The sequence below is a fragment of the Pseudomonas cichorii genome, assembly GCF_015471405.1.
GTDB lineage: Bacteria > Pseudomonadota > Gammaproteobacteria > Pseudomonadales > Pseudomonadaceae > Aquipseudomonas > Aquipseudomonas serbiensis.
Genome location: NZ_BLVZ01000003.1, coordinates 173015 through 230685 on the forward strand (window position 1 = coordinate 173015; position 57671 = coordinate 230685).

The following is a 57671-nucleotide window of genomic DNA, read 5'->3' on the forward strand; positions in this document are numbered from 1 at the left end:
TCTCGACCTGCCCAAGGCCACCGACCCGTTACTGGTGCTCAATACCCTGGCGACTTCCCCAAGTGCTTTTGTGATTGATCGCGTCACGGCCATGCAAAATGCCCAGGGTGACGATCAGGGCGCAGCCTGGCTCACGACGCACACTGCAGGTTCCGGTGCCTTCAAGCTGGATATCTGGCGTGCCAACGACGTGATCCTCATGACCCGCTTCGACCAGTACTGGCGCGGGCCGGCCAAGATGCGCCGGGTGATCATGCGCAACATGACCGAGTCCCAGGCCTTGCGCCTGATGGTCGAACGCGGCGATCTGGATGTGGCACGCGGCATGGCCGCCACCGATATCAAGGCCCTGACCCGCTCTGAAGAAGTCAGCGTACAGACCATCCCTCGCGGCACGCTCTATTACGTGGCCCTGAGCATGGAGCAGCCGTTGTTTCAGGACATACGGGTTCGCCAGGCCATTCGTTCGCTGATCGACTATCAGGGCATCAATAACGTGGTGATGCCTCACTACGGCCTGATCAATCAGCGCCCGCTGCAACTAGGGCTGGCGGCGCGACTGGACGATCCGGGCTACAAGCTCAACGTCACACAAGCCAAACGCTTGCTGGCCGAGGCCGGGCATCCCGATGGTTTCAAGATCACCATTCGCTCACTCACCGACTCCCCGTTCATCAACATCGCCACCAGCCTGCAATCCACCCTTGCTCAGGCTGGCATTCAGGCCACGATCATCACCGGTACCGGCAACCAGATCTACGGTGCCATGCGGGATCGTCGCTTCGACATTCTGGTCGGTCGCGGTGGCGGCGGCGCCGAACGCCATCCCCATTCCAGCCTGCGGGCACTGATCTACAACCCGGACAACCGCGAGCAGGCCAAGCTGAGCAATTTTCAGGGCTGGCGCACCTCGTTCTACAACGCCGAGATCAACCAGTTGATCGAGCAGGCCGAGCAGGAACGCGATGCCGCCAGACAGCTCAGCCTGTACCAGCGCATCCAGACCCTCTACGACCAGAAGGCAGGCCCCATCATGCCGGTCTCGCAGATGACCGACGAAGTGGTGATCCACGCCGATGTCCGCCAATACCTGGGCCACAGCGCAGCCACCACGCGCCTGCGGGACGTCTACAAGCAACGCTGACCTCATGGGTTCAACGAAGGCAGGAATCATTATGTCGAGTGCATCATTTTCACTTTTGAGCAGTCGGGTCGCCAACGGCACCCGGCGCGGCGGATCAGTGGCGGCGACCCTGTTCGGACTGCTTTTGCTCACTTTCTTCATCGGTCGGGTCATGCCGCTGGACCCGGTGCTGGCCATCGTTGGGCCTGACGCCGACGCAGCCGCCTACGCTCAGGCCTATCAGGAGCTGGGCCTGGACAAGCCGCTCTGGACCCAGTTCGGTCTGTACCTCAAGGACCTGCTGCATGGGGATCTGGGCAAGGCGTTGCTCACTGGCCATCCGGTCATCGAAGACATCGCCCGGGTATTCCCGGCCACCCTGGAACTGGCGACCCTGGCAATTCTGTTCGGCGTGCTGATCGGCCTGCCGCTGGGCGTGTATGCCGCGACTCATCAAGGCCGTACCGGCGACCACATTGCCCGCGTCATCACACTGTTCGGTTACTCCACGCCGATCTTCTGGCTGGGCATGATGGCGTTCCTGGTGTTTTACGCCTGGCTGGGCTGGGCCGGTGGTGTCGGACGTATCGGCCTGGCCTATGACGGCCTGATCGAAACCCGCTCCGGGCTGCTGCTGATCGACACCGCCCTGTCCGGCGACTGGGAGGCCTTTCGCAGCGCACTGCGCCACATCCTGCTGCCAGCGGTGATCCTGAGTTTCAACTCGGTGGCTTACATCAGCCGCATGACCCGCAGTTTCATGCTCGAACAACTGTCGCAGGAGTACATCATCACGGCGCGGGTCAAGGGTCTGTCGCAGCGGCGAATCGTCTGGGGCCATGCCTTCCGCAACATTCGCGTGCAGTTGCTGACCATCGTCGCCCTGGCCTACGGCGGCCTGCTTGAAGGTGCAGTACTGATCGAAACGGTCTTTGCCTGGCCGGGCTTCGGCCAGTACCTGACCAGCAGCCTGTTGCTGGGCGACATGAATGCGGTGATGGCCTGCGTGCTGCTGATCGGTCTGATCTTCGTGATCCTGAACCAGATCAGCGATGCCCTCTATAAAGTCTTCGATCCGAGAACCCGCTGATGAATACGTCCATTGCAAGCAGCGCCAAACCCATGATCCAGGCACCCGCCTCAAGCTTCGCGGCCTTCACCGGCAGTTGCTCACGCCTGTTGCGCTTTCTGCTGCGCAACCCGATGACGCTGGCGGGCCTGATCGTGATCAGCACGTTGATGGTGGTCGCCCTCTTCGCGCCATGGATTGCCACTCACGACCCACTCGCCCAGGACCTGTCAGCCGCCCTGCGCACGCCAGGCGCACAGAACTGGTTCGGTACCGATGAATATGGCCGGGACGTGTTCAGCCGCCTGGTGTATGGCTCACGCATCACCCTGTACATCGTGATGCTGGTGACCGTGATCGTCGGCCCGATCGGGCTGCTGATCGGCACCGTATCCGGCTACTTTGGCGGCTGGGTCGACAGCCTGTTCATGCGTATCACCGATATCTTCATCTCGTTTCCCAGCCTGGTTCTGGCACTGGCGTTCATCGCCGCTCTCGGCCCAGGCCTGGAACATGCGGTGATTGCCATTGCACTGACCGCATGGCCGCCCATTGCACGCCTGGCGCGGGCTGAAACCCTGTCGCTGCGCAACGCCGACTTCGTGGTGGCGGTCAAGCTGCAGGGCGCATCGGCACTGCGCATCATTGGTCGCCACATCATCCCCATGTGCCTGTCCTCGGTGATCATCCGCCTGACCATGAACATGGCAAGCATCATCCTCACCGCCGCGGCACTGGGCTTCCTCGGTCTGGGCGCACAGGCGCCACTGCCGGAATGGGGCGCGATGATATCCAGCGGCCGACGCTACATGCTGGAAAGCTGGTGGCTGGTGGCAGCACCCGGCGCAACGATCATGCTGGTCAGCCTGGCGTTCAACCTGCTGGGTGATGGCCTGCGCGATGTTCTGGACCCACGCAGCGAATAACAAAAACAAGGTAAAAGCCATGTCACAGATAAAGCTTGCGGTAGAAGACTTGCGCGTCGAATTCACCAATGCTGGCAAGACAACGGCGGCGGTACGCGATGTTTCGTTCAATCTGGGTCGGGAAAAACTGGCCATCGTCGGCGAGTCCGGCTCCGGAAAATCCACAGTAGGCCGCAGCCTGTTGCGTCTGCACCCGTCGAGCGCCCGCATCACCGCCAAGACCCTGCGCTTCGGCGATATCGACCTGCTCAGTTGCAGCGAGAAACAGATCCAGGGCATTCGCGGTCGGCGCATGTCGATGATCATGCAAGACCCTAAATACTCGCTGAACCCGGTGATCAAGGTCGGCGAACAGATTGCCGAGGCCTATCTGGCTCATCACAAGGTTTCGGCACGGGAAGCCCGCGAACGCACCCTGGACATGCTGGCCAAGGTGCATATCCGCGACCCGGCACGGGTTTACGATCTCTACCCCCACGAGGTTTCCGGCGGTATGGGACAGCGAATCATGATTGCCATGATGGTGATCACCGACCCGCAAGTGATCATCGCCGACGAACCCACCTCGGCACTGGATGTCTCGGTGCGTCGTCAGGTGCTCAATGTGCTGGAAGAACTGGTCAGCGAACGTGATCTGGGGCTGATCTTTATCAGCCATGACCTGAATCTGGTGCGGCACTTCTGCGACCGGGTGCTGGTGATGTACGCCGGACGGGTCGTTGAATCCCTGGCGGCCAGCGAACTGGACCACGCCCGCCACCCGTACACCCAGGGCCTGCTCGCCGCCCTGCCCAGCCTGGATCGTCCGCGCGCCAGCCTGCCGGTCCTGCAACGCGATCCCCTTTGGCTCACCCACTGAGAATGATCCCATGGCAATGATCAGAGTCGATTCACTGAACCTGAGTTTTGGTACTGGTCCAGGACTGAATCAGGTGCTGCGTGACGTTAACCTGCAAGTCGCAGAGGGCCAGTCGTTCGGGCTGGTTGGCGAGTCGGGTTCGGGCAAGACTACGGTCCTGCGCTGCCTGGCCGGGCAATACCAGCACTGGACCGGCAGCCTGAGCGTGGCCGGCCGGGCGGTAAGCCGTCATCTGGACGCCAGTCATTACCGGACCGTGCAGATGGTCTTTCAGGACCCCTATGCTTCGCTGCACCCGCGCCACACCATCGATGCAGCGCTCAAGGAGCCCCTGAGCATCCATCGCATCGGCGAGCGCGACAGAAGAGTCTGCGAAGTGCTGTCACGGGTTGGTCTCAATGAAAGCTTTCGCTTTCGCTATCCGCATCAACTGTCCGGTGGTCAGCGCCAGCGTGTCGCCATCGCCCGGGCATTGATTCTGGAACCCCGCGTCCTGCTGCTGGATGAACCCACCTCGGCGCTGGACGTTTCCGTTCAGGCCGAAATCCTCAATCTGCTGGCCGACCTGCGACAGCAACAAGGCCTCACCTACCTGATGGTGACGCACGACCTGGGCGTCGTGGCGCACCTGTGCGACCGGGTTGCCGTGATGCAGCAAGGCCAGGTGCTGGAAACCCTCGACAGCAGCCAGTTGGTCAACAATCAGGCGCAGCACGAGTACTCCCGATTATTGATCCAGGCCAGCCGCGACATGGACGTGCGCCTCACCGGCTGAGCGGTCGTCGCCTGACGGCCTGAAAAACCGAACCCCGCTGACAGCGTGACCCCAGGCCATGACGGCTACGGGATTCGGCTGCCTGCGATTTGCTCCAACACACCCAGAACTTCAATCAAACAAGAATAAAAAAATGAAAAAATCAATCGCTCTGCTCTCCCTGTCCGCCCTGTTGCCATCTGCCTGGAGCTATGCCGACAGCGGCTATATCAACTATCGACATCAATACGCGGAAAGCACCCGCATGCACTCCGACCGGGTCAAGTTCGGCACACGCCTGGACAGTGGCTGGGGGTTTGAAGGTGAGCTGAAGTACAAGACTGCGGGTGACCGTCAGGATGTGGCCTTCGACAATACCGTCGGCAACGGCCATGAACTGACGATCAGCTATCAGCACAAACTCAACGACAGATGGACCGTGACGCCTTCCCTGGCACTGGAAAGCATCGAGAAGTCCACGTCTTACAAGACGGGCATCAAGGTCGGTTACAAGGTGAACGATGCGCTGAGCATTTCAGGCCGTTACCGCTATGACTCGATCAAGCTGGACCGGGACAGGATCAACGAATCCATGCCCGACAACTCGATGGACAACCAGTCGATCAACCGCTATGACATCTGGATCAACTACTCGACCAAGGGACCATGGACTTACGAGTACCAGCTCACCTATTTCGATACCGACTATATCCGTTACGACAACGGCACCAGCGATTACGAACAGAATGCGGCGTTCAAGTATCGCTGGAGCAAACAATGGGTGCCGTTCTTCGAGATCGGCGATATCAAGGTCGATTCCGAGGATGACAAACGCCAGCTGAGGTTGCGAGTGGGGATTCAGTACAACTTTATGTGATCCTTTCGCGAATAAATTCGCTCCTACCGCGGTGTAGGAGCGAATTCATTCGCGAACAAACCCTACTCGCTATGAGTACGCCGCAATCGGATGCGGCTGCCGTTGAGGTGCAGGTACATGGCCGAGCGGGCGGCATCCACATTGCCTTCGGCAATCGCGTTGTAGATCTGTCGATGTTCGGCATTGATCCCGGCCAGGTAGGCGCTGCGATCACTTTGCCCGGTGTAGGCGGAATTCATGCGGGTACGCGGGATCAGTTTGGTGCCCAGGTGTTTCATGATGTCGATCAGGTAGGCATTACCCGAAGCCTTGGCGATCTTGAGGTGAAACTGGAAGTCGGCATTGATCGTGGTCCCGGACTTTTCAGGGCCTTCAAGCAACGCATCGAAGGCACGCTTGAGCTCCAGCAAGGCTTCAGGACTGCGACGTTGCGCCGCCAGCCCGGCCGCTTCGACTTCAAGGCTGATACGAAACTCCAGCAGATTAAGCACATCGGACACAGTCGCAATGGTCGCCGGCCCGACCGAAAAACCTTCAGGTGGCGGCATGTCCAGCACAAAGGTGCCGACCCCGTGGCGCGTCTCGACAAGCCCTGCCGCCTGCATCCGCGACAACGCATCGCGCACCACCGTGCGGCTGACCCCTTCGGCCTCCATGATATTGATCTCGGAAGGCAGCTTCTCGCCACGCTGCAGCACGCCATCGCGCATGCGCTGGGCAAAGCGGTCGACCAGTGTTTCAGCCAGACGGCGATGGTTTTTCTGCGAGGAAACGACGTTGTCCGACATTGCAGCCTCAATTTGATCGAATGGCGCAGTATAGGCTGCGATCACGACACAAAACACGCCATTACTCCGGTTATACTCAGCCCCCCGACCCGGACCCGATCAGCCCGCCCATGGAACACCCTTCCCCTCCTACAGGCCGCCGCTCCAGCCTGACCCAGCAACTGGTCGCCGAGTTCTCGCGCAAGATCCGCGAAGGCGAGATCAAGAGCGGTGAAAAGCTGCCGACCGAGCAGGTCATCATCCGGGAAACCGGTGTCAGCCGCACAGTGGTTCGCGAGGCGATGTCGCGCTTGCAGGCCGAAGGGCTGGTGGAAACCCGCCATGGCATCGGAACCTTCGTGGTCGATGCTTCGCGCCCCCGGGACTTCCAGATTCCGGAAGCCATCTCCGGCAGCCCTCCCGATGCAGCAGCCATCATAGAGCTGCGCCTGAGCCTTGAGCCCGAGTCCGCCGCCCTCGCCGCCCAACGGCGTACACCGGAGCAGCTTGAAGCCATACGCAAGGCGCTGGACGAGCTGCATCGCTGCGACCAGAACGAAACCGATACGACCCAGGCCGATTTCGAGTTTCATCGCAGTATCGTGCAATGTACTGCCAACAGCTTCTTTACCGATGTCATGACCCAACTGGGCAACAGCATCCTGCCTCGCGCACGGGTCGGTTTCGGCAATGTGCCGTCATTTCAACTCATGGATGACCCGGATATCCAGCAGCGCGAACAGGAGCAGATCTACTCGGCCATCGCCCATCAGGATCGCGATGCGGCCAGGGCGGCGATGCGCCTGCACCTGATCAACTGCCTCCAGCGCTTTCGCGCAAAGGATTAGCCACTAAAAGGCTTATCGTTTACCATCGCGCCCCGTCGGTTTCCGAGAGGAACTAACAGGGAATTCGAGAGCCTCGCACCTGCGCGGCTCAAACGAAACTGCCCCCGCAACTGTAGGCATCGAGCCAACTCCATGACAGCCACTGGTGATTTCCGGGAAGGCTGGAGCAAAGCAATGACGTGCCAGTCAGGAGACCTACCGACCTGCAACTTTACTGACCGGCGGGGTGTCCGGGAAGGACATCCGCGCGCCGGTTCATGGCTGCCTTGCCCTGCCTTCCGTGCAGTGCCGGGGATGTGTTTCCTGTCTGTACATTGCGCCCTGCACGTACGAAACGGAGATCGCATTACATGTCACTGCCTCGCCTTGCCACACTCATCGCCGGTCTGAGCCTGTCCACCCTGAGCCTTGCCGCTCCCACTCAATACCCGCTCACTGTCGAAAACTGTGGCATGAAGCTGACGTTCGAGCATGCGCCGCGCAAGGCAGTGACCATCGGCCAGTCCGGGACCGAAATGCTCTACGAACTGGGGCTGGGCGACAAGCTGGTGGGTACTTCGCTGTGGTTCAACGATGTGCTGCCGCGCTTCAAGGCGCAGAACGACAAGGTCGAGCGCCTGGCGGACAACGACCCGAGTTTCGAGGCCGTCATCGGCAAGCGCCCGGAGCTGGTGGCCGTCCAGCTTGAATGGATGGTGGGCGCTCAGGGCGTGGTCGGCACCCGCCAGCAGTTTCATGACTTGAAGATCCCGACCTACATCATGCCGTCCGACTGCGAAGGCAAGGACAATCTGGTAGGTGCCGACGGCACGCGCCTGGAGCCCTTCCGCATCGACACCATCTACAAGAGCATCGAACAACTGGCCCGGATATTCGACGTACAGGATCGCGGTCAGCAACTGGTTGCAGAACTGCGCAGTCGTCTGGCCCATGCGGTCGCCAACGTCAAACAGAACAAGGAGCGGGATGTGTCCGCAGTGTTCTGGTTCTCCAGCGCAGATATCAACATCGACCCTTATGTGGCAGGCCGCAAAGGCATTCCGGACTTCATGCTCAATAACCTGGGCATGCGCAATATCGTCGAGTCCGATGAAGAGTGGCCGACCGTGGGCTGGGAAACCATCGCCAAGGCCAATCCGGACATTCTGGTGATCGCGCGCATGGATCGCCGTCGCTTTCCGGCCGACGATTACCGCAAGAAACTCGAATTCCTTAAATCCGACCCGGTGACCCGCAACATGGAGGCGGTCAAACATGACCGTATCGTGATCATCGATGCCGATGCCATGCAGGCCAGCATCCGGCTGTTCACTGGCATAGAAGAACTGGCCGAAGCCGCCAATCGCTACAACGCCGGCCAATGAAACTGGTCACCGCGCTCGGCCACACGCTCTGGGTTACAGCGGTTCTACTGCTGGCCATTGTTGCGGGCGCTGCCATCGGTGAAACCAGCATCAGCCTGCCTGTGGTCTTCCAGGTGCTGGCGAACAAACTGTGGGCTGCCGGCTATGTGCTCGACCCCATCGATGAAGGGATTGTCTGGAACTACCGGCTGACCCGCTCCATCGTGGCGGCGGCCTGTGGCGCGGGGCTGGCGATTTCCGGTGTGGTGCTGCAATCGTTGCTGCGTAATCCGTTGGCCGATCCCTATCTGCTGGGCATCTCCGCCGGCGCCTCGACGGGCGCTGTGCTGGTGGCGATTCTGGGCCTGGGCGCCGGAGCCATTTCCATGTCGGCGGGAGCCTTCGCCGGAGCGGTGGCGGCCTTCTCGCTGGTCGCCCTGCTCGCCCGTTCTTCCCATGGCCCGACCGCAGCCGGGCATATCATTCTGGCCGGGATCGCCGGGTCGCAGCTTTTCAATGCCCTGACCTCGTTTCTCATCACCAAATCCGCCAGCGCCGAGCAGGCACGAGGCATCATGTTCTGGCTGTTGGGTAACCTCAGTGGCGTGCGCTGGCATTCGGTATGGCTGGCGGTGCCGGTGGTGCTGATCGGCTTGCTGGTCTGCCTTTGGCATCGGCGCGCACTGGATGCATTCACCTTCGGCAGCGATTCGGCAGCGTCCCTCGGCATCCCGGTACGGCGCGTGCAAATCGTGCTGATCGCTTCGGCAGCGCTGGTCACGGCAGTGATGGTATCCATTGTCGGCTCCATCGGTTTTGTCGGGCTGGTGATTCCCCATGCCGTGCGCATGGTCGCCGGAGTCCGCCATGCCCGGCTGGTGCCGCTCAGCGCCTTGTGCGGCGCACTGTTTCTGATTGCCGCCGACATCCTGTCCCGCACCCTGATCAAGGGCCAGGTCTTGCCGATTGGCGTCATCACCGCACTGATCGGCGCACCCGTTTTCGCGATGATTCTTATCCGGGGGAAAACCACACGATGAATGCCTTTTCGCCCATCCTCGGCACGCCGGTACTGCATTGCTCAGGGCTTGGCTATTCGCTCAAGGACAAGGCCTTGCTCAAGGACGTGAATCTGAGCATTGCGCCGGGTGAAACCCTTGGCATTGTCGGCCCCAACGGTTCGGGGAAGTCGACACTGCTCAAGCTGCTGTCGGGCCTTCAGTCGCCGTCCAGCGGTCAGGTTCAGCTCAATGGGCAGGCACTGGCCAGCATGAAGCGCCGCGATATCGCCCAACTGTTGGCGGTAGTAGAACAACAGGCTGAAACCAGCGACGCAATCACCGTACTGGACGCCGTCGAATTGGGCCGCACGCCTTGGCTGTCGGCCCTGGAACCCTGGAGCGACAGCGACGACACCATCGTTCGCCAGGCCTTGCAGGATGTCGGGATGCTGCATCTGATCAAGCGCGCCTGGCATACCCTGTCCGGCGGCGAACGCCAGCGCACCCATATCGCCCGGGCACTGGCGCAACGGCCGCAGATCCTGTTACTGGACGAGCCGACCAACCATCTGGATATCCAGCATCAACTGTCGATTCTGGGGCTGATCAGGTCTTTGCCTGTCACCACCATCATTGCCCTGCACGACCTCAATCAGGCGCTGGATTGTGACCGTGTGGCAGTGATGGAAAACGGCCAGATGGTTGCGCTGGGCAAGCCTGTGGATGTGCTGACACCCGAGCGTTTGCATAGCACTTTCGGCGTCAGGGCCCACTGGCTGACCGATCCGTTCGATGGTGCACGAATACTGCGTCTGCGGCCTTGCTGACCACGAACACCGCTTCGCGAATGAATTCGCTCCTACGCGGGTAAACCGCGCCTTGGCTGAATCCTTACTGAGGCCATTGCTCCAGCAGCATTGCCACGAATTTTTCGGCAGCAGGCGACAGTGATGCGCCACGCCGTGAAACCAGGCCCAGGGTCCGGTCAACCACCGGATCTACCAGCGGAACGCTGACCAGGGTCGGATGCCCTTCAGCCGGCATCGCCAGGCTGGGCATGGCGGATATGCCCAGCCCCGCTTCGACCATGCCCAGCGATGTCGACAGGTGCTGCACTTCATAGAACCACTTTGGCCGCCAGCTCAACCCGGCCAGCGCATGGTCGAGAATCATCCGGTTACCGCTCAGGCGGCCAACACCGATCAGGCGATATTCACTGAGTTCGATCCAGGAAACCGACTCCCGCTTTGCCAGTTCATGATCGCGCCGACAGGCGAGCACGAAAGGCTCTTTGACCAGCGGCACGAACTCGATATCCGGGTGTTGCCCGCTCATCATGTTGATGCCGAAATCCGCCTCCCCTCGCAACACGGCTTCCAGCCCTTCGTTGGCACTGAGGTCCAGCAGGCGGATGCGGATCTTGGGGTAACGCTCGTTGTACAGGCGGATCACGGAAGGCAGAAAGTAGAAAGCGGCCGTGGGAATACAGGCAAGAGTCACCTGGCCAATCTGGCGCTCTGCCAGCTCCCTGATATTGAGAATCGAGTCCTCGAAATCATCCAGAAGCCGTCGCGCCTTGGGGAAAAAATCGCGGCCGACACTGGTCAGGCTGACCCGGCGAGTGGTGCGATCCAGCAATGAGGTGCCCAGACCCTGCTCCAGCTTCTTGATTCGCCGGGTGAGCGCTGGCTGGGAAATATGCAGCACTTCAGCGGCTTCATGGAAGCTGCCAAGTTCAGCGATTTTCACGAACGATCGAATATCTTGCAGCTCATATTCCACATTATTTTCCTTTTGGTGGATTGCGATGGGCCTTCAAGACCAGCGAGTTATTATTTACCAAAGTGGAATAATAGCTACGATCTTTGCATTGGATACGCTTAAAAATCCATGGGACTCTTGCTTTCAACACATCAATTACCCCAATTGATCAACAAGAGTCCGAAATCATGCAACCGATTCCCTGCGTCCTGATGCGCGGCGGCACTTCCAAAGGGCCGGTCTTTCTCGCCAGTGATTTACCCTCTTCGACCGCCGAGCGCGACGAACTGCTGCTGGCTCTCATGGGCTCTGGCCATGAGCTGGAAATCGACGGCATCGGTGGCGGCAGCCCGCAGACCAGCAAAGTGGCAATCGTCAGCCCGTCGACTCATGAAGATGCCGACGTGGATTACCTGTTCGTGCAGGTCATGGTTTCCCAGCGCCGCGTCGATACTGCGCCCAATTGCGGCAACATGCTCTGCGCTGTAGGGCCGTTTGCGGTGGAGCAGGGTCTGGTCGAGGCGAGCGGCGACGTCACTCAGGTGCGGATTCGCAACCTCAACACCGGCACCTTCGTCTGCGCCGATGTTTACACACCCGGCGGTCAGGTCAGCTACGAAGGCCAGACCCGCATCGACGGTGTACCCGGTACGGCAGCGCCTGTGCAACTGACTTTTCTGGACGCGGCCGGCAGCAAGACCGGCAAGCTGTTCCCCACCGGCCAACAGACTGACATCTTCGACGGCGTGCCGGTGACCTGTATCGACATGGCCATGCCCATGGTCATCATCGAAGCGTCCCTGCTGGGCAAGCGTGGCGATGAAACGCCCGCCGAACTGGATGCCGACAAGGATTTCCTGCGCAGGCTCGAAGCTTTACGCTTGCGCGCGGGAATGGCCATGGGGCTGGGAGATGTGAGCGACAAAGTGATTCCCAAACCCGTACTGGTTTCGCTGCCCGACGCCGGTGGCACCCTCAAGGTTCGCTACTTCATGCCGCATAACTGTCATAAGGCCCTGGCGATTACCGGCTCTATCGGCCTGGCCACCGCCTGCGTCAGCGAAGACACCGTTGTTGCCCGCTTGCTGGGTAATACCGGGGCCACGCGCCTGCAAGAAGTACGAATCGAGCACCCAAGCGGTTCGATCCAGGTCGCACTGGCCTATGTCGGAGAAAACGGGCAAACCATCCGCGCTTCGGTGGTTCGCACGGCACGTCGCCTGTTCTCCGGCGAGGTCTATGCCCCGGCCGCGCAACTGCTGGCGGGCTGACGTTTTACAGCTGCATCGTGCTCTGCCTGACATCGAGTACCGCATCAGAACAACTCCAATAATGGGTGATGCAACATGAAAATCGCTAAATCGCTCTACTTTCAGATTATCTGCGCCGTGATCCTCGGGGTTCTGGTCGGTCACTTCTGGGCTCAACAAGCCATCGCCCTGAAACCTCTGGGCGATGCGTTCATCAAGCTGATCAAAATGATGATCGCGCCGGTGGTGTTCTGCACCATCGTCACCGGCATTGCCGGCATGAGCGACAAGCGCTCTCTCGGGCGCCTGATGAGCAAGACCATGCTGCTGTTCCTCGCCCTGACGGTGGTCAGCCTGCTCATCGGCCTGATCGCGGTCTATGTGATCAAGCCAGGCGTCGGCATGAACATTGACCCGGCAAAACTCAGCACTGCCGGACTGAGCCAGTACACCGACTCCGCCGCGAAACTGGGTGTCGTGGACTTTTTCATGCACATCATCCCGGACACCTTCATCGGCGCGTTCAACAAGGGTGAAGTATTGCCGGTGCTGTTTATCGCCGTGTTGTCCGGGTTCGCCCTGTCGTCGCTGGGCGAGCGTGGCAAGCCGGTGCTCAATGTGCTGGAATCGGCATCGCACATGGTCTTCAAGATCTTCTCGTACCTGATGCGCTTCGCTCCGATCGGTGCCTTTGGTGCCCTGGCATTTACCGTGGGCCAGTACGGCATTACGTCTCTGGGCTCGCTGGCCAAGCTCATCATGACCTTGTACATCGCCTGCGGCTTCTTCGTGTTTGTAGTACTGGGCGGAATCTGCCGCGCTCACGGCTTCAGCCTCTGGAAACTGCTGCGCTACTTTCGCGAAGAGTTTCTGGTGGTGCTTGGCACATCCTCAACCGAGCCTGTCATGCCGCGCATGCTGGAGAAACTTCAAGCCCTGGGCTGCAAGAAAGGCGTCGTCGGCCTGGTACTGCCAACGGGTTACTCCTTCAACCTGGACGGCACAGCGATCTATCTTTCCCTGGCCGCCATTTTCATTGCCCAGGCGTGCAATATCGAACTGAGCATGACGCAGACCCTGACCATGCTGGCAATCATGTTGCTGTCATCCAAGGGCGCGGCGGGTGTGACCGGCAGCGGCTTTGTCGCCCTGGCATCGACCCTTACCGTCATCCACGATATTCCGCTAGCAGGCCTGGCATTGCTGATCGGTATCGACCGCTTCATGTCCGAAGCCCGGGCGCTGACCAGTCTGGCCAGTAACGCCGTCGCGACGGTGGTGATCTCCCTGTCGGAAAACGCATGTGACCGCCAGGCACTCATGCAACGCCTCGACGGGAAAGCCATCGCCGCCACGCCTGACACCCCGCAATGGGACAGCACTGCGCAGGCAGCCGAGCGCACCTGACACACACATACACAAATCAATCGATATCCATTCGAGCAGGCAAGGCATCGTTCATGCGATGCCCTGCAGGCCCGGCGGCATTCGCTTGCCCATGAATAACAACAAGAGAATATCCATATGCTTGCCTTTCTTGGCCTGGCCATGGTCGTGGTGTTCACCTACCTGATCATGTCCAAACGCTTGTCTCCGATTGTCGCGCTGACTCTGGTACCCATCGTTTTCGCAATCATTGGCGGCTTTGGCGGCACCACCGGCAAAATGATGCTCGACGGCCTGAAAATGGTCGCGCCCTCCGCGGCCCTCCTGTTGTTCGCCATCCTGTTCTTTGGCCTGATGATCGATTCGGGCCTGTTCGACCCGCTGATCCGCAAGATCCTCAAGCGGGTCAATGGCGACCCGATGAAGATCGCGGTGGGCACCGCGCTCTTGTCACTGACTGTCGCCCTCGACGGTGATGGCACGACCACTTACATGATTACCTGCGCAGCCATGCTGCCGCTGTACAAGCGCATTGGCATGAACCCGATGATCCTCGGCATCATATCGATGCTTTCCCTGAGCATCATGAGCGGCATGACGCCATGGGGCGGCCCTGCAACCCGAGCCATTGCCGCGCTGGGCCTGGATGCCGGCGAGTATTTCATTCCGTTGCTGCCCACCATGATCGGCGGTGCTGCCTGGGTGGTGTTCACGGCCTTTCTGCTGGGCCGCGCCGAGCGCAAACGCATAGGCAACGTGCAGTTGCAGAGCGGCGGCGGTGATTGCTACATCGACGAAATACTGGGCAATACGCCGCACAAACGCCCCAAACTGGCCTACGTCAATCTGGCGCTGGTCATTGCCGTGATGATTGCGCTGGTAACGGGCCTGATGCACTCGGCCGTGCTGTTCCTGATCGGTTTCGTCGTCGCGCTGATGATCAACTACCCGCAACTGGATATTCAGAAAGAACGCATCCTGGCCCACTCCGGCAATGCCATGACCGTGGTGCTGCTGGTCTTCGCCGCCGGGGTTTTCGCCGGGATCTTCTCCGGCACCAAGATGGTCGACGCCCTGGCGCAGACCCTGGTGGACTGGATTCCACCGCAATGGGGGCATCTGTTCCCGCTGGTCGTCGCCCTGACCAGCATGCCGCTGACCTTTGTGCTGTCCAACGACGCTTATTACTTCGGCGTGGTACCGATCCTTGCCAATGCCGCAGCCGCCTATGGCATCAGCCCGCTGGAAATTGCCAGGGCTTCGATTCTGGGCCAGCCGGTACATCTGATGAGCCCGCTGGTGGCCTCGACCCTCTTGCTGGTCGGCATGATCGACCGCGACATCGGTGAGTTCCAGAAAGCCACCTTGAAATGGGCGGTGCTGACCTCCCTTGTGGTCACGGCCCTGGCTCTGCTGACCGGAGCCCTGACGCTGTTCGTCTGACGTCACCCACTCCGTAACACGACTACTCACGGGTCCTGAAAAGGACCTGCGGATCACTGCACCTCCAATAACAACAACGAGTATTGAGCATGAGTATGTTTTTCAAGCGTGGAGCCCTTTTTTCCGTGTTGGGAGCCCTGCCCTGCGCCAGTGTCGGCGCTGCGGGTTTCATTGAAGACAGCAAGCTGAAGCTGCAACTGCGCAACGTCTACTTCAATGAAAACTTCCGGGACGAGAACGGCCTGAGCGCCCGTGCGGCGAGCACAGCCAAAAGCGAGCGTACCGAGTGGGCACAAGGCTTCCTGCTCGACTATCAGTCCGGTTTTACTCAGGGGACTCTGGGTTTTGGCCTCGATGCACTCGGGCTGATGGGCGTAAAGCTCGACTCGGGCAAGGGCCGTAGCGGCACCGGATTGCTGCCGGTGCATGGCGACGGACGTGCGGCGGATGAGTTTGCCAGCCTGGGCGCAGCCGCAAAAATGCGTCTGGCCAAGACCACCGTCAAATACGGCTCGTTGCTGCCCAAAAACCCGGTGCTGATTTACAACGACGCTCGCCTGCTGCCACAGACTTATCAGGGCACCCAGTTCACCAGCAACGACATCGACAACCTGACCCTCACCGGCGGCCATCTGGATCAATTCAAGTTGCGCGACTCTTCGGACAGCCGCTCGATCATTCCCGACGGCTTTACTGGCAAAGGCTCGGACTTCTCTTATATCGGCGGGGACTACAAGCTCGGCAAGAACATTCGCCTCAGCTATTTCCATGGTGAGCTTGAGGACTTCTACCGCCAGAACTTCGCCTCGATCCAGCACGACCTGCCGATTGGCAAAGGCGTGCTGACCAGCGATCTGCGTTATTTCCATAGCGTGGATGCCGGCGCGGCGCGAGATGGCAAGATCGATAACGACATGCTCAGCGGGCAACTGACCTACGCTCTGGCCGGGCACAGCTTCAGCGGCGGTTACCAGACACTGAGCGGGGATGCAGGCCTGCCTTATATAAGCGGCGCAACCGTGTACTCATTCACCAATGTCGGGATCGGCAAATTCATCGAAGAAGATGAAAAGACCTGGATGCTCGGTTATAGCTACGACTTTTCACGGGTTGGCATACCGGGCCTGTCGTTTACGACCAAATATCTGAGTGGCGACAATGGCAAGTCCGGCTCGGCAAGGCTGCACGAGTGGGAGCGCGATGCCGAACTGGCCTATGTGCTGCAAGGCGGGACCTTCAAAGGGCTGGGCATGAAGCTGCGCAACTATGTCTACCGCTCGGATTACGCACGGGGGCGTGACAGCAACCGGATCTACATTACCTATGAGATTGCACTCTGGTGACCGGATACCGGTCGGCGAGTGAGGTTTTGTAGCTGACCATCACTCGCCTGCTCTTTATATAAAGTCTCGTAAAGGGCTCATGCCAACTCTTCAAGCTCGGCCAGCAGATCCGGCTCGATCACCAGCTCACTGGCAGAGAGGTTTTCGCGCAGGTGCGCAACCGAAGAGGTCCCCGGAATCAGCAGGATATTGGGCGAGCGTTGCAGCAGCCAGGCCAGCGCCACGTTCAGAGGCGAGGCACCCAGGCGAGTCGCGACGCAAGACAGGGTTGTCGATTGCAACGGGCTGAAGCCACCGAGGGGAAAGAACGGCACGTAGGCAATGCCTTGCTGGCTCAGCTCTTGGATAAGCTGTTCATCTGCCCGGTGAGACAGGTTGTAATGGTTCTGCACACAGACAACCCTGGCGATTCCTTGAGCCTGTTTGATCTGCGACGCCGTGACATTGCTTAGGCCCAGATGACGAATCAACCCTTGTTGCTGCAATTCGGCCAGAGTCGTGAACGCCTCCTCGATCGGCCCCTCTTCGGGAGCCTGCTGGCTGCCCCAGGCCCGCAGGTTCACAACATCCAGCACATCGCGCCCCAGGTTGCGCAAGTTGTCATGCACCGCGCGGGTCAGTTCGGCAGGGCTCGGTGCCGGGTTCCATGAACCATCTGCACCGCGCAGGGCGCCGACCTTGGTCACGATCACCAGATTGTCCGGGTATGGCTGCAAGGCTTCGCGGATCAACTGGTTGGTCACATGCGGGCCGTAGAAGTCCGCGGTATCGATATGGTTGACACCCGATGCCAGTGCTTCCTGCAAAACAGCCACTGCCGCTTTCGGGTCTTTGGGTGGGCCGAAGACATTGGGACCGGCCAATTGCATCGCGCCATAGCCCATGCGATTGACCGTACGGTCGCCCAACAAGAAAGAACCTGCCTTGCGTGCATTGCTCATGTCGTCCACCTCGGGAAATGTGTTCAGGCCACTATAGGCATTGACGACTCCACTGATAATACAGTGCAATCCGCACAGGTTGTACGCCGGAGAGAACAGTGCCCGCAGATATCCAGGACTTGCTGTCCTATGTGATTGTCGTAAAAGCCGGAGGCTTTCGTGAGGGAGCCAGGGCCAGCGGCAAATCCGCCTCCAGCCTCAGCGATGCCGTGCGGCGCATCGAAGCAAGGCTCGGCGTGCGTCTGCTCAATCGCACTACGCGCAGCGTAATGCCCACCGAGGCGGGTGCGCGCTTGATGGAGCGGATCGTTCCAGCCCTTGCCGAGGTCGAGACATCCCTGGATGTGGTGAATGACTTCCGCGACGGCCCTTCCGGCACCCTGAAGCTGAACGTACCTGCCAGCGCGGCCAGACTGGTACTGCCCGCAATCATCACGCCCTTTCTGCAAGCCTGCCCCGACATCCGCCTGGAAGTGGTCATCGAAGAAAGCTTTGTCGACATGCTCAAGGAAGGTTGTGACGCCGGGATTCGTTACGATGAACGTCTTGAAAAAGACATGATTGCCATCCCCATCGGCCCGAGACTCCAGCGCATGGCGACAGCAGCGTCACCCGCCTATCTCAAGGCCCATGGTCGCCCAGAGCATCCGCAAGACCTTCTGCAACACTCATGCATACGGGGTAAATTCGCCAGTGGCGCCATGCCGCTCTGGGAGTACGAACGTGATGGCGAAACCGTTTGCGTAGACCCCACTGGCCCTTTGCTGGTCAGGGCTGGAGGGGCTTACGACCTGGCGGTCCAGGCGGCAATCGATGGCCTGGGCATCATTTATCTTTTCGAGGAGTGGATTCAACCGCATCTGCAAAGTGGAGCACTGGAACCGGTGATGGAAACCTGGTGGCAGGAGTTTTCCGGGCCTTATCTCTACTATCCCGGTCGCCGCTACCTGCCTTCCCCGCTCAGGGCATTTGTGGACTTTGTCAAAGAGCAGAACCTCACCCGGCCTGACAGCAGAAAATCTGGCCTATTTTCTCCTTGACCAACTCCATGAACGCCGACACCGCAACGGGAAGATGTTTGCGACTCGGGTAAAGTGCATTCAGGCTGAGGCCTGCGCGCTGGTATTGCGGGAGTACCGATACAAGCCGGCCAGCCTGCAGATCCGCGTGGGTAAGCGTGCTGGGAAGCAAGGTTATGCCAAGCCCGGCCATTGAGGCCTTGCGCAGTGATTGCGCAGTATTGCCGATGAACCGGCAGGTCACCTGAACCTCTTCTTCAACACCGTCAGGCCCGTCGAGGCGCCATGTGGCAAAACCGCTGGGATGGGAAAAGCCTACGCAGTCAAACCCAGCCACATCCTGCAAGGTTTCGGGTTGGCCATGCTCGGCGATATAAGCAGGGCTGGCCACGAGTCCACTGCTGCTGGTACCTAGAATCTGCCGACTGACATAACCCAGATCGTTGAGCGGCCCACCCCGAAACGCAACATCGATCTGATCGGCAATCAGGTCAGCCTTGTCATCACTGAGTACGAATTCGAGCCGCATCTTGGGGTACAACGCCATGAATTCGGCGACCCATTCCATCTGAAAGACATCGAAGAAGTCGGCAGGCACTGCCACACGCATAAGCCCGCTGGATTCCTGACTGCCCATCATCAATGCCTGACCGGCATCGGCCAGATCATCCACAGCACCGGCACAGCGTTCGTGAAAGGTCTTCCCGGCATCAGTCAGGGTGAGCTTGCGCGTCGAGCGCTGCAACAGCCTGGAACCCAATTGCGCCTCAAGCTGCTGTACGCGACGGCTCACCGTATTGGACGGAATCCCCATGCGCCTCGCGGCCTCGGCAAAGCTGCCGTAACGCACGACCTGAACGAAGAGCGCGACATCATTGAGATCAAGCATCTGGCCAATTCCATTGAAATATGGACGAGTTAAATACAACTCATCCAGCCAGTAAAGCGGTCAGCGCAGACAATGCATATGCGTTGTCTGCCAGACCGGATCGTCCTCTACATCGACCGTCACAAAACCCTGCTTTTCCCAGAAGCGGATCGCGCCCGGCAGAAACGGGTGGGTGTGCAGATACAACACTTCGACGCCACTGGCATCGGCCTGCACCTTGAGCGCTTCGTATAACCGCCCTGCCAGCCCGGCACCTCTGAATTCGTGGCTGACGAACAGACGCACAATCTCCACCGTTCTGCGGCCTGCGTAGTCCAGTTGAGCAAAGCGATGGTCGTAAGGCAGATACCCGATGGCTGCGATGATCCGGCCTTCGCAGCAGGCGATCAGGAACTTTCCGTCCTTCGCGTCCAGATAGACCTGTTCAAAGTCGGCCAGATCAGCCGGAACGGTGCTGGCATCGAGCATGGGAAATATTTCAGCGCGGGCCGCCATGACAAAGTCGATGGCGCGGGGAATGTCGGCAGGCTGGACTTCAGTGATGGTGATGTTCATTACAACTGACCTGGCTGGGGTAACGCAGGGTAATACAACACAAAACCGGGTAGGAGCGAATTCATTCGCGAGAGGCCGGTACATCCAATTCATCTCTATATGTCTGGAATAATCTTCGCGAATAAATTCGCTCCTACCGGGTATTCATGCACAGATTTACAGCATTGCCGCCCCATGACGCACCAATGCAAAGCGGACCTGCGCCGCTCTATCCAGCCATACCCCCTTGAAAACAGGCCTTCGGGCAAGCTGGCACACCCCCTGCATAGTCTCCGATAACCCCACCATGAATGTGGTCGGGCGGTGCATCCGGCAACGTCGCCCGATGACACCCAAAACACTTGATGAATAACAGGCAAAGGCGCCTGGAACCGAAAGGTTCCGGGCGCCTTTTTTTTGGCTTTGAAAAACCTGATTGGCCTCGGCCGGGACTTGCTATGAACACCACAGTCTTACCCTTCAGCGATGTACAGACCCTTATCGTCGTCGGCAATGGCATGGTCGGTCATCATTGCGTCGAGCAGTTGATCGCAGGCGGCGCCCTTGATCGCTATCGCATTCATGTCTTCGGCGAAGAACGCCAGCGTGCCTACGACCGCGTGCATCTTTCCGAATACTTCACCGGCCGCGATGCCGAATCCCTGGCCATGAGCGATGCGGCCCTCTATCAGCAAGCCGGGCTGACCCTGCACCTGGGTGTTCCAGTGCTGGAGATCGACCGGGATCGTCGCGAGATCATCACCGCTGAAGGCTGCTTCACTTATGACAAGCTGATCATGGCCACGGGCTCGTTCCCGTTCGTGCCGCCAATCGAAGGTGCGCAAGGCGACTCACGTCTGGTCTACCGCACCCTCGAAGACCTGGACACCATTCGTTACGCCGCCAGCAAGGCGCGTCGCGGTGTAGTCGTGGGTGGCGGCCTGTTGGGGCTGGAAGCGGCAAACGCCCTGAAATCCCTGGGGCTTGAAGCCCATGTGGTGGAGTTCGCCCCGCGTCTGATGCCGGTGCAACTGGACGATCTTGGCGGCGCGGCCCTCAAGGCCCGGATCGAGGCTATGGGCGTTGGCGTGCATCTGTCCCGCGCCACGCAGTCGATCAGCGACGGCAAGCAGTATCGCTATCGCATGAACTTCGCCAACGACGAATTCCTGGAAACCGATCTGATCGTGTTCTCTGCCGGTATCCGCCCGCAGGATGCGCTGGCTCGCCAGTGTGAACTGGAACTCGGCCCTCGTGGCGGTATTGCCATCGATGAACACTGCCGCACCAGCGATGCGGATATTTATGCAATTGGCGAGTGCGCCGCCTGGAATGGCAGCGTCTTCGGTCTGGTTGCACCGGGCTATCAGATGGCCCGTAGCGTTGCAGCACAGCTTTGCGACAAGGAAGCCGATCCTTTCTTCGGTGCCGACATGTCCACCAAACTCAAACTGCTGGGCGTGGACGTCGGTTCGATTGGCGATGCCCATGGCGCACTGGCGGGTGCGGTCAGCTATCGCTTTATCGATGAAGCCACTTCCAGCTATCGCCGTCTGGTGGTGTCGGCCGATGGCAAGCAAGTGCTGGGAGCGGTGCTGGTGGGCGACAACAGTTATTACGACACCCTGCTGCAATACGCGCAGAACGGCATTCCCCTGCCCGCCGACCCGTCCAGCCTGATCCTGCCCCGTGGCGAAGGCGCGCCGACCCTGGGGGCCGATGCCCTGCCCGCCACGGCGACCATCTGTTCCTGCCATAACGTCAGCAAGGGCTCGATCTGCTCGGCCATCGATGCAGGCTGTACCGATCTGGCCGGCATCAAGACTCAGACCAAGGCCTGCACCGGTTGTGGTGGCTGCGCAGCCTTGCTCAAGCAGGTGTTCGAGCATGAGCTGATCGCCCGTGGCGTCAGCGTCGACAAGAGCCTGTGCGAACACTTCGCCTACACCCGTCAGGAGCTGTATTCGATGGTCCGCGTCGAAGGCATCGAAACCTTCGAGGAACTGCTGACCCGCCACGGCAAGGGCGCCCATGGCTGCGACATCTGCAAACCGGCAGTGGGCTCGATCCTCGCGTCCTGCTGGAACCGGCAGATTACCGAGCCTTCGCTGGTGCCACTGCAAGACACCAATGACACCTTCATGGCCAACATGCAGAAAAACGGCACCTACTCGGTCGTGCCCCGTATTCCCGGTGGAGAGATCACACCGGACGGCCTGATTGCCATCGGCGCCGTAGCCAAGAAATACGACCTGTACACCAAGATCACCGGCGGCCAGCGTATCGACCTGTTTGGCGCGCAGTTGCACGAATTGCCGGATATCTGGAGCGAGCTGATCGAAGCCGGCTTCGAGACCGGCCATGCCTACGGCAAGTCGACGCGGACGGTGAAATCCTGCGTGGGCAGTACCTGGTGCCGCTATGGCGTGCAGGACAGCGTGGCCATGGCCTTGCGCATCGAAGACCGCTACAAGGGCCTGCGCTCGCCGCACAAACTCAAGTTCGCCGTTTCCGGCTGCACCCGTGAATGCGCGGAAGCACAAAGCAAGGATGTGGGGGTCATCGCCACCGAAAACGGCTGGAACCTCTATGTCAGCGGCAACGGCGGCATGCGTCCGCGCCATGCAGAACTGTTCGCCACCGATCTGGATGACGAAACCCTCATTCGTTACATCGACCGCTTCCTGATGCTCTACATCCGCACCGCCGACAAGCTGCAACGCACCTCGGTCTGGCGCGAGTCGCTGGAAGGCGGCCTGGATTACCTCAAGGCCGTGATCATCGACGACAGCCTGGGGCTGGCCGAAGAGCTGGAAGCGCAGATGCAACTGGTGGTCGACCGCTATGAATGCGAATGGGCCAACGCCCTCAAGGACCCGGAAAAGCTCAAGCGCTTCCGCACCTTCGTCAACGACAAGCGCAGCGACCCGGATGTCCACTTCGTCAAGGAACGTGAGCAACGCCGCCCTGCAAAACCTGAAGAAATCGCCCTTATCCCGTTCAAGGAGGTGGTCTGATGAGCCAGTCCAATGTGGCCTATGCCGAAAAAACATCCGCCACGCACACTCAATGGCAGACCCTGTGCTCGCGCCGGGATCTGGTGGCCAACTCCGGCGTAGTCGCCTGGCTCGATGGCGCACAGGTCGCGCTGTTCTACCTGCCTGAAACCAGCGAAGGCGAAAAGCTTTACGCCATAGAGAATCGCGACCCCAAATCCGGTGCCAACGTCATCGGCCGCGGCCTCATAGGGCAGATTGGCGGGGAACTGGTCATCGCATCGCCGCTGTACAAGCAGCACTTTCGTCTGCACAACGGCACGTGCGTGGAATACCCGGAGCAACAACTTGAAGTCTGGCAGGTACGGCTGAATGGCGAACAGGTGGAAATCGCGGTTTAGGCCATCTCAGGGCAAGTCTTGGCGTGTTATTTCACAAGAAGGGTATGGCTGATTCTTCTGTGGTCGCTGTGAAATACCACACCAGGCTTCAAACGAAAACTCATGCAGTATTACGGGCGTTCAGCGTAGGCCACCACTGGCCGTAATTTCTTCGCCCGTTACAAAGCGCGCATCATCGGACGCTAGAAATGCCACAACACGAGCAATATCTTCTGGTGTACCAGAACGACCGAGTGGAGTCAGAGATATGATGCCCGCAGCCATCTCAGAGCCAACGATGCCAGCGGCTGTAGTACCTTCGGTCACCACGAAGCCTGGGCTGACGACGTTAACCCGCACGTTTCGTGGCGCAAGCTCCTTGGCAAGCACGCCAGATATTGCATTGACAGCGGCCTTGCTCGCTGTATAGATCGAGGTACCAGGCGTACGCAGGCTGGTAATTGATGACGAAATGTTGATAACGCTTGCACCCTCCCCAAGATGCTTGATGGCAGCTTGAGTGGTAAGTACTACCCCAAGCACGTTGATGTCAAAGAGGCGACGATACTGCTCCTCGGTTACGTGTTCGACCGGAGCAACATCAAAGACGCCCGAGTTGTTGACCAGAATATCCAGCCGGCCGAAATTCGTTATAGCGGCCTCGATCAATGCTTGAGCCTCTGCCGCTATGGAAACATCAGCCTTCAACGCGATAGCGTGGCCGCCAGATGATTTGATGGCGTCGACAACCGCATCTGCGCCTTCGCGACTCGATGCGTAATTGACCACTACTGCTGCGCCGTCCTGCGCTAAAGCCTTGGCTATACCGGCACCAATCCCCTTTGAGGCCCCCGTCACAACGGCTACTTTACCTGCCAGTTTCTTCATGATTCATACCTTTTCATGCTAAATTTCGACATTAAATTAATTGAGACTGAGACCGGAACCGATGCTTTTCCTGAGTCAGAGAGCAATTGGTTCCTTAGTTCCGATATTAGGAACTATAGGATTACAGGTCAAGCAAGAAGTGAAGCGACCATGAGACCCATATTTCATCCTGCGATTGAGGACGTTCAACCCCAAGCCATCCTCCATGCGCTGTCTGATCCGAACCGGGCAGCGATTCTGGCCAGGATCCTGACTTCGGGTAGTGTCAAAGCCTGCTCGGTTGTAGCCAGACTGGGTGATCGGGTCATCCCGAAATCATCTCTGTCCACCCATTTCAGAGTGTTACGTGAAGCAGGATTGATCCGTAGTGAGCGCCATGGGGTGGAGATGAGAAACCACTCGCGTTTTGCCGAAGTTGATGCGCGATTCCCGGGCCTGGTTGCAGCGATTATCAACGCTTACGCCTCGGTTATCGTTAACGACCCTTCCGGGGCGGACGAATAGCACCGACCTGTTTTTCAACGCAGCATCACCGATGCGTAGATACATTTCGTCTAGAGCCTACAAGGTTTATCTGTATATCCATACAGATAAACCTTGCTCACAACGCTTTCAGTGTTCATCCTTACCGCATTCAAAACCCGTCAATGCAAGCGGTGGTTATGCGGCTGTTTCTCTGCGAAAAACCCTCACAGGCCAAAGATATCGCCGCCGTCCTCGGCGCGACCCGGCGTGGAGACGGTTGCTGGACAGGCCCCAACGCCACCGTGACCTGGTGCATCGGTCACCTGCTGGAAACCGCGCCACCGGATGCCTACGATGCCCGTTACAAACGCTGGGTGCTGGAAGACCTGCCGATTGTCCCGGACAAATGGAAAATGCTGGTCAAACCCCGTACCGCCAGCCAGTTCAAGGCCGTAAAACGCCTGCTGGGTGAAGCCCGAGAACTGATCATCGCCACCGACGCCGACCGGGAAGGCGAGATGATTGCCCGCGAACTGGTAGAACATTGCCGCTATCGTGGCCCGATCCAGCGCTTGTGGCTGTCGGCACTGGACGACGCTTCGATCCGCAAGGCGCTGGCGTCCCTCAAGCCCGGTGCCGATACCTTCAGCCTTTATCATTCGGCACTTGGCCGCTCCCGCGCCGACTGGCTGATCGGCATGAACATGAGCCGTCTGTTCACCCTGCTCGGTCGCCAGTCCGGGTATCAGGGCGTGCTGCCGGTGGGTCGCGTGCAGACGCCAACCCTGCGGCTGGTCGTGGATCGCGACCGCAGTATCGCCGACTTCGTGCCCGTGCCTTACTGGGCCATCGACGTCAGACTGCTGCATGACGGCCAGGCATTCATTGCCCAGTGGCGAGCGCCTTCGGATGCCTGTGACGATCAGGACCGCTGCCTGAACCAGCCACTGGCGCAACAGGCCTCAGAGGCGATTCGCAATGCCGCCAGCGCCAGGGTCGTAAAACTGCGTACCGAACGGATTCGCGAGGCTGCGCCCTTGCCTTTCGACCTGGGCACCTTGCAGGAAATCTGCTCGAAAAAACTCGGCCTTGGCGCTCAGGAAACCCTGGATATCGCCCAGGCCCTGTATGAAACCCACAAGGTCATCACCTACCCGCGCAGCGATTGCGGTTATCTGCCCATGAGCCAGCATGGCGAAGCGGCGGGCATCATCGCCGCGCTGGGCAAATCCGATCCTGCGCTGAGCGAACTGCTCAGGCATCTGGACCCGCAACGCCGCTCACGGGCCTGGAACGACGCCAAGGTCAGCGCCCACCACGGCATCATCCCCACCGCTGCCGCCCGAGGCATCGAGCGCCTGACAGGCAAGCCGCGAGCGGTCTACACCCTGATCCGCGCGCGCTATCTGGCGCAGTTCCTGCCCAACCACGAATACGACCGGACCCAGGCCGACTTCGACTGCGCCGGGCAGGCCTTGCGCGCCATCGGCAAGCAGATCATCGAACCGGGCTGGAAACGTGCCATGCCCGAAGCGCTGGCCCCGGCCAAAGGTCGCGAAGCCCCTGCCCCGCAAAACCTTCCCACGCTGTTTCAGGGCTGCGACTGCCCGGTGAACGATGTCATCCTCAAGGACCTGTGGACCCAGCCGCCCAAGCCCTTCACCGAAGGCGACCTGATCAAGGCCATGAAGAATGTCGCCAGGCTGGTGGAAGATCCGCTGCTCAAGCAGAAGCTCAAGGACACCACCGGGATCGGTACCGAAGCCACCCGCGCCGGTATCATCCAGGGGCTGCTCGACCGGGGTTATCTGATCAAGCAAGGCAAGGCCTTGTCTGCCACTGCCGCAGCGTTCAGCCTGATCGATGCCGTCCCTCGCGCCATCGCCGACCCCGGCACCACCGCCATCTGGGAGCAGGCGCTGGATATGGTGCAAAGCGGTGAAATGAGTCTTGAAGAGTTCGTTGCCAAGCAAGCAGCCTGGATGAGCAAGCAAGTCACCCGCTGCGTCGGCCTGCGCCTGACCATCAGCGGCCCGGCCAGCCCGGCAGGTGGCGCCGCGCCCTGGAAGAAGAAACGCAAGACCGGCACGCGCAAGGCAGCCGGAACCACTGCAAGCAAAGGCAAACGCCCGCCAAGAGCAACAAAGAAAGCCTGACCCCATTTGTATCTCGCCGCTTACAACTTGCAGCTTATCGCTTGCAGCTTGCCCCTGCTTTTCACTTTCCCCCCTATACATCAATGCCGTATTGATAGCACAATAATGATAATGATTAGCATTTACTAACATTAATGAATCTTAATTGTTACAATCTGGCTTTCCGTTTGAAGATGACTGCCACCAGAAGAAGGGAGCGGGACCACCATGCGTGTATTAGTGGTAGAAGACGACATATCGGTCAGCCACTGGCTTGGCAGCAAACTCCATGCGTTCGGCCATAACTGCAAGTTGACCCATGACGGTGAGGGCGCGCTGGAGATCCTCACCCAGGAAGCGTTCGACGTTGTGGTGCTGGACCGCATGCTGCCCAGGATGGATGGCATCGAACTGCTTAACAGGCTCCATGGCCGCTCCCGCCCTCCCGTGCTGATCCTGTCGGCAAACGACCAGACCAGTGACCGTGTCGAAGGTCTGCGTGCCGGTGCGGACGACTATCTGGGCAAGCCTTTCGACTTCACCGAACTGCTGTTGCGCCTGGAGGTGCTGGCTCGCCGGCACAATCAAACCGCTATGGAAGAAGTGATCTACATAGAAGATTTACGCATCGATCTGGGCCAGCGCAGTGCATGTCGGGCCGGGCGCAATATCGACCTGACCGACAAGGAGTTCCGCCTGCTGCAAGTGCTGGCCGAGCACCCGGGCCAGACGGTCACCCGCACCATGCTGCTGGAAAAGGTCTGGGGGTATCACTTCGACCCGCAGACCAACCTGATCGACGTCCATATCTCCAAACTGCGGACCAAGATCGACAAGGGTTTTGAACGCAGCCTGCTGAGGACCATTCGTGCAATCGGCTATGAACTCGGCTAGTCGTTTCGAGCTGCGCCACATCCTTGAAACCAGCAATTTTCAACAAGCCGCCACCATGGCATTTGCCTGTCTGCTGGTGGCCTTGCTGTCGGTCATCGGCAGTGGTTGCGTGCTTGAAAGCGTCATGCGCAGCCACGTGCGGGAAATGATCCTCGCCGACGTGCGCACCATGCATGAACTGACCCAGAGCCGCAGCAGCCATCAGGTTGCCGAACTGCTCAGGCAGCGGGACCTCTATGACCGGCGCAGCGAGCGTCATTCGCTGCTGCTGGACCCACAGGGCAAGGTCCTGACCGGCGATGCGACGATGCACGAAGTCATGGACTGCATCGCGGCACGCTGCCCGGATAACTGGCGAAACATTCGTAACAAAGAGCGGCAGATCATGGGGCTGGTGATCGAGCTTCGCGACGGCGGCCGCTATTTCAGCGCCTACGACCTGCAACCGATGCTGGAGCGCACCCAGATCATTCCGCTGATGGCCGGTGCCGGCCTGTTTCTGGTGCTATTGGGCAGCCTGATCTTCAGCCTGCGTTACAGCCTGCGCAAGCTGTACCGCATAGAACGTATTCATGACGCGCTGAAACGCTTTGCCAGTGGCGATCATCAGGCCTTTCCGCCCCATGACCGCAGCGGCGACGAGCTGGACCGGCTGGCCACCGAGATCTATCGCAATCTGGAGCGGATCAACAAGCTGATGGCCGAGGTCAAGGGCGTGACCAGCCATATCGCCCACGAACTGCGCACGCCGCTGACGCGATTGCAGAATCGTCTGGTCAGCGCAGCCGAAATCGCCACTGGCGATGTGCGCGAAGCCCTGTGGTTGGCCGCTGATGAAAGCGAACGTATCCAGAGCCTGTTTCGCGCAGTGATGCGGGTCGGGGAAGTGGAAACCGGGCGTTGCGCCCATCTTTTCGAGGAGTTTCCGGCTCAGGATCTGCTCAACGATCTGCGCGAGTACTACTTGCCCCTGGCCGATGAGCGCAACTCGCCACTGGTGCTGAACATAGACCCCGGCTGCCGGATCTGGGGCGACCGCGCCCTGCTGTTCCAGGCCATGGCCAATCTGGTGGACAACGCACTGAAATATGCGCCGCGCAACTCCACGATCACGCTCTTTGCCCGGCATCGCCCTCTCTTCGCCACCCTTGGCGTGGCGGATCACGGCGAAGGCATTCCGGCTTCTGCAACGGAACAGGTGGTGGAACGCTTCCATCGCCTGCATACCTCCGGCGACATTCCCGGCAACGGGCTCGGCCTGACACTCGTCAAGGCCATCAGTGAACTGCATGGCGGCTCCCTGCGGCTGAGCGACAACCAGCCCGGCCTGCGTGTCGAATTGCAGTTGAGCCGGGCGATTCCTTAAGGCTTCTTAATGATCCCCGCCTTGCCGCTTAATGAGAATAAATCTTAGTATCGTTTCACCTTATTGAACCGTCCTCGACCGCTGTTCACTGCGGTCGGGATTCCCTTTTCCGACATCTCACACAGGCTTGCGCCATGCTCAACTCCTTCAAGAAATTCCTTCGCGACGAAAGCGGCGTGACCGCCATTGAATACGGCATTCTGGCGGCTTCCATGGCCGCAGCCATCGGCTACATCTTCGGCTCCGACGGCCAGTTCATCGGCGCGCTCAAGGAGCGTTTCGGTGGCATCGCCGACCAGATCAGGTCCACCAACAACAGCACCGGCAGCAACTGACGTTACCCCGCAGGATTCCCGTCCATGACCAGCCTTGTCGTCGTTCTGCTGTTACCCGCCTTGTGCTGGGTCGTGGTCACGGACCTGCTGTATCGCAAGATCCATAACCGACTGGTGCTGGCATTGCTGGCGGGATGGCTGGCATTGCCGCTGCTGGCGCCCCTGAATGTCGGCCCTTTTGCAGGTCTGGGGGTCTGGCAGGTCATTTCCGCCATGGGCTGGTCTACGGCAGGCGCAGCGCTGGTCCTGCTGGTCGGTTATGGCCTCTACATGATCGAACGGGTCGGCGGCGGCGACGTCAAGCTGATGACCGTGCTGAGCCTGTGGATCGGCAGCGAAGACCTGATCACCTTCCTGATCATCACCTCGCTGGCTGGCGGCATCCTGGCGCTGGTGCTGCCCACGCTGGAAATGCTCGAAGCCGCTCTTGCAAGGGGCGTGATGTGGCTGATCCGGCGCATGCCGCAAGACGCTATCGCGGTACCGATCATCTATGACGCTCAACGCCCCGCAGGTATTCCCTACGGCCTGGCCATCGCAGCAGGTGCGCTGTTCACCTTGCTGTTTCCCATCCACACCTGAACCCACAGTAGCCGTACTCGATGAAAAAGAATTCGCTCATTCTGCTGACTGGGGCCATTGTCCTCGCCAGTGGCTCCGCTCTGCTCGCACGGGCTTTGCTGGCACCGCCAAAGCCACCTGAAGTCAAGGCACAGGTTCAACCTGCCGCCCCCAAGGAAGCCACTCGCCAGGTGCTGGTCGCTTCACGCAACCTGCAACCGGGCGACTTCATCGATGCAGGCAGCCTGGACTGGCAACCGGCAACCGCACAAATGACGCGCTCCCTGTATTTCATCGAAGGCCAGGACAAGCAGGACTCCTTGCTGGGCGCCACTGTGCGTCAACCGGTCGAAGCCGGCCAGCCACTGACCAGCAGCGTGGTCGTGCGCCCCGGCGAACCAGGCTTTCTGGCCTCGGTCATCAAGCCCGGCATGCGCGCCGTATCCGTGCCGACCAGCGCAGTGGAGAGCAACTTCGGCCTGGTGGCCGCCGGTGATCGCGTGGATGTGATCCTGAGCCTCAAGCGCGAACAGGAAACCCAGGCGCCAGACGCCACCGCCAATGCCGCGCCGTTTCTGGCCGCCCAGACCATCCTTCACGATATCCGCGTGCTGGCAATGAATAACAGCACCCGCAGCGACCTGAATGTACGCCGGGATCTGGAAACCACGCCCAACGCCAAGAACACCAGCAGCCGCCAGAGCTTTGAAACCGTGACTCTGGAAGTCGCGCCGTCGGCGGCCGAGCAACTGGCAGTCGCCAAGGAGATCGGCAACCTGCAACTGGCCATCCGCTCATCGGTCGAGCAGACCGAAGACGAGCTGCTGACCAGCGGTGAAGTCACCACCCTGAACAAGACCACCAGCATTTATCCCTCGCAGAAAAGCGCGGGTAAATCCGGGCCGGCCACCACTGTGCAGCTCTTCAGGGGCAAGGCCACCGAAGTTCTGGACCTGGCGAAACACTGATCAGTTGCGTCTGCCGGCCGGTGTAGCGCCGACAGACGCCCTTACGGAAAAAACAGCATGAAACGCACAGCGCAACCTCTGGCTTCGGGCCGGAACGGACTCTCCTTGCTGCTCGCCGGCCTCGGCTTGAGCGCCACACTGGTCAGCCCGTCAGTTGTCATGGCCGAACAGGCGACCGTGGACAACTACGACATGCCTGCCAAAACCCCGGTCACGCCGGTTATCACAGCCCAGCAACGTGCCCAGTTGCAACAGATCAGTGAAACCCAGACAGTCAACCTGACCGTGCGCCAGGGACGCCTGCTGCAACTGCCTCGCGCCGCGGCAAAAGTGCTGTTGGCCGACCCGGAAGTGGCCAGTTTCCAGATGCCGTCGCCGAGCAGTGTCTTCGTATTCGCCCAGCGGTCAGGCGCCACGACCCTGTATGCACTGGACGCCAACGACAATGTGATCGCAGCCATGCGGCTGGTCGCAGGCTTCGATCTGGAAGGCCTGCGCCAACAGATCGAAAACGAAGTGGTGGGCTCGCAGGTCAGTTTCGTACCGGCGGCAGGCGATGGCCTGATCGTTCGTGGACATGTTCGTACGCCCCTCGAAGCCCGTCAGGTCATGGCCAGCGTCAAGGCAGCCGTCGGCGCCAGTGACAGCGCCGCAGGTGGACCGGGTGGCGGCGCTCCAGCCGGTGCGCCCGGAGGCGGCGGCCCTGCTGCACCGCGAGTGATCAACCAACTCAAGGTCGAGTTGTCGGCACAGGTCAATATCCGGGTCCGGGTCGTCGAAGTGTCCCGCAACCTCAGCCATACTCTGGGCCTGAACTGGGACTCGGTCATGAACAGCGGCAAGTTCCGTCTGGCGACCGGTTCTTCGACCAGCCTGTTCAACGCCGCCGACGCGGCCTCATCGGCAGGCACCATCGCTGGCGCGACCCAGGCCGGTCAGTTGATCCGCACGGCCAACACCATCGGTTTCACCGACGGCAACCTGACCGGGCTGATCAACGCCCTGTCGGTGGAAGGCATGGCTTCGGTCCTGGCCGAGCCCAACCTGACGGCTATGTCCGGCGAAACCGCAGGCTTTGCGGCGGGCGGTGAAGTGCCAATCGTGGTCATCACCAACAACAACGTCAGCATCACCTACAAATCCTACGGCGTGATCCTGCGCATGACGCCCACCCTGCTCTCGCCCAACCGCATCAGCCTGCATATCGCACCGGAAGTCAGCGACCTGTCCGATGACGGCGCAGTGACCCTGCCCGATGGCGGCTCGACCATTCCGGCCTTCAAGGTTCGGCGCGCCGACACCACGGTGGAACTGGCCAGCGGCCAGAGCTTCGCCCTGGCGGGCATGCTGCGCAGCAACGTTGCCCAGCAAGTCAGCGGCCTGCCGGGCCTCAAGGGCGTGCCGTTGCTCGGTCGCCTGTTCGAGGGTGAAACCAGCACACAAGAGGACACCGAACTGGTGATTCTGGCGACCGCTTATGTCGTAGACCCCGTCACCGAAGGTGAACTGCAAACCCCGGGCCGCGGCCTGCCAGGCATGGATGCGCAGATGCCGCGCCAGGCCAGCGCAGGGTACCTGTACTGATGGAGACCTTGAAAATGAAGCCTGTCACTTTCCGCCTCGCGCTGCTGGCCTGCCTGCCTTTGCTCATGGCGGGCTGTACCGCGCAGTACAACGAACTGCGCGCCAAGCGCTTTGCCAACACGCCGATGCCGGTCACTCAGGTGAACCCCAGCGCCCTGAGCGTTTCCCTCAACACCGTCAATCAGGGTAAGGGGCTGACTGCCGAATCCCTGGAAAACCTCAACACGATGCTGAGTAATCAGGGTCGTCTGAAAAACCAGAGCCTGACCCTGCAACCCTTCACCCCTGCGGGTGAGCAGATGGCCAAACGTCTGACACGGGTACTGAACGAACGCGGCGCGGATGCCAGTCGCATCATTCTGGCCCCGGTCCAGCTCAAGGCTGCCGAACAGTCTGGCGGCTGGGATCTGCAAGTCATTTCCGAGGCCATGGTCGCGCAAATCCCCGACTGCCGAATCGCCAACGCCGATGCCTGGACCATGACCCCTTATCAGGCAGTCGGCACTCTTGGTTGTGCCAACCGGGCCAACATTGCGCGGATGGTCAGCGACCCTCGCGACCTGGTCCGCCCGCGCACTCTGGACAGCGCCGATGGCAATCAGGCCAACAATGCCGTGCAGCGTTATCAGGAAAGCAAGACCACCGAACTGATGAACATCGACTTCTCCCAGGACGACTGAGGACGCCGCCATGAACGACAAGACCAACACTGTACTGCCCAGCGGCGACAAAACCTTTCTGGCACCGGTCCTGTTCGCCGCCAGTACGGCTGACCAGCGCAGCTTCGCCGAACAGTTGCAGCGCCTGGGCCAGCCCGAGGCGCTGGTCCTGAGCGGCGGAATCGAAGCGGCCAAGGCCTGGTGTGCCGAACAGCGGGCCAGCCTGCTGCTGGTGGACCTGGATGGCGAGCAATTTCCCTTGCAGGCCATTTCTGAACTGTCGAGCCTGTGCGATCCGGGCTGTGCGATTCTGGCCCTCGGCAGCCAGCAGAATGTCGACCTTTATCGCGCCCTGACCCACAGCGGCGTGGTGGATTACCTGTGCAAACCCGTACCACTGGACTTGCTGGCCAGCAGCCTGGAGCGTGCGCGCAATATCCATCAGCAACCCCAGACCAGCCAGGTGCGCACCGGTCGCAGCATTGCCGTGACGGCTTGCTCCGGCGGGCTGGGTACCAGCACGGTCAGCGCCGGGCTGAGCCTGTTGCTGTCACACGAACGGCATATTCCTGTGGCCGCCGTGGATTACGACCGGCACAACGCAGACCTGTCCCTGCTGCTGGGGGCTCAGGGCGATTGCGGGCTGGCCGCTGCCTTGAGCAGCAGCGAGATCGATGCCCGCTTTCTGCAACGGGCCATGACTCGTCTGGATGACCGCCTGCATCTGTTGGCCCAGGAACCTTCGGCCGACCATTTCGCCCCTATCGATACCGATCACCTGCTTGAGCTGGGCGCCAACCTGTGCCGCCTGTTCAATCAGGTGGTGTGGGACCTGCCATCCGGCCACCCGCAAGGTGCGCTGGAGGTGTTGCGCCACGTCGAAACCCGCATCCTGCTCAGCGAATTCACCATTCAAGGCGCCCGCAATACCCAGCGCCTGCTTGAAGAGATCGGTGACGAAAGCGAGGGCCAGCAACTGCTGCTGGTGGTCAACCAGAACCATGGCACTCATCAGACAGTCGCCCGCGAACAGTTCGAGGCCTTCGTCGGCAGACGTGTGGACCTGATCCTGCCTTACGCCGGACACGCACTGAGCGACAGCCTCTTGAGCGGCCCGCTGCGCCTGGACGCTGCACCGGCCTTTCGTCAGGCCCTGCTGAATCTGGCGGACCTGGCCTGTGGCCGCAAACCGGGCAATGCCCTCGCAGCGACGTCGGTGCTGGCCCGCCTCAAAGGCGCCCTGACCCGTCGTAACGCGGCCTGACACAAGGAGCCGGATCATGCTGATACGCAAGCCCAGAACCCCTGCCCCCGCGCCGACACCCTTGCCCGTGCAGGAAAGCAGCGAGTCGGTCATCGAGATGCAGAAGGTCAACACGACCAAGGCAAACCCTGCCAGCAAGAATGCCGACAGCGGCGCCAACCTTAACCGGCGCCTGATTCGCGGTTTTCTCTATGACCAGATCGACCCGCTCAAGGCGGCGGCCATGGGGCGCGACAAGCTGCGTCAGCAGATCGAAAGCCAGATACGGCGCATCTGCGATGACAACCGCCTGCAACTGTCGCGCCCCGAAGAAGAGCAGATCGCCAGCGAAATGCTGGACGAGATGCTGGGTATCGGGCCGATCCAGCCGCTGCTGGCCGACGACACGGTCAACGATATTCTGGTCAATGGCGCAGGTCAGGTGTTCGTCGAGCGCTTCGGCAAGCTGGAACTGTCGAACATCACGTTTCTTGACGAAGAGCATGTGTTCAACACTGCCCAGCGTATCGCGGCCGGTGTAGGACGACGCATCGACGAAGCCAACCCCATGGTCGATGCACGGCTGGCTGACGGCAGCCGGGTCAACGTTATTACTTACCCGCTGGCCATCGACGGCACCACCATCTCCATCCGTAAATTCATGCGCCGCAACCTGACGCTGGAATCCCTGGCGGCACGTAACGCCATGTCGATGGAAATGGTCCAGGTGCTCAACCGCGCCATGATTGCCAAGCTCAATATCGTGGTGTCCGGCGGTACGGGTGCGGGCAAGACCACGCTGCTCAATGCGTTGTCGCAAAAGATCAGCGAAGACGATCGTATCCTGACCATCGAAGATGCCGCAGAGCTGCAACTGCAACAGATCCATGTGGTGCGTCTTGAAACACGGCCGGTCAGTGCCGAAGGCACCGGCAAGGTCGATCAGCGCGATCTGGTGCGCAACGCCCTGCGGATGCGGCCTGACCGGATCATCCTCGGTGAAGTACGCGGCGGTGAAGCCTTCGACATGTTGCAGGCCATGAATACCGGGCATGACGGCTCGCTCTGTACCGTCCACGCCAACACCCCTCGCGACGCCATCATGCGCCTGGAAAACATGGTGATGATGGCAAGCATGCAACTGCCGATGGAAGCCATTCGACGCCAGATCGCCAGTGCCGTGAACCTGGTGGTTCAGGTCGAACGCCAGCGTGACGGCGGACGACGTGTTGTCTCGATCACTGAAGTCTGCGGCATGGAAAACGACGTCATCCAGACTCAGGAGCTGTTCGGCTTCAAGGTCCGCTCCACCGACAGCCAAGGCAAGATTCTGGGCGACTACGTGAGCAGCGGCCAACGGCCCGAGTTCTACAACCAGCATGCCCACCTGTTTGGCGACCTTTGAGAGGACACCTCATGCAAGCTGTCCTCGATTTGCTCACCCTGCTGGTTTTCGCCTGCGTCATGTTCGCGTTCTATGGGCTGCTGAGCCTGAGCAAGCGACGTCAGCGAGCCGCCGAAAGTGCGGCGCGCCTGGAGCAACTGCTGCGCGAAAAGGTGAAGGTGAATGCACCGAACACCCAGGTCGAGAGCATCATGCGTGACATGCAGAGCGCACCGCTGGGCAGCATGCCCGTGCTTGGCACTCACATCACTCATCTGTGGATCAACCTGAACCTGCTGGGCTGGCGAAAGACGCTCAAGGCGCGGGCCATTGCATTCAGCCTCGGCGGCTTTTTCGCCGGAGTGCTGATTGGTCGCGACACGCCCATGCCCTTGCTGTTCGGCAGCCTGATTGCGGTATTCACCGCCATTGCCCTGTTCACGCTGTTCTATCGCCAGGCACTGGCCAAGTACCACAAGCAGCTGCGCCAGTCCCTGCCTGAAGCCATCGACTCCATCACCCGCACCTGCCGTGCAGGCGTACCGATCAGCAACGCTTTCGCACTGGTTGCCGATCATCTGAGCGGGCCGTTGAGCGTGGAGTTCGCGATCATCGACCACTGGCTGCGTCTGGGTGTGCCGTTGCGGCGGGTCATGCAGGATTCGACCCTGCGCGTGCCACTGGCCGAGTACCGATTCTTCGCGGTGATCCTGATCATCAATCAGGAAGCCGGTGGCCGTCTGGGCGAAACCCTGGACCGGCTCTCGACCACCCTGCGCGACCGTCACGAGCTGCAACTGAAGATTCTGTCCAAGACCTCCGAAGCACGGGCCTCCTCCAAGATCGTGTCATCGCTGGTGCCCGCCATGCTGGGCTACATGTACATCAATGCCCCACAGGATTTCCGCTTTCTGCTCAACGACCCCACCGGCAACATGGTGCTGTTCTACGCCCTTGCCAGCGTCACGCTGGGGCTGGTCATCAACCACCTGATGGTGAGCCGAGTCGGATGAACGCTCGCTTTTGCGGAGAACAACAGTCATGACCAACGAAACGCTCATTCTGCTCGCCCTGGGGGTGATGTTGACCGGCACCGGCCTGGGCCTGCTCGGCTGGTACCTGGGTCTTTCGGAGAAAAGCCTGGACCTGCGCCTGGGCCGCAGCGAGCACAATCGCCAGCAACAGGTCCAGGCCAACATCCTGCGCACCGATCAACTGGCCCTGTCCGCCAATGCCCGGCGCCTGCTGTTGCCACTGGCTTCGGCCGGCGAACATCTGGCCGGCACGGCACAGGATCGCCAGCACCTCAACCGTCTGCTGAGCATGGCGGGCTTTCGTGCTCAGGCCAGCCTGGGTCTGTTGATGGTCGCCAAATATGCCAACGGCCTGCTGTTTCTGGGCATCGTTCTGTTTGGTGTTCTGGATGCCCAGAGCCGCTTCGGCCTCAAGGGTCTGGCCATGGGCCTGATCGCCCTGTTCGTCGGCACCACCCTGCCCGAAGCCTGGCTGAAATGGCGGGCGGCGCGGCGCGGCGGGCGCATGGCCCGTTCGGTGCCCGATGGCCTGGACCTGATGGTGATCTGCGCCGAAGCCGGCTTGCCGCTGGGCCGCATCATGCAAGTGGTGGCCAGGGAACTGGCGCTGTCGGCTCCCGAACTGGCAGATGAATTGCGCTACACCTTCGCCGAACTGCAAATCGTCAGTGACCGCTCACGGGCATTGCTCAATCTTGCCGAGCGCACGGGCGTCCGGGAAATCGAAAGCATGGTGGGAACCCTGATCCAGGCCGAGCGCTACGGCACTCCCCTGTCACAGGCACTGCGCACCATCGCCGATGAAAGTCGCAAGACCCTGGTGCTGGGCCTTGAAGAAAAAGCCGGAAAGCTGCCCGCGCAAATGAGCGTGCCACTGATGGTCCTGATCCTGCCACCGATCATCGCGGTCATGGGCGCCCCGGCGATGATCCGTCTGGTCCGCGCTCTGGCGCAAAACTGATGCCTGCCTTGTCTCTGGAGAATACCGTGTCCTCACCTCTGTCCCTTTCACGCCTCGCCCTGCTTTCGCTGCTGATCATCGGCGCAAGCGGCTGCTCCAGCCTGCCCGGCCTCGACCGTAACAATGCCCAGCCACAGACCAACGCGCCCCTGAGCAAAAAGGAAAGCGCCGAAGCGCTGAGGCTGGCCCGCGTGCTGCGCGATAACGGGCGTATCGAAGCAGCCACCGAGGTCTACGCCAAGATGGATCAACGCCAGCAACTCAGCCCCCGGGAACTGCTGGAATACGCCAGTGTTGCGGCGTTGGTGCGCAAGCCGCAGCAATCGCTGGAACTCTACGGCCGTGCCCGACACGCCCTTGGCGGTGCCGACAATCTCAGCCCGTCCGAAAGCCTGATTACCTGCCTGGGCATGGGCCGTGCGCGTCTGGCACTGAATCAGCTTCAGGCTTCGGTGAAGGATTTCAATTGCGCGCTCAAGGCCCAGCCGGACAGCACCGAAGGCCTCAATGGTCTGGGCGTGGCCAGCAACAGCCTTGGCCAGACCGAGCAGGCTCAGAAGCTGTTTCAACAAGTACTGGAGATCGACCCGTCCAACCAGCCAGCGCTGAACAATCTGGCCATGACCTACCTGAGCAGCAACCAGCCTCAGCAGGCCATCACGCTTCTGCAAGGCGCCAGCCTCAATGCCACACCCAGCCTGGTGCTGAACCTGGCCTTGGCGCATCTGCTCAAGGGCGATAACGATCAGGCGCGTCAGACCCTGAGTCGCAACCTGCCCGATGCCAATACCGAAGACTTGCTGCAAGCCTTGCAGGCCAGCATCGCCCGCATCCATGCAGGCTCCCCTGCCGCGACCGAACTGCTCGCCGCCAGCCAGCGTCCGCTGGCCCTCGGCACACCACAGTGAAGCGGGTCGGACCACACAGCCAGCGCGGCGTGACGGCGGTGGAAACCGCGCTGATCATGCCGGTGATCCTGATCGGCCTGATGATGTTCTTCGAGCTGGCACGCATTGCGCTGGTGGTGATCATCGGCAATCTGGCGCTGGACTCGGCACTGGGCGGCCTGCGTCACGAGAAAGCCGACCTGATGGCAACCGAGCAGCTTCAGCCTCTGATCACCGAGCGGATTCTGCTGGCGTCCTACGGCTACCTCAAGGCCAATGAAATCCAGATCGATGCGACTTCCTACAGCGCCCTGCAAGTCATGGGCGGGGAAGACGCCAGCGACGATGAGTCCAGCACGGAACTGCCCGACGGCAGCCAGCCGGTGATTGTCGTCAAGGTGACCCTGCAGCAGACCTACATCACCGCACTGCCCAAACTGCTCGCCCTGCCCGACCGCTTTACCTATGAGTACCGTCAGGTGCTGGGCAACCTCTATAACACTGCCCTCATTGGTAACGATCAATGATCAAGCGTACGCGGCAACGCGGCAGCGCCCTGCTGGAAACTGCACTGGCCCTGCCGATCATCCTTGGCACAGGTTTTGTCTGCGCCGACCTTTACAACCTCAGCCGCGCCAAGACCGACATGGAGCGCAGCACCTCGACGCTGTCCTCGATCCTGGCGATTCAGGATCGGCTGACCAGTGGCGGCCTCGAACAGTTGATCGAGAACATACGTGGCCCGCGCAAGGACAACTATCAGATTTTCATCGCTCAGGTCCGGCGCAGCGGTGAGGTGGTCTGGCATCTGCAACGGGGCAATGCCACCGGGCTGTGCGATGACCCTTTCGCCAGCAGCCAGTACAGCGGCGAGCTGCCCGAAAGCAGCCCAACGCCATCTTCCTCCGAAGAGCCACAGCAAGACACGGTCTCGATGCTGATCGTGCAGACCTGCCAGGCCAGTACCGAACTGGCCATGAGCAGCGAGCTGTTTGGCGGCAGAATCCTGCAAAGCGTCGCTCTGGACCGCATGCAGAACAGCGACCTGCAACTGGCTGAAGATCTGGCGCAGGAGGCCGGTCTGGACACGGACCAGAGTTGATTAAGCCTTCTTAATGGAGCCAGCCTTGCTGCTAGTTGGGAAAGATTCTTATTCTTGTATAAACCTCAAGGCTGCTGTCATAGCGGCCTGTTGATCCCTTCAGGAATGACCGCTTCATGCTCAATCGCAAGCTTCAGCGCGGTAACGTCGCGCCCTTCATGATTCTTGCCACTGGCGGCCTGTTACTGGCCAGTGCCTACGCGATAGACCTGACGCGCATGACCGGCAACGCCTCGCAACTCAAGCGCGCGACCGACGCCGCCGCCCTGGCCGTCGGCCGGGCCAATGCCGACGGCGATGAAAACGTCAGCAAGGACCCCACCGGTTTTGCCACCGCGTATGTGCGCCAGAACCTGGGCATGGATGCGCAGCTTCTGGACAACCTGGGCGAAGTCACCGTCGAAGAAGGACGCAGCGCCGACAGCAATCCCACCTACCGGGTAACCGCAACGTCCCGTCACGACCCGCAAGTCAGCGGTAATGCCAGTCAGGACCTGACCGTGCATTCCACGGCGGAGTTGATCAGCAAGCCGCTGGAGGTGGCGTTGGCGATTGATTCGTCTGTGAATTTTGCCTCGATATTCTCCGGCATCAGCCCGGACGCGCAGTTGCATATCGAAGCCACGGAGCATTTTCTGGGCGAACTGTTCGGCAAGGACAGCAGTGGCAACACCCGTGAAGAGAAAGAGAACCTGCGGGTAGCCATTATTCCATTCAGCAACGAGGTCAATCTGTACGACCCCGACTACGGTCGCAATAACCAGCCGCGACTCAAGGAGTGGACAACTCCAGATGCACTGACCACTGAAGATCCGATCCCGTCCTTGCGCACACGTGGTTTCTACCGGCAATACGGCGACTTGAGCAATGTCATGTTTCCGGATCGCAGAGCCAGGCGACAGAGCTTCTACAGGGGAGACAACTACCGGGACAAGACCTATGACTGGATTGCCTCTCCTGCCCAGTCGAAGATGCGTCTTACCGCGAACATGCTTTACCTGAACCCGGAGGACAATCGCCCTGTCGTTTCCGAGCGCCGCATGTTTTCACTCAGCACAGTGGATGCCAACGGTGCGGACCAAACGATCATGACCGATCAAGGCACCCCCAACGCTCCATTGCTGCCTCTGGAAGCCAGCAGAAGCAAGATCGAAGAGCGAGTGCGCGAGATCAGAGGCGATTGGCAGATTCATCCGTTACCGGGACTCGTTTGGGCGGGTAGTGCCTTGTCACCCAACTGGCGTGGGGGCAACGGCTGGGGCGACAGTCAATACCCGCTGGATTTCAATGCCGATGGCAGCGGCCCCAACCGCAAGGCCATTGTGCTACTGATGAACTGGAATTCAGGCTCTGCCTGGAGTTCAGAAAAAGAAACCCTGCGCCATTATCTCGATACCTGCCAATCCTTCAGCGACAACGGGATCGTTTTCTACGCCGTGGTCCGCAACACCACAAATATTAATACCCCCGGCGGCCACTACGTGACGCCTGCCGACTGGCTGAACCCCTGCACCGATGGCGGCAAACGCCTGCATGTCATCGAAGGCAATTCATCGGATACCTCCGGCGATCTGAAGGCCGCGTTCGACAGCATTGCCAATGAACTCAAGAGCCAGGCCAATCGCGTGCTGCTGGTTGAATGATGCGCCTCCCTATTTCCGTCTACGCCCCAAAGGACTGTCCCAATGACTGAGCGTTCTCCTGCCCGTCCCCGCCTCCAGCGACTGTATCTGGCGCTCGAACCCCGGATGATGTTCGATGCGGCGGCGGTCGCCACTGCGACAGAAGTCGCTGCTGCCAGCGAAACCCAGAGCGCCAGTCCGGCAGCAGATAAAACGGCGGACAACTCCGCAACCAGCGTTGCTCATGAAAACAGCAGCACTTCGGACAACGATCAGGCAAGCGCCACCACAAGCCAGCGCACCACAGCGCTGGCGACCGATAACGGTGCCCACCTGAGTCTGGACGCTCTGACAAGCCTGGAAACCCTGAGCACAATCAGCGGCCTGAGCAACATTGCACATACCGAACTGTCCAGTGATGGCACGACCCTGTATGCAGCCAGCAGAACAGGTGAGCTGGCCATCTTCACACGTGATACCGAGACTGGCGCGTTGACGCTAAGCAACACCCTGACGGCCAGCGACACTCAGCTGACTTTAATCATTGATCTGAAGATCAGCCCGGATGGCGAAACGCTCCTTATGAGCGGTGCAAACGGCAGGTCCTATTCGGACACGCTTGCCGTATTCAACCGCGATCCGGCCACGGGAAGCCTTGTCTTCCTGGAAAGCCATTACATCCTCACGATAGAAACACTGGAAATCTCGGACGACGGCAAATCGGTATATGCCGTCGATAGCGGCAACGAAGGGATCTATGTCTTCAGCCGTGATAGCGACAGCGGCAGTCTGACGCGACTGAATCTGGTCGAGAACACGTCATGGAGCCCACCTTACATGTTCGCCATATCGGCCATGGAGAGCCGAGGAGATTACGTATTCGTAACAACCCAGACCTTCTCCCCCCCACATACCCTGATCGCTTATCAGCGTGACGCCGACGGCAACCTGGGTTCGCCGTTTTATATCCGCGATGGCCAGCGAGACAGCGCTGGCAATACGGTTTCGCTCAAGTCTCCCAGCCAGATCAATGCATCGCCCGATGGCCAGACGCTTTATGTCACCACCTCCGAAGGCATCGTCACGTTCCGGGTCGAAAACCAGTCCTTTGTGGTCCAGAACTCCATAAGCCAGGCCAATATCACCTCGACAGCCCTGAGCAGTAACGGCAGTACGCTTTATGCCACCCTCAGCGACGGCACCATCAATCGCTACAGCGCCACGACCTCAGGCCTGATGCTGCTCAATAGCACAGCCGGTGGCCAGAGCGACGCCAGCGCGATTCAGGTAAGTGCCGATGGCGGCGTGATTGTCACGGGCTCTGGCATCAGCGTTCTGCAGGAAGCCAGCACCCGCTACCTGGAAGGCACGGCCCCACAAAAGCTGAGCGATGCGCTGGTCAGCGACTCGACCCTGGACGCGCTCGACAACGGTAATGGTGACTATAACGGCGCAAGCTTCAGCGTCACGCCGCAACGCGGTGACAACGCCGAAGACACCTTGAGCTTTATCCCCACCAGCAGCCTGACCTTGAGCAGTGACGGTTCGCAAATCCTGAACAACGGCACGGCCATCGCCAACCTGACAGTCAATGGCTCCAGCCTGAGCATCACCTTTACCGGTCAGGTCAGCACCGCGCTGGCCAATCAGGTGCTCCAGCAGATCGGCTACAGCAACACCAGTTCGGACGCTGGCAGCCTGGCGGTCATGGTGCTGGCGTTCGACAACGGCCAGGGCGCGAGCACCTCGCTGAATGTGGAAGTGCGTCTGGTGGACGTCAACAACGCCCCCACTCTGACCACCACCGCCACCGATCCCAGATACTCCGCCCAAGGCAACCCGGTTGCCGTGTTTCAGGACACTGTCATCAATACCGGCGAAAGAGCCCAGTCGGTCAGCGGCCTGGCCCTGAGCGTGACCGGTATACAGGACGGTGCCAACGAAGTGCTGGTCGTTGACGGCACGCGCATCACCCTCACCCAAGGCAATACCGGCATCACACGCAGCGGCCTGAGTTATGAAGTCAGCGTCAGCGGCACAACCGCCAGTGTCAGCCTGAGTGGCGGCAACCTCAGCGTGGCCAATGCGCAGACGCTGGTAAACGGCATCGGCTATTACAACGACAGCACCACCATCACCGGCGTTGATCGGGTGGTCGGCCTGACGCTGATTCGCGATAACGGCACAACAGCCAATGGCGGTATCGACAGCACAGCGCTGAACCTGACCTCCACCGTGACCATGCGCGATAACAGCGCACCGCTGCTCAGTGACGTACCGACAAACCTGGCCTACACCGAAAAAGCGGCAGCGATTTCACTGCTCGCAGACACAGGCTTCAACGATGTCGAACTGGACAGCGATGGCGATTACCGCGACGCCAGCATCCGTATCGTGCGCAGCGAAGGTGCCAATGCGGCCGATATCTTCGGTTTTCAGGACGGCAACGGCTTCACGCTTTGCGCCGATGGCAAGCAGGTGCTCAAGGACGGCGACGTCATTGCCAGTTTCAGCCTGGTAGACGGCGCACTGGTGCTGACCTTCACCTCCAGCCAGCCAGTCAGCGCCGCCGATGCCAATCTGGTTATCAAGCAGATTACCTATGCCAATGAAAACAGCGATCCGGGCAGCCAGATCAGCCTGAACCTGTCGATCAACGATGGTGATGGCCTGACATCGACCGCGCATACCATTGCCATAACCGTGACCGAAATCAACGATGCGCCTGAGCTGTCAGCCACCGCGCTGGACCCGACCCTGAGCTTTGGCAACAACACGGCGCTGTTCAGCGACACGCAGATTTCAACGGTGGAACAGGGTCAACTCATCATCGAACTGCGTCTGGAAATCAGCGGCCTGAGCGATGGCAGCCAGGAACGCCTGAACATCAACGGCACCCTTGTGGAACTGGTGGACGGCACGCAAACCGTCGGCGATTACACCTACACAGTCAGCCTGTCGGCAGGCATCGCCACATTAATCATCACCCCGGCTAACGGCATCGACACCGAGGCGGCGCAAACGCTGATCGATGGCATCCGTTACAGCAATGCCAGCCTGGCACCGACCCTGGGCAGCCGCACCGTGACGCTGGTCAGCATTCAGGACAGCGGCGGCACACTGGATGACGGAACCGATGTCAGCGACCTGAACATTGCATCCACAGTCGATGTGACCGCCAATACCGCTCCCGGCATCAGCAACCCGAACCCGGGAACGGTGCTGACGTCTCCCAATATCACCGACCCGACTCAGCCCACCCAACTGACACCGGGCAGCGTTGACTCGGCACCTTCAGCCATGGCCACTTCCAGCGATGGCAAGTTCGTCTATATCGTGGCCGGCAAGACCCTGACGATCTACGCCAGAACAGCAGACGGCCTGGTCGAGCAAGGCAGCTTCAGCGACGACCAGTATTTCAGCGACCGGGACGTCTTTCTGGAAGGCATGGACCGGGTGTCCTCGGTCACGTTGTCGGCCGATGGAAGGTTTCTGTATGTGGCCGGTTTCGAGGCTACTTCCGAGACAGGTGCGCTTTCGACCATCACCTTGTATCAGCGCGATATCACTACCGGGGCACTCAGCTATGTGGGCATTGCTGCCAGCAACGACACAAGCAGTAGCTATTTCGGGCAAATGGTGGTGTCCGCAGATGGCAGGTCGTTGTATGCCGTCAGTGCCGACAGCTCAAACAGCGGCATCACGACCTTCACCATCGATGCGCAGGGCAGGCTGACTCAATCCGGGCACCTGTCAGACGGCATTGGCCAAAGCTCGGATGTGGTGATTTCCAGCGATGGTCGCTCGGTGTATGTCGGCAATAGCTGGGACAGCGCCATCGCAATCTTCAGCCGCGACACGACCACCGGCGCACTCAGCTTTACGGGTTCACTGACAGCACTGGGCAGCGGTCAAAACCTCAGTTCGATCGGCGGGCTTGCCCTGTCCAGCGCAGGCGACTTCCTGTATGTCTCGGACAAGAACAGCAACTCGATCCGGATTTTCAGCCGCAGCGCCGATGGCAGCCTGACGCTGAGCGGCACCGTCAGGGACGGGCTGAGAAGTGTCTATTCGCTGGAGGATATAACCCTCAGTGCCGATGGCAGCGCGTTGTATCTTGCCCACGGGGCCAGTGATCCGAGCCTGCTGGTGTACAGCCGAGACGCCACCACCGGTGCTTTGACCTTTGTTCGTGCCTACTCGTCATCGACAGGTTTCAACAGCCTCGTCAGCGCTACAGACGGCAGCCTGTATGCCCTGGGCAGCGAATGGTCCGGCGCGGATGTGGTGATTCTGAGCAGCCCGACCATCGCCCCGCACTTCACCCAGGGCGGCGATGCCGTACTGCTGGCACCTAATGGGCTTGTCAGCGATGCCGAGCTGGATGCGCTGAACGATGGCGCAGGCAATTACAACGGTGCCACCCTCACCCTGGCGCGCCAGGAAGGTGCCAGCACCGAAGACCGGTTTGGCCTGCAACCTTCCGCAACGCTTGGTCTGTCGAGCGATGGCAGCCAGATACTGCTCAACGGAACAGCCATCGCCACGTTCAGCCAGACCGAAGGTCGCCTGACCATCGCTTTCATTGAAGATGTCAGCCAGGCGCAGGCCCAGTCGGTGCTGCAACACCTGACCTACCTCAACAGCGCCGCTACACCACCTGCGCAGGTGGAACTGGTGGCCAGTATCAACGATGGCTTGCTGACCTCGAACAGCGCGAGCTTTACCGTCGCAATCACGGCAACCAGCACGCCCGTCATCACGCCGCCAGTGGTGACGCCTCCTGTCGTGGAACCGCCTGTAGTGACACCGCCAGTCGTGGTTCCTCCTGTAGTAACGCCGCCAGATACAGGCGGCGGTACCGTCATTACACCGCCACCAACAGACGTGGATACCGGCAGCAGCACCCCGACAACCAACGTCACCGAGCCGGTTATCGTTGCAGCGCAGTCCGCGCCGCTGATGGGGCTGCGCCCAAGCGGGTTCAATGAAGTCCGGCAAACAGAAACGCCCTTGCCACCGGGCATCAGCCCGCTCGGCTTGCCAGCAGAGATAAACAGCACGCTGAACACTGTCCTGCCCGACTCCACAGGCCTGGAATCGAGTCAGCGCAGCGTCACCGAGCAATTGCTCGGCAGTAGCAACATCCTCAGCGACACCCTGGCCTCCAGCCAGTCGGCACGTCCGGGCGAAACCTGGCAGATGCAGGTCGCAGCCAACGGCAATGCAAACAGCGAAATGCAACTGCCGCCATCGTTGCTCGCCAGCACCCAGAGTAGCCCGCAACTGCGCATGAGCAATGGCCTGCCTTTGCCAAGCTGGGTCCGTTTCGACCCGCGCAGCGGCAAGCTGATTGTCGATAACCGCCAGTTGGCTGCCGCACAACGCCTGAATCTGGTGCTGATCACCCGCGACCGTTCAGGTCAGGAACAACGCACGCCAGTCCAGATCGAGACCGGTGAACGCCCTCAAGGCGCAGCCACACGACAGGAACCGGTAAACACACCACCTGCGCCCGCAGCGGAACAGGCCTTGCGCGCCCAACTGCAAGACAGCGCGCCGAGCCTGAACCTGGCTCATCAGGCCCAGAGCCTGTTGGAAAACCTGCTGTCGATAGTGGGCAACGAATCGAACGAAACCGTCGCCAACGCAGCGACCCAAGACGACCAGCGCGTCGCATGATCTTTTTCAGGGGAAACGCAACAATGTCCAGACTCACCCAAGAACAGCGACTGCCCGGCCTTGCGCTGCGCAAGACCGTCCTGTGCCTGACCATCGGCTGCATCGTTGCCGGCCTGAGCGCCTGCGCGGTCAAACCCGAGCCGGTCAGCCTGGACCAGCAACTGGCCCAGGCCAGTGCCGACCGCAGCAAGATGTTCGATCAGCAAGAGCCCCTGAACCGACCGGTCAGCCTCAACGAAGCCATGGCGCGAGCGGTGAAGTACAACCTGCAACAACGTGTGGGCCTGATGGAACAAGCCATGGAAGAAGGCCTGCTCGATACCCAGAATCTGTCGATGCTGCCGCAACTGGCCGCTCGCGCAGGCTGGCGTGGCCGGGACAATGTCGCGGGCTCGTCCAGCGAATCGGTTCGTACCCGCACCCAGTCGCTGGAACCTTCCACCAGTTCTGATCGTTCAGGCCATACGGCTGACTTGCAGTTGTCGTGGAACGTGCTGGATTTCGGCATCAGCTACTTCGGCGCCAAGGTCCAGGCCAACAAGACCCTGGCGGCTGAAGAACGTCGTCGCCGGGTGATTGCCGACATCATCCAGCAAGTACGCACCGCTTACTGGGACGCCGCCACCGCACAACGCCTCAAGCCGCAGGTTCAATCGACACTGGTGCAGGCCCGCGCCGCACTGGATCAGGCCCGCGTTACCGAGCGCGAGCGCTTGCTGACGCCTATCGACTCGTTGCGCTACCAGAAAAGCCTGGTGGAAATGATTCGCCAACTGGAAGTGCTGGACGGTGAACTGGCGCTGGCCAAGGCACGCCTTGCAGGCTTGATGAACATTCCGCCTGCCAGCCAGTACACCCTGGCCGTCCCGGACGATGCCAGCATGACTGCGCCCGCCGTGGCCTACAGCCTGGATGATCTGGAAACCCTGGCCATGACCCAGCGCCCGGAAATCCGTGAAGAAACCTATCAGGCCCGCAACGCGGTACTGGAAACCCGCATGGCGATGCTCAAGCTGTTGCCCGGCGTCAACTTGTTCGCAGGCCTGAACCGTGACAGCAACAGCTATCTGGTCAATGAGCAATGGGCCGATGCCGGCATGCAGATCAGCTGGAACCTGATGAGCGTGCTGTCCTATTCGTCGATCAAGAAGACTGGTGAAACCCGCGAAGCCGTGGCTGAACTGCGTCGCCAGGCCGTGCGTATGGCAGTGCTGACCCAGGTCAACGTGGCCTGGCAGCAATACCAGCGCGCCAATAAGCTGTTCGAGCGCTCCAACGAGCTGCACCGTTTGCAGGACGGCATCCTGGCGCAAAGTGAAAGAGCCTACAGCAGCCAGGCCCAGAGCCTGCTGGAAAAGGTACGGATCGAAACCGAAACCGTACTGGCGAAACGAACCCGTGATCGTAGCTTCGCAGAGTTGCAAGCCACCTACGGCGCGATCCAGCAGGCTGCCGGGCTCGATCCCCTGCCCCAGCGTCTGGCAGGCGAAAGCATTGCCGAACTGACCCAGGCCATTGCCCGCAATGCGGTCGACCTGGCAAGCGGTCAGGTGCAGATCCCACGCTTTGAAACGCCTCTGAATACCGCAGCCCAAAGCCGGCCGGCCTCCACCAGACCCGTCGCCATTTCCCCGATTGCCAGAGTCGATATGTTCGACAGCCTGGGTTCGTTGCAAGGCGTGGAACTCAAAGAGCAAGGAAGCACGGCAAATGCACGCTGAACCTGCCTCCATCAGACAGCATTCACGAGTCTGGCTGGCGATTCTGATCAGCGTTGCCGCCAACATGGCGCATGCTGCTGATACCCAGCCAGTGTTGCGCGTGCAACTGAGCGCCATTGCCCAGACCACGCTGTCCAGCGAGGTCGCCGGGAAGATCACCGAACTGTCCATCAAGGAAGGTGAGCGATTCAAGAAAGGCGACCGGCTGGTGGCGTTCGATTGCAGTGTCTATCAGGCGCAGTTGAATCGCACCGCCGCCGTGCAGGAAGGCGCACGCAAGAAGCTTGAAGTCGCCAATCGCCTCGACAAGCTCAACTCCATCAGCGTCGCCGATGTCACCCAGGCCCAGGCAGCCATGGCGGTTGCCAGGGCCGAAAGCGGTATCAACCAGGCGATTCTGGGACGCTGCGCAATCACTGCGCCCTTCTCGGGGCGAGTCGCGGCACGCAAGGCGCAACGCTGGGAGTACGTCGCGGAAGGCAAGGAGTTGCTGAGCATCTACGATGACAGCGCCTATGAGCTGGAACTGATCGTGCCGTCCAACTGGTTGCGCTGGCTCAAACCGGGCCAGAACTTCAGCGTGCATCTGGACGAAAGCGGCAAGGACTATCCGGCGCAGATCAGCCGGATCGGCGCGATCATCGACCCGGTCAGCCAGTCGGTGAAAGTATTCGGGCGCATCACCCAGAGCGATGAAAGCCTGCTGCCCGGCATGAGCGGCGTGGCGAAACTGACGGCTCCGGGTGAGTCATGATTCAGGCGCAAAGCCGCTCCATGGAACACCTGACCTTGCTGGTCCAGCTGGAGCAGCAAGTCCGCGCCGCCGAGAGCCTGCAAACGTTGAGCTTCATTCTGCTCAACGACAGCCACTCGCTGCTCGAATACCGGCAAGCCATCCTCTGGTGCTGCGACACCCAGACCATACAAGGTTTCTCGGGGCTGGCCGTCGTGGAGCAACAGGCCCCCATGGTGACCTGGCTTAACCGCCAGTGCCGCCGCTGGGAACAGACCGACAATGCCCGGCATATTCATGAACTGACCGCTTCGACAGTACTTGCCGAAGACCAGCCGCAATGGAGCGAGTATTGCGCCCAGCGCCTGATCTGGATGCCGTTGCAAAAGGCAGGCGGCCCGCTTCTTGGAGCGTTGCTCTTGAGTCGCGATGCCCCGCTGCGCGACACAGAACGGCTGTTGGCTCCACTGCTGCTGGATTGCTACGGCCACGCCTGGAGCAGCCTGCTGGGGCATCGTCCACAACGCCAACCACTGCGCAGACGCAAGCGCCTGCTGTGGATCGCCGGATTGGCAATGGCGGCAGTGTTGATGCTACCGGTACGCCAGTCGGTATTGGCTCCGGCGGAAATCGTTGCACGGGACCCGGCTGTGCTGCGTGCGCCGCTGGCTGCGGTGGTGGACCGCATTCTGGTTCAGCCGAACCAGCGAGTCACCGCTGGCCAACCGCTGGTACAACTCGATACCCGCGAGCAAAGCAATCATCTGGAGTCGGCCCGTCAGGCCTACGCCGTGGCCGATGCCGAGCTGCGTCAGGCCCAGCAACAGGCGCTGTTCGACGAACGTAGCAAGGCCACGCTGGCCACCCTGCAAGGACGGCGCGAACAGGCCAGAAACGATGTCGAGTTCTATACCGCCAATCTCAAGCGCCTGAGTATTGAAGCGCCCCGTGACGGCATCGCGATTTTCGATGACCCCAGTGACTGGATCGGTCGCCCCGTCAATCTGGGAGAACGCATCATGCTGATCGCCGAACCTCAGGATGCCGATCTGGAAATCCAGCTACCCGTCGCCGATGCCATTGCCCTGCAAGCGCAGACACCGGTGAAACTGTTCCTGAACACCGACCCCACGTCACCACTGGATGCGACCCTGCAACGCATCGGCTACCGCGCCAGCGTCAACCCCGATGGCGTCATGGCGTATCGACTGAAAAGCACCTTCGACACCCAGGACCCACGCATCCGCATCGGCCTCAAGGGCAGCGCCAAGCTGTATGCAGAACCCACGGTGCTGTTCTATTACCTGCTGCGTCGACCGCTGGCGGCATTGCGTATTCATGTGGGGCTGTAAGTGATACACGACCTTGCAACCCCGGACCTGCCACAACTGCGCCAGGAACTGAAACTGCATCGCGGTCCGAGGCTGCGCGACGGCTCACCGAGCTGGACCCTTGAAGACCCTGCTCGCGGGCAGTTCTTCCGGCTTGGCTGGGCCGAAGTGGAAATGCTGGCCCGCTGGGAAACCGGCAACAGCCAAAAGGTGCTGGACTCGGTCAATCACCAGACATCCCTGACGCTGGACATTCAGGACGTCAAAGGTTTCGCGGCATTTCTAGGCAACCTGCAACTGGTCCAGACCCAAGGGCAGGAAGGCAACGAAAGGTTGCTCAAGATCAACCAGCAGAACAAGCATGGCTGGGCCGGCTGGCTGATGCACAACTACCTGTTCGTGCGTATTCCGCTGGTCAATCCCGATGCGTTTCTGGAGCGCTCATTGCCGTGGGTGCGACCGTTGATGAGTCGCGGCTTTGCCCTTCTGACCTTGATGGCAGCCCTGACCGGACTGATCCTGGTTGCCCGTCAGTGGGACGTCTTCGTGCATACATTCCTGCACTTTTTCACCCTTGAAGGTGCCTTGCTGGCAGCCATGACTCTGGGGTGTACCAAAGTGCTTCACGAACTGGGGCATGCCTACACCTGTAAACGCTTCGGTTGCCGGGTAGCCAGTATGGGCGTGGCCTTGCTGGTGATGTGGCCGGTGCTTTACACCGACACCACCGGAGCCTGGCGCCTGACCGCACGTCGCCAGCGTCTGGCGATTGGCGCGGCAGGCATGCTGGTGGAGCTGTCACTGGCCGCCTGGGCGACCCTGCTCTGGAGCTTTCTGCCTGACGGCCCCTTGCGCAGTGCGGCCTTCATGCTGGCGACCACCACCTGGATTCTGACCCTGGCGATCAACCTAAGTCCCCTGATGCGTTTCGATGGCTACTTCCTGCTCTCCGATGCGCTGGACGTGCCCAATCTGCAAGGTCGCAGCTTTGCTCTGGCCCGCTGGCGTCTGCGCGAGTGGCTGTTCGGCCTGGGCGATCCACGGCCTGAAGTGTTCGAGCCGTGGCTGGAACGTACGCTGCTGATCTACGCCTTCGGCACCTGGATCTACCGCTTTTTCCTGTTTCTGGGCATTGCCCTGCTGGTCTATCACTTCGCGTTCAAGTTGCTGGGGCTGCTGCTGTTCGCCGTCGAGATCGGCGTTTTTATCCTGATGCCGATCTTTCGCGAGTTGCAACACTGGGCCGGACGCCGCAAGGACTACCGCATGAACCGCAATACCCTGATCACCACCGCTGTGCTCGCCACTCTGCTACTTGGCGTCTGCCTGCCATGGCGCAGCAGCGTTCAGGCACCAGCCCTGTTGCGCGCCAGCCAGCAGGCAACCCTGCTGGTGCCCAACGGTGCCCGGTTGCAAAGTATCGATGTACGACCCGGCCAGGTCGTAGAGCGCGATCAACCGATGTTCCACCTTGAGGCACCCACACTGACTCATGAGCTGAGCAACCTTGAACTCCAGATCAAGACGCTGAGCTGGCAACTGAGCTTCCAGCGCATGGACAAGGACGCCGCCGCCCGCTTACCCGTGGTGCAACGCGAACTCGATACCGCTCAGGAACGCTACAACGCACTGCGCAGCCAGATCGATCAGTTGCAGATTCGTGCGCCCTTCGACGGTACCCTCGTCGATATGGCCGAACCCTTGGCCGTCGGCCAATGGCTGCCGCAGGGAGAGTGGCTGGCGACCCTCGCGGCACCGGGCAGTGCATTGATCGAAGCCTTTGTCAGTGAGCAGGACATGCATCGCATCGCGGCAGACAATCGTGCCTGGTTCTACCCCGAGGACCTGTCTCGCCCGCGCATCGAACTGCTCGTCAGCAGCGTCGAGCAAACCGCAGTCCGCAAACTGGCCTCGGCTCCCGAACTGGCCTCGGACTATCAGGGCGCTATCGCAACCCGTCTGAACAAGGAACATGAGCCAATCCCGGAACAAGCGATGTATCGGGTTCTGCTGCGCCCGAGTGGACCTGCGCAGAACATTCAACAGGCCCTCAGAGGCAGCGTCAGCATCGACGCCGAGACGCGCAGCCCGCTGCTGTACGCCTGGCAGAATGTGGTCGCCGTATTGATTCGCGAAGCCGCATTCTGACCTTAACAACTCTTAATGGACCCGCGATTGTTGGCACCTGACGCGGACTCTATCGTGCAGTTCTACTTTCACGCTGGAGTCCGATATGTCCACCGCCACCCTTGCAGAACCACTATCACGCGCCAAACGACTGAAAGCCGGGACTCACACCGAACACGACAACATCAACGATCTGGTCATGCGCAACGAGCCTTTCCAGAGCATTGAAAACTACGGCAACTTCCTGCGCCTGCAACATGGTTTTCATGGTGCGCTGCAACCGGTCTACCTCAATGAAAACCTGAACGAATTGCTGCCAGGCCTGAGCCAGCTCGACCGTTTCCCGGCCGTCGAAGCGGACCTGAACGATCTGCAGATTCCCACACCGCACACCCCGGCACCGGCTGCCATCGGCTCGGTCTATCAGGCACTGGGCTGGCTGTATTGCAGCGAAGGCTCGAACCTGGGCGCTGCAATCCTGTTCAAACACACCCGCCAGCTCGACCTGAACGAAACCCACGGCGCACGCCACCTTGCCGCCCACGAAGACGGTCGCGCCCTGCACTGGCGCGCCTTCGTCCAGCAACTGGATGCACTGGAACTGACAGAAGAACAGGACAAGGAAGTGATTGCCGGGGCACGGGCGGCGTTTGACTTCTATCGTGACCGGTTGCAGCAGGTGTATGGCGTGGTTTGATGGATTGGCTTCGCGAATGAATTCGCTCCTACAGCGTGTAGGAGCGAATTCATTCGCGAAGGAACACTCATGAAAGACTAAATTTCACTATCGGCTTTTGATCGACTCGATAACCGCCTCGGTAATATCCAGCACGACCTTTTTCTCGTTGAACACGATGCTGGAGTCGCTACCCACTACCAGTTCGTACTTTTGCGAGCGGGCATAGTTTTCTATCGCATCGTCAGCCGCCTGCTCGATTTTCTTCCGGATATTGATATCGAATTGCCGTCTTTTTTCTTCTACTGCTTCCATGCCCGCAAGCCGAACACGCAAGTCCGAAACCAGTTGATCGCCTTCCGCAACCCGTGAGCAACGTTGGGCAGCAGTTGGGGAGCTTCCATTAGCAATCATGATTTGCTCATAAGACGACAACCCTTGAATCGCTCCCGTAGAGGGCTTGGACGTGCCTGCTGGCGTCTGGCTTGCAATACAACGTGAAAGAGCAGACTGCCTCAAATCGCTGATCTGCCTGCGTAGTTGCTCCTGATCAGTGCGCTGCTGCAAGGGATCACCCAACTCGGACGGGTAAGGATTAGCCTGGCGAATACGCTCGGACAATGCAGAAACGATAACGGATTTCTTCACCTGCGCCCAAGGCAGTGGAGGTTGAGAACCAAACTCGAATCTACAGGCCGATAACGGCAGACAGAGGAGCAATACGGCAAGAGTCTTGTAGTGCATGAGTATTCCCTTAGGTGAAAAAATTGCAGCTCTTATGCCCGTGCAGCACAGCAAAGTACAGCGTTTACTGACTTAGCCGCGAAGCCCCTTCCAGCGTTTTCCAGAGTTTGCGCATGGTGGGGTTTTGATTGGCTATCGCGCAGTAAGAGCGGATTTCCAGTCGGGTGCTCCACTCTTCGCCACCGGCTCTTACCAGTAACCCTCGTTCAAGCTCGTCAACAACCGCGCTTTGTGGCAACCAGGCCACGCCGTAGCCTTCGATGGCCATGCGCATCAGGAGCATGGCCATGTCGGCTTCGTAGCAGCGTTCCAGCTTGACGGGCGTCGGGCCGTTCTTGATGACGATATCGGCGACGCGCCCCAGAAAAGTCGTTGCGGTGTAGGCAAGGTGCGGGACGGGTTTTGCGGCGCTGCCCGGCAAGCGGTACAGGGGCTGGCCTTTCTTGTCCGGGGCGCACAAGGGGATGAAAGCGTCATGCCCCAAGGCCAGGCTGCCGAAGCGTTCGGCGTTCAGCAGGATGGGCGCAAGGGGATGGTGGTAGACGATCATCAGGTCGCAACTGCCCTCCTCCAGGGCAATCACGGCGTCATGGATGTTGGCAGCCACGACCCGTGCGTTGAATTGCTCGTTGTGTTGCTGAAACTGCGAAAGCCATTTGGGCAGAAACGTCATCGACAGGCTGTGCCCGGCCGTGACCTGAATGGAACGCCCAGGCATGCGTTCAACTTCACGCAAGGTTGAGCGCAGTCTCAGCAAGCCTGCCAGCACTTCGCGGCTCTCTTCACAGAAGGCGCTTCCGGCAGCCGTAAGTCGCACGGGATAGGTGCCACGGTCAACCAGTTCGACGCCCACCCATTCTTCAAGTGACCGAATCCGTCGCGACAGGGCCGATTGGGTCACGCAGCGAACTTCGGCCGCACGGGAGAAGTTCTTCCACTCGGCGATAGCCAGAAGGTCGTCCAGCCATTTGATTTGCATACAGGCATCTCCCGCTGTGAGAAGTGCATTTTACGTCGGCTTCGCGGCCCTATCGCTGCCATTTCAACAACTATTCCAAAAGCGCATGGGTTTAGCATGATTACTCATCATCGCCGCCGAACGCTTGCCTAGAATCGCCGCTAGCACCAGGGCCACGAGAGCCATTGGGCGAATCTGATTTGTCTCCTGCCGGATAAAAAAATCAAAAACCACTTGAGGACAGCTTCGTGAAGAAAAACAGACTTCCACGGCAAATCGCCATTGGCATTGCACTGGGCGTGCTGGTGGGTTGGGCGTGTCACCATTTCGCAGGGAACGAGCAGAATGCCAGGCAGATTGCTTCGTACTTTTCAATGATCACCGATATTTTCCTGCGCATGATCAAGATGATCATCGCACCGCTGGTATTTGCCACACTGGTTGGCGGCATTGCCAGCCTGGGGAACTCACGATCGGTCGGGCGCATCGGCATGCGTGCCATGGCCTGGTTCGTGACGGCCTCGGTGATCTCGCTGACAATCGGCATGGGGCTGGTCAACCTGTTTCAGCCGGGAGCCGGGCTGAATATGGAAGTCGTTCAGCATGCGACAGCGGCTGTGCCAGTCAATACTGGCGACTTCAGCCTCAAGGTATTCATCAGCCATGTGTTCCCCCGCAGCATTGCCGAGGCCATGGCCAATAACGAGATCCTGCAGATCGTGGTGTTCTCGCTGTTCTTCGGCTTTGCGCTGGCTGGCGTCAAGCGCGCCGGTTACACACGGATCACCGACACCATCGATGAGCTGGCCAAGGTGATGTTCAAGATCACCGATTACGTCATGGCCCTGGCACCGATTGGTGTGTTTGCAGCCATCGCTTCGGCGATCACCACTCAGGGGCTTGGTCTGCTGGTCGATTACGGCAAGCTGATCGCCGAGTTCTATCTGGGGATTGCCGTCCTTTGGGCTGTGCTCTTTGGTGCTGGCTATCTGTTCCTTGGCCGCTCCGTTTTCACACTGGGCAAGCTGATTCGCGAGCCCATCCTGTTGGCGTTCTCGACGGCCAGCAGCGAATCCGCTTATCCAAAAACCATGGAAGCCCTGGAGAAGTTCGGTGCGCCCAAGCGGGTTTCCAGTTTCGTATTGCCGCTGGGTTATTCGTTCAACCTCGATGGTTCGATGATGTACCAGGCCTTCGCCATCATGTTCATCGCCCAGGCCTACAACATCGACCTGAGCTTTACCCAGCAACTGTTGATCCTGTTGACGCTGATGGTCACCAGCAAAGGCATGGCAGGCGTGGCTCGTGCTTCGGTGGTCGTGGTCGCCGCGACCCTGCCGATGTTCAACCTGCCGGAAGCCGGGCTGCTGCTGATCATCGGTATCGATCAGTTCCTGGACATGGCGCGCACCGCCACCAACGTCGTGGGCAACAGCATCGCCACTGCCGTGGTCGCGAAATCCGAGCCACACGAAGATCCCGATGAAACAGCGGATAACACAGATGTACGCGCCCAATCCGGACACCCGGTTTCGGTCGCCTGAGGAGCAGGGTCATGAAGAGAAAATCCAGGTCGGCCAGCAAGGGTGTCTTTGTCCGCAAGCTGGGTATCGTCGGTGGGCTGGGCTCGCTGGCTGGTGGTGACCTCTTCTACAAGCTGGTCAAATCCAGAGCGGTGCTTGAGGATCAGGGCCGCTACCACTTCCTGTTCGAGCAGCACCCGTTCAAGGACGTGCTGCTGCCTCTGGACAAGGAGGCCAACATGACGTCACGCAAGTTCTATGTGTTCCAGGTGTGCAAGTCGTTCGAGGAAAGCGGCGTCGATGCGGTGATGCTTCCCTGCTTTGCCAGCCATACGTTCCGCGCCGAAATCCAGGAGGAGCTGGGCATTCCGGTGCTGGACATGATGCAGGCGCTGGTGCGGCACATTCGACTCATGATCAAACCCGGAACGACCCTGGGCGTGATTGCTTCGGATTTCGTCGCTCATTCAGGACTGTTCGAGCGGTATCTGGGCCAGGATTTCAGGATCGTTTATCCCGATGCCGAAGCACAGTCTGCGCTGATGGACGCGATGTACGGCGTCAACGGCATCAAGGACG

The 57671-nt window shown here is 60.1% G+C and carries 50 protein-coding genes and 1 riboswitch (2 of these 51 running past the window's edge); of the genes, 42 read left to right on the forward strand and 8 right to left on the reverse strand.

The window, feature by feature from the left end:
• The 6 genes from JL015_RS04760 to JL015_RS04785 form a co-directional block, all read left to right on the forward strand.
• Positions 1-1144, forward strand: partial view of an ABC transporter substrate-binding protein gene (locus JL015_RS04760; RefSeq protein ID WP_201017637.1) — the 3' portion only. The gene continues 479 nt to the left of window position 1, outside the view; only the last 1144 of its 1623 coding nucleotides appear in the window; the start codon falls outside the window, past its left edge; its stop codon occupies positions 1142-1144.
• A 31-nt stretch (positions 1145-1175) separates the two neighbouring features.
• The gene (locus tag JL015_RS04765) at positions 1176-2213 is read left to right on the forward strand and encodes an ABC transporter permease (RefSeq protein ID WP_025259706.1); all 1038 of its coding nucleotides are present in this window, start codon (positions 1176-1178) and stop codon (positions 2211-2213) included.
• On the forward strand, positions 2213-3118 hold the full coding sequence (locus JL015_RS04770) for an ABC transporter permease (protein ID WP_200985972.1): 906 nt from the start codon (positions 2213-2215) through the stop codon (positions 3116-3118). The genes JL015_RS04765 and JL015_RS04770 overlap by 1 nt, the downstream gene beginning before the upstream one ends.
• Before the next feature lie 19 nt (positions 3119-3137).
• The gene (locus JL015_RS04775; protein ID WP_201017638.1) at positions 3138-3977 is read left to right on the forward strand and encodes an ABC transporter ATP-binding protein; all 840 of its coding nucleotides are present in this window, start codon (positions 3138-3140) and stop codon (positions 3975-3977) included.
• Positions 3978-3987: 10 nt separating this feature from the next.
• Entirely contained in the window at positions 3988-4752 is a 765-nt protein-coding gene (locus tag JL015_RS04780) for an ABC transporter ATP-binding protein (protein WP_201017639.1), read from the forward strand.
• 133 nt (positions 4753-4885) lie between these two features.
• Entirely contained in the window at positions 4886-5608 is a 723-nt protein-coding gene (locus JL015_RS04785) for an oligogalacturonate-specific porin KdgM family protein (RefSeq protein ID WP_201017640.1), read from the forward strand.
• A gap of 62 nt (positions 5609-5670) precedes the next feature.
• Here the strand turns inward: JL015_RS04785 and JL015_RS04790 are convergent, their stop codons facing one another.
• Positions 5671-6396 carry a FadR/GntR family transcriptional regulator gene (locus tag JL015_RS04790; protein WP_201017641.1) on the reverse strand — a complete coding sequence of 242 codons (726 nt, stop codon included), beginning with the start codon at positions 6394-6396 and terminating at the stop codon, positions 5671-5673.
• A gap of 110 nt (positions 6397-6506) precedes the next feature.
• Between JL015_RS04790 and JL015_RS04795 the strand changes: the two genes are divergently transcribed.
• The 4 genes from JL015_RS04795 to JL015_RS04810 all read left to right on the forward strand — a co-directional run bounded on the left by JL015_RS04795 (position 6507) and on the right by JL015_RS04810 (position 10394).
• The gene (locus JL015_RS04795; RefSeq protein WP_201017642.1) at positions 6507-7223 is read left to right on the forward strand and encodes a FadR/GntR family transcriptional regulator; all 717 of its coding nucleotides are present in this window, start codon (positions 6507-6509) and stop codon (positions 7221-7223) included.
• 19 nt (positions 7224-7242) lie between these two features.
• Positions 7243-7440, forward strand: a riboswitch (cobalamin riboswitch).
• A gap of 133 nt (positions 7441-7573) precedes the next feature.
• Positions 7574-8587, forward strand: coding sequence for an ABC transporter substrate-binding protein (locus tag JL015_RS04800; protein WP_201017643.1), 1014 nt, complete (start codon positions 7574-7576; stop codon positions 8585-8587).
• Entirely contained in the window at positions 8584-9606 is a 1023-nt protein-coding gene (locus tag JL015_RS04805) for a FecCD family ABC transporter permease (RefSeq protein ID WP_201017644.1), read from the forward strand. The genes JL015_RS04800 and JL015_RS04805 overlap by 4 nt, the downstream gene beginning before the upstream one ends.
• Positions 9603-10394, forward strand: a complete 792-nt coding sequence (locus JL015_RS04810; RefSeq protein ID WP_201017645.1) for an ABC transporter ATP-binding protein — start codon at positions 9603-9605, stop codon at positions 10392-10394. The genes JL015_RS04805 and JL015_RS04810 overlap by 4 nt, the downstream gene beginning before the upstream one ends.
• 64 nt (positions 10395-10458) lie before the next feature.
• Here the strand turns inward: JL015_RS04810 and JL015_RS04815 are convergent, their stop codons facing one another.
• The gene (locus tag JL015_RS04815) at positions 10459-11349 is read right to left on the reverse strand and encodes a LysR family transcriptional regulator (RefSeq protein WP_027901660.1); all 891 of its coding nucleotides are present in this window, start codon (positions 11347-11349) and stop codon (positions 10459-10461) included.
• Positions 11350-11516: 167 nt separating this feature from the next.
• Here JL015_RS04815 and JL015_RS04820 point away from each other — a divergent pair, with 167 nt between their 5' ends.
• From JL015_RS04820 to JL015_RS04835, 4 genes are all read left to right on the forward strand, one after another.
• Entirely contained in the window at positions 11517-12599 is a 1083-nt protein-coding gene (locus JL015_RS04820) for a 4-oxalomesaconate tautomerase (protein WP_201017646.1), read from the forward strand.
• Between the two features lie 75 nt (positions 12600-12674).
• The gene (locus JL015_RS04825) at positions 12675-13985 is read left to right on the forward strand and encodes a dicarboxylate/amino acid:cation symporter (RefSeq protein ID WP_201017647.1); all 1311 of its coding nucleotides are present in this window, start codon (positions 12675-12677) and stop codon (positions 13983-13985) included.
• 117 nt (positions 13986-14102) lie between these two features.
• On the forward strand, positions 14103-15407 hold the full coding sequence (locus tag JL015_RS04830) for a CitMHS family transporter (RefSeq protein WP_201017648.1): 1305 nt from the start codon (positions 14103-14105) through the stop codon (positions 15405-15407).
• 89 nt (positions 15408-15496) lie between these two features.
• Positions 15497-16750, forward strand: coding sequence for an OprD family porin (locus tag JL015_RS04835; RefSeq protein WP_201017649.1), 1254 nt, complete (start codon positions 15497-15499; stop codon positions 16748-16750).
• Between the two features lie 77 nt (positions 16751-16827).
• Here the strand turns inward: JL015_RS04835 and JL015_RS04840 are convergent, their stop codons facing one another.
• Complete coding sequence (locus JL015_RS04840; RefSeq protein WP_201017650.1) at positions 16828-17691, reverse strand: aldo/keto reductase family oxidoreductase; 864 nt, start codon at positions 17689-17691, stop codon at positions 16828-16830.
• A 98-nt stretch (positions 17692-17789) separates the two neighbouring features.
• Between JL015_RS04840 and JL015_RS04845 the strand changes: the two genes are divergently transcribed.
• Entirely contained in the window at positions 17790-18731 is a 942-nt protein-coding gene (locus JL015_RS04845; protein ID WP_201017651.1) for a LysR family transcriptional regulator, read from the forward strand.
• On the opposite strand, the gene JL015_RS04850 is transcribed toward JL015_RS04845, so the two are convergent.
• Together JL015_RS04850 and JL015_RS04855 are read right to left on the reverse strand one after the other, a co-directional pair.
• Entirely contained in the window at positions 18688-19599 is a 912-nt protein-coding gene (locus tag JL015_RS04850) for a LysR family transcriptional regulator (protein ID WP_201017652.1), read from the reverse strand. The two genes, JL015_RS04845 and JL015_RS04850, sit on opposite strands and share 44 nt — an antisense overlap.
• 60 nt (positions 19600-19659) lie before the next feature.
• Positions 19660-20154, reverse strand: a complete 495-nt coding sequence (locus JL015_RS04855) for a GNAT family N-acetyltransferase (RefSeq protein WP_201017653.1) — start codon at positions 20152-20154, stop codon at positions 19660-19662.
• A gap of 437 nt (positions 20155-20591) precedes the next feature.
• Here JL015_RS04855 and nirB point away from each other — a divergent pair, with 437 nt between their 5' ends.
• Together nirB and nirD are read left to right on the forward strand one after the other, a co-directional pair.
• Positions 20592-23150 (forward strand): nitrite reductase large subunit NirB, encoded by a 2559-nt coding sequence (gene nirB, locus JL015_RS04860; RefSeq protein WP_201017654.1) that lies wholly within the window; start codon positions 20592-20594, stop codon positions 23148-23150.
• Complete coding sequence (gene nirD / locus JL015_RS04865; RefSeq protein WP_201017655.1) at positions 23150-23530, forward strand: nitrite reductase small subunit NirD; 381 nt, start codon at positions 23150-23152, stop codon at positions 23528-23530. Before nirB ends, nirD begins: the two co-directional genes overlap by 1 nt.
• 120 nt (positions 23531-23650) lie before the next feature.
• On the opposite strand, the gene JL015_RS04870 is transcribed toward nirD, so the two are convergent.
• Positions 23651-24397, reverse strand: coding sequence for a glucose 1-dehydrogenase (locus JL015_RS04870; RefSeq protein WP_201017656.1), 747 nt, complete (start codon positions 24395-24397; stop codon positions 23651-23653).
• Positions 24398-24412: 15 nt separating this feature from the next.
• On the opposite strand from JL015_RS04870, the gene JL015_RS04875 reads away from it, so the two are divergent.
• The 23 genes from JL015_RS04875 (at position 24413) to JL015_RS04985 (ending at position 53888) form a co-directional block, all read left to right on the forward strand.
• Positions 24413-24901, forward strand: a complete 489-nt coding sequence (locus JL015_RS04875) for an ArsR/SmtB family transcription factor (RefSeq protein ID WP_201017657.1) — start codon at positions 24413-24415, stop codon at positions 24899-24901.
• A gap of 158 nt (positions 24902-25059) precedes the next feature.
• Positions 25060-27018, forward strand: a complete 1959-nt coding sequence (locus JL015_RS04880; protein WP_201017658.1) for a DNA topoisomerase III — start codon at positions 25060-25062, stop codon at positions 27016-27018.
• Between the two features lie 207 nt (positions 27019-27225).
• Positions 27226-27891: a response regulator transcription factor gene (locus JL015_RS04885; protein WP_025259684.1), complete on the forward strand. Its 666-nt coding sequence runs from the start codon at positions 27226-27228 to the stop codon at positions 27889-27891.
• Positions 27878-29257, forward strand: a complete 1380-nt coding sequence (locus tag JL015_RS04890) for a sensor histidine kinase (protein ID WP_201017659.1) — start codon at positions 27878-27880, stop codon at positions 29255-29257. The genes JL015_RS04885 and JL015_RS04890 overlap by 14 nt, the downstream gene beginning before the upstream one ends.
• Positions 29258-29391: 134 nt before the next feature.
• Positions 29392-29592: a Flp family type IVb pilin gene (locus JL015_RS04895; RefSeq protein WP_201002965.1), complete on the forward strand. Its 201-nt coding sequence runs from the start codon at positions 29392-29394 to the stop codon at positions 29590-29592.
• Positions 29593-29616: 24 nt separating this feature from the next.
• A complete protein-coding gene (locus tag JL015_RS04900) occupies positions 29617-30174 on the forward strand; it encodes an A24 family peptidase (RefSeq protein ID WP_201017660.1) in 558 nt (185 codons plus the stop codon).
• 20 nt (positions 30175-30194) lie between these two features.
• Positions 30195-31121 (forward strand): Flp pilus assembly protein CpaB, encoded by a 927-nt coding sequence (gene cpaB, locus JL015_RS04905; RefSeq protein WP_122320856.1) that lies wholly within the window; start codon positions 30195-30197, stop codon positions 31119-31121.
• A gap of 57 nt (positions 31122-31178) precedes the next feature.
• Positions 31179-32705 (forward strand): type II and III secretion system protein family protein, encoded by a 1527-nt coding sequence (locus JL015_RS04910; RefSeq protein ID WP_201017661.1) that lies wholly within the window; start codon positions 31179-31181, stop codon positions 32703-32705.
• A gap of 14 nt (positions 32706-32719) precedes the next feature.
• Positions 32720-33385, forward strand: coding sequence for a CpaD family pilus assembly lipoprotein (locus tag JL015_RS04915; RefSeq protein WP_201017662.1), 666 nt, complete (start codon positions 32720-32722; stop codon positions 33383-33385).
• A 10-nt stretch (positions 33386-33395) separates the two neighbouring features.
• Positions 33396-34628 carry a hypothetical protein gene (locus tag JL015_RS04920; RefSeq protein ID WP_201017663.1) on the forward strand — a complete coding sequence of 411 codons (1233 nt, stop codon included), beginning with the start codon at positions 33396-33398 and terminating at the stop codon, positions 34626-34628.
• A gap of 16 nt (positions 34629-34644) precedes the next feature.
• Positions 34645-36012, forward strand: coding sequence for a CpaF family protein (locus JL015_RS04925; RefSeq protein ID WP_201017664.1), 1368 nt, complete (start codon positions 34645-34647; stop codon positions 36010-36012).
• Between the two features lie 11 nt (positions 36013-36023).
• A complete protein-coding gene (locus tag JL015_RS04930; protein WP_201002978.1) occupies positions 36024-37004 on the forward strand; it encodes a type II secretion system F family protein in 981 nt (326 codons plus the stop codon).
• A 28-nt stretch (positions 37005-37032) separates the two neighbouring features.
• A complete protein-coding gene (locus JL015_RS04935) occupies positions 37033-37986 on the forward strand; it encodes a type II secretion system F family protein (RefSeq protein WP_201017665.1) in 954 nt (317 codons plus the stop codon).
• Between the two features lie 26 nt (positions 37987-38012).
• Positions 38013-38894, forward strand: a complete 882-nt coding sequence (locus JL015_RS04940) for a tetratricopeptide repeat protein (protein WP_201017666.1) — start codon at positions 38013-38015, stop codon at positions 38892-38894.
• Positions 38891-39400: a TadE/TadG family type IV pilus assembly protein gene (locus JL015_RS04945; protein WP_201017667.1), complete on the forward strand. Its 510-nt coding sequence runs from the start codon at positions 38891-38893 to the stop codon at positions 39398-39400. The genes JL015_RS04940 and JL015_RS04945 overlap by 4 nt, the downstream gene beginning before the upstream one ends.
• Entirely contained in the window at positions 39397-39975 is a 579-nt protein-coding gene (locus JL015_RS04950) for a TadE/TadG family type IV pilus assembly protein (RefSeq protein ID WP_201017668.1), read from the forward strand. The genes JL015_RS04945 and JL015_RS04950 overlap by 4 nt, the downstream gene beginning before the upstream one ends.
• Before the next feature lie 116 nt (positions 39976-40091).
• Positions 40092-41618, forward strand: coding sequence for a TadE/TadG family type IV pilus assembly protein (locus JL015_RS04955; RefSeq protein ID WP_201017669.1), 1527 nt, complete (start codon positions 40092-40094; stop codon positions 41616-41618).
• A gap of 42 nt (positions 41619-41660) precedes the next feature.
• Positions 41661-47279, forward strand: a complete 5619-nt coding sequence (locus JL015_RS04960) for a beta-propeller fold lactonase family protein (protein ID WP_201017670.1) — start codon at positions 41661-41663, stop codon at positions 47277-47279.
• A 23-nt stretch (positions 47280-47302) separates the two neighbouring features.
• Positions 47303-49000 (forward strand): TolC family protein, encoded by a 1698-nt coding sequence (locus JL015_RS04965; RefSeq protein WP_201017671.1) that lies wholly within the window; start codon positions 47303-47305, stop codon positions 48998-49000.
• On the forward strand, positions 48990-49754 hold the full coding sequence (locus tag JL015_RS04970; protein WP_051427722.1) for an efflux RND transporter periplasmic adaptor subunit: 765 nt from the start codon (positions 48990-48992) through the stop codon (positions 49752-49754). Before JL015_RS04965 ends, JL015_RS04970 begins: the two co-directional genes overlap by 11 nt.
• On the forward strand, positions 49751-51085 hold the full coding sequence (locus JL015_RS04975) for an efflux RND transporter periplasmic adaptor subunit (RefSeq protein WP_201017672.1): 1335 nt from the start codon (positions 49751-49753) through the stop codon (positions 51083-51085). Before JL015_RS04970 ends, JL015_RS04975 begins: the two co-directional genes overlap by 4 nt.
• Positions 51086-53212, forward strand: coding sequence for an HlyD family efflux transporter periplasmic adaptor subunit (locus tag JL015_RS04980; RefSeq protein WP_201017673.1), 2127 nt, complete (start codon positions 51086-51088; stop codon positions 53210-53212).
• A gap of 85 nt (positions 53213-53297) precedes the next feature.
• Complete coding sequence (locus tag JL015_RS04985; protein ID WP_201017674.1) at positions 53298-53888, forward strand: biliverdin-producing heme oxygenase; 591 nt, start codon at positions 53298-53300, stop codon at positions 53886-53888.
• An 87-nt stretch (positions 53889-53975) separates the two neighbouring features.
• On the opposite strand, the gene JL015_RS04990 is transcribed toward JL015_RS04985, so the two are convergent.
• Complete coding sequence (locus JL015_RS04990) at positions 53976-54611, reverse strand: hypothetical protein (protein ID WP_201017675.1); 636 nt, start codon at positions 54609-54611, stop codon at positions 53976-53978.
• A gap of 64 nt (positions 54612-54675) precedes the next feature.
• Positions 54676-55590: a LysR substrate-binding domain-containing protein gene (locus tag JL015_RS04995; RefSeq protein WP_201017676.1), complete on the reverse strand. Its 915-nt coding sequence runs from the start codon at positions 55588-55590 to the stop codon at positions 54676-54678.
• A 227-nt stretch (positions 55591-55817) separates the two neighbouring features.
• Between JL015_RS04995 and JL015_RS05000 the strand changes: the two genes are divergently transcribed.
• Both JL015_RS05000 and JL015_RS05005 read left to right on the forward strand, forming a co-directional pair.
• Positions 55818-57113, forward strand: coding sequence for a dicarboxylate/amino acid:cation symporter (locus tag JL015_RS05000; RefSeq protein WP_201017677.1), 1296 nt, complete (start codon positions 55818-55820; stop codon positions 57111-57113).
• A gap of 11 nt (positions 57114-57124) precedes the next feature.
• On the forward strand, positions 57125-57671 hold the beginning of the coding sequence (locus tag JL015_RS05005; RefSeq protein WP_201017678.1) for an aspartate/glutamate racemase family protein. 950 nt of this gene lie beyond the right edge of the window; 547 of the gene's 1497 nt are visible here — the first part of the coding sequence; the start codon lies at positions 57125-57127; its stop codon lies beyond the right edge, outside the window.

Coding starts and splice junctions, on each gene's coding strand:
- JL015_RS04985 (WP_201017674.1), top strand. CDS start 53,298: ATGTCCACCGCCACCCTTGCAGAACCACTATCACGCGCCAAACGACTG.
- JL015_RS04800 (WP_201017643.1), top strand. CDS start 7,574: ATGTCACTGCCTCGCCTTGCCACACTCATCGCCGGTCTGAGCCTGTCC.
- nirB (WP_201017654.1), top strand. CDS start 20,592: ATGAACACCACAGTCTTACCCTTCAGCGATGTACAGACCCTTATCGTC.
- JL015_RS04840 (WP_201017650.1), bottom strand. CDS start 17,691: ATGAGCAATGCACGCAAGGCAGGTTCTTTCTTGTTGGGCGACCGTACG.
- JL015_RS04830 (WP_201017648.1), top strand. CDS start 14,103: ATGCTTGCCTTTCTTGGCCTGGCCATGGTCGTGGTGTTCACCTACCTG.
- JL015_RS04825 (WP_201017647.1), top strand. CDS start 12,675: ATGAAAATCGCTAAATCGCTCTACTTTCAGATTATCTGCGCCGTGATC.
- cpaB (WP_122320856.1), top strand. CDS start 30,195: ATGAAAAAGAATTCGCTCATTCTGCTGACTGGGGCCATTGTCCTCGCC.
- JL015_RS04920 (WP_201017663.1), top strand. CDS start 33,396: ATGAACGACAAGACCAACACTGTACTGCCCAGCGGCGACAAAACCTTT.
- JL015_RS04775 (WP_201017638.1), top strand. CDS start 3,138: ATGTCACAGATAAAGCTTGCGGTAGAAGACTTGCGCGTCGAATTCACC.
- JL015_RS04805 (WP_201017644.1), top strand. CDS start 8,584: ATGAAACTGGTCACCGCGCTCGGCCACACGCTCTGGGTTACAGCGGTT.
- JL015_RS04990 (WP_201017675.1), bottom strand. CDS start 54,611: ATGCACTACAAGACTCTTGCCGTATTGCTCCTCTGTCTGCCGTTATCG.
- JL015_RS04925 (WP_201017664.1), top strand. CDS start 34,645: ATGCTGATACGCAAGCCCAGAACCCCTGCCCCCGCGCCGACACCCTTG.
- JL015_RS04850 (WP_201017652.1), bottom strand. CDS start 19,599: ATGCTTGATCTCAATGATGTCGCGCTCTTCGTTCAGGTCGTGCGTTAC.
- JL015_RS04810 (WP_201017645.1), top strand. CDS start 9,603: ATGAATGCCTTTTCGCCCATCCTCGGCACGCCGGTACTGCATTGCTCA.
- JL015_RS04935 (WP_201017665.1), top strand. CDS start 37,033: ATGACCAACGAAACGCTCATTCTGCTCGCCCTGGGGGTGATGTTGACC.
- JL015_RS04765 (WP_025259706.1), top strand. CDS start 1,176: ATGTCGAGTGCATCATTTTCACTTTTGAGCAGTCGGGTCGCCAACGGC.
- JL015_RS04785 (WP_201017640.1), top strand. CDS start 4,886: ATGAAAAAATCAATCGCTCTGCTCTCCCTGTCCGCCCTGTTGCCATCT.
- JL015_RS04780 (WP_201017639.1), top strand. CDS start 3,988: ATGGCAATGATCAGAGTCGATTCACTGAACCTGAGTTTTGGTACTGGT.
- JL015_RS04950 (WP_201017668.1), top strand. CDS start 39,397: ATGATCAAGCGTACGCGGCAACGCGGCAGCGCCCTGCTGGAAACTGCA.
- JL015_RS04910 (WP_201017661.1), top strand. CDS start 31,179: ATGAAACGCACAGCGCAACCTCTGGCTTCGGGCCGGAACGGACTCTCC.
- JL015_RS04995 (WP_201017676.1), bottom strand. CDS start 55,590: ATGCAAATCAAATGGCTGGACGACCTTCTGGCTATCGCCGAGTGGAAG.
- JL015_RS04890 (WP_201017659.1), top strand. CDS start 27,878: ATGAACTCGGCTAGTCGTTTCGAGCTGCGCCACATCCTTGAAACCAGC.
- JL015_RS04855 (WP_201017653.1), bottom strand. CDS start 20,154: ATGAACATCACCATCACTGAAGTCCAGCCTGCCGACATTCCCCGCGCC.
- JL015_RS04795 (WP_201017642.1), top strand. CDS start 6,507: ATGGAACACCCTTCCCCTCCTACAGGCCGCCGCTCCAGCCTGACCCAG.
- JL015_RS04885 (WP_025259684.1), top strand. CDS start 27,226: ATGCGTGTATTAGTGGTAGAAGACGACATATCGGTCAGCCACTGGCTT.
- JL015_RS04820 (WP_201017646.1), top strand. CDS start 11,517: ATGCAACCGATTCCCTGCGTCCTGATGCGCGGCGGCACTTCCAAAGGG.
- JL015_RS04770 (WP_200985972.1), top strand. CDS start 2,213: ATGAATACGTCCATTGCAAGCAGCGCCAAACCCATGATCCAGGCACCC.
- JL015_RS04930 (WP_201002978.1), top strand. CDS start 36,024: ATGCAAGCTGTCCTCGATTTGCTCACCCTGCTGGTTTTCGCCTGCGTC.
- JL015_RS04960 (WP_201017670.1), top strand. CDS start 41,661: ATGACTGAGCGTTCTCCTGCCCGTCCCCGCCTCCAGCGACTGTATCTG.
- JL015_RS04880 (WP_201017658.1), top strand. CDS start 25,060: ATGCGGCTGTTTCTCTGCGAAAAACCCTCACAGGCCAAAGATATCGCC.
- nirD (WP_201017655.1), top strand. CDS start 23,150: ATGAGCCAGTCCAATGTGGCCTATGCCGAAAAAACATCCGCCACGCAC.
- JL015_RS04955 (WP_201017669.1), top strand. CDS start 40,092: ATGCTCAATCGCAAGCTTCAGCGCGGTAACGTCGCGCCCTTCATGATT.
- JL015_RS04970 (WP_051427722.1), top strand. CDS start 48,990: ATGCACGCTGAACCTGCCTCCATCAGACAGCATTCACGAGTCTGGCTG.
- JL015_RS04915 (WP_201017662.1), top strand. CDS start 32,720: ATGAAGCCTGTCACTTTCCGCCTCGCGCTGCTGGCCTGCCTGCCTTTG.
- JL015_RS04790 (WP_201017641.1), bottom strand. CDS start 6,396: ATGTCGGACAACGTCGTTTCCTCGCAGAAAAACCATCGCCGTCTGGCT.
- JL015_RS04975 (WP_201017672.1), top strand. CDS start 49,751: ATGATTCAGGCGCAAAGCCGCTCCATGGAACACCTGACCTTGCTGGTC.
- JL015_RS04895 (WP_201002965.1), top strand. CDS start 29,392: ATGCTCAACTCCTTCAAGAAATTCCTTCGCGACGAAAGCGGCGTGACC.
- JL015_RS04875 (WP_201017657.1), top strand. CDS start 24,413: ATGCTAAATTTCGACATTAAATTAATTGAGACTGAGACCGGAACCGAT.
- JL015_RS04835 (WP_201017649.1), top strand. CDS start 15,497: ATGAGTATGTTTTTCAAGCGTGGAGCCCTTTTTTCCGTGTTGGGAGCC.
- JL015_RS04870 (WP_201017656.1), bottom strand. CDS start 24,397: ATGAAGAAACTGGCAGGTAAAGTAGCCGTTGTGACGGGGGCCTCAAAG.
- JL015_RS04965 (WP_201017671.1), top strand. CDS start 47,303: ATGTCCAGACTCACCCAAGAACAGCGACTGCCCGGCCTTGCGCTGCGC.
- JL015_RS04900 (WP_201017660.1), top strand. CDS start 29,617: ATGACCAGCCTTGTCGTCGTTCTGCTGTTACCCGCCTTGTGCTGGGTC.